We start from the raw sequence: 57,671 nt of genomic DNA, 5'->3' as shown, positions 1-57,671 counted from the left end.
GACTTTGATCTCGCTGGTGCGGTGCGCCTTGCGGCTACCCAGATCGCCGTCTGCTCGGCGATCATTCTCGCGGCGTCCGCACTGGCGCCCATTCCCACCAGCTTGAGTGCCTCAGCCGCGCCGCGTTGGCGCGATGCCGGCCTCGCCAGCCTGCTGCAGGGCGTGGTGCTGGTCCTATGCATCCTTGGCTTCGCGCTGCCGCTGCTCTCGGTGCTGCTCGATGGCTTGGGGACCGGCATTGGCAATCTCGTCGTTCGGCCAACCTTCTGGTGGGCGGCGGCCAGCAGTCTCGTCATTGGCGCGGCCTCCGCCATGCTGACCCTCGTGCTGGCCCTGCTGCTGGCCCTCGGGCGAGGCGCCACCGCCAACGGTCCCCTGCGCACGCTGCTGGGCATGCCGGCCTTCGCCTACCTGGCGGTGCCCGCCGTTGTCCTGTCGCTCGGCTTCTTCCTGCTGGTGCGCAATCTCGGCGTTGCCCCCGCGACCGCCGCGCCCTTCGTCGTCATACTCGCCAATAGCTTGCTCGCGCTTCCCTTTGCCATGGCGACGCTTGGCCCACCTCTCGAAGCCATCGCCCACAGCCGCGGCAAGCTGATCCGCTCGCTCGGCCTCTCCGGCTGGCGCCAGTTTGCCTCGGTCGAATTTCCCCTCTTGGGCCGCGATATCGGCGTCATGCTGGCGCTCGCCTTCTGCTTCTCGCTGGGCGATCTGGGCGTCATCGCCCTGTTCGGCACCCAGGATTTCCAGACACTGCCACTGATGATGTTCCGTTCGCTGGGCTCCTATCGCAGCAATGATGCAGCGGCCATTGCCGCCATCCTGCTGATCGGCACCATCGTCGCCTTTGTCGGCCTGCCCAGGCTCTTTGAAAGGATCGCCGATGCTGCGCGTTGAGAACCTGACCTTTGCCCATCCCGGCCAGGCGACGCCCTATGTCTTTTCGCTCGCAGCCAATGCCGGCGAAGTCACCGCCATATCGGGCGTCAGCGGCTCGGGCAAATCCACCCTGCTCGACCTGCTGGCAGGCTTCCTGGAGCCCTCCACCGGCCAGGTCACACTCGACGGCCAGGACCTGCTGCCACTACCACCCGAAGCCCGGCCCGTGTCGCTGCTGCTGCAGTCGGAAAGCCTCTTCGAGCATTTGAGCGCCGCCAGGAATATTGCCCTCGGCCTGCCCGCCGGTGCCAGCAAGGCAGAAGCGCGCGCCCTGATCGCCGCCGCGCTTGCCGAAGTCGGTCTTGAAGGGGTCGGCGAACAACGGGCCGCCACGCTGTCGGGCGGGCAGAAGCAGCGTGCCGCCCTGGCGCGGACCTTGCTGCGCGCCCGGCCGGTCCTGCTGCTGGATGAGCCGTTCTCGGCGCTGGACGACGAAACCCGCGCGGTGATCCGCGACCTAGTACGGACGCTGACCGTGCGCCATGACTGGCACACCTTGTTGGTCAGCCACCACGCCGACGACGTCGAGGCACTGGCCAGCCGGCGCTATGTCCTGAGAGACGGTCGGCTGTCGGCAAGCGAGCCGGGGACCGAAAAGTAATCCCCGGACCATGCCCGGGGATCTAGACTGCCACAATGAGAGAGCTATTCGGCCCAGGTGGCGAACACTTTGTCGAACAGCACCTGCGCCGTTTCATCCTTTTCCAGGGTGATAATGGCGTTGCGGCCCGTACCATAGACCACCGCAAGGTCCATCCAGCGGCGGTTTTCCAGGAGGTCCGCATTGGTGGTCGCATCGGCCGGCGTTGCGCTCAGTGCGAACAGGAACGAATTGCCCACCACTCGGGCGGACGCGCCGATCAGGGCGGTGCCCGGCACCAGTTCCTCGTTCTTCAGCAACACGCCCGGCAGATTGGCGATGGTGCCGCCGATGAAGGTGTCGCTCACCTTGAAGTCGACTTCCATCAGATGGCTCGCCGGCAGGCTGGGATCGGAGTTCTTGCGAATGGTAATGTCGACACCCAGATTGCGCGCCGGAATGCTGGCGGTGGCTTGCAGCGTCGGCAGGCCGAGTTCGTCGACCCCTTCAGTCCATTCAACGGTGCCAGAGAAAGGCACCGCCCCTGTCGTTCCGTCCTGACTGGCTTCCAGCAGCAAGGACTGGCTGCCCGCCAGCACGGCCGGATCGACCGAAGCCGCCGGATCGTTTGCCGCCAGTGCCGTCGTCTCCTCGCCAGGCAGGCGTTCCTCGCCCTTGTCGTCGCCAGCGTTCACATCGGGCAGCACCGATTCAGCGCCCGTAGGCTGCACCGGTTCCGGCGTCGGCTCGAGCCGGTCCTCGATCTGCAGGCCGCCAAGTCCGCTGCCGGACAAACCATTGGTCGTAGTGGGCGACGTATTGCCCGGGCCGACCGCAGCATCTGGGGCCGAACCGGCAGGCTGTACCGGATCCAGCGTCGGTGTCGCCGGCGTCGTCTCTGTCGTTTCGGTCACCGGTGCCTGGCCGAACATCTGATCGATATCGACATAGCCTTCGCGCCAGGCCCAGAAACCCGCACCGCCGGCACCAGCCAGCAGGATCGCAAAGACCACGAGGAAAATAGTCAGCCCTGCACCGCTGCGTTGCTGCACGGGGGCATCTGCGAAGCCGGAATCATCGCTTTCATCGACTGCGTCAGCTGCCACAAACGCTTTGGCCGCGGGGTCGGGCAGGATCACCGTCGTCTCGCCGCGAGCTTCACGGTCCAGTGCCTCGATAGCACGCTCAATGGCCCCCTGCGCCTCGCTCGGATCGGGTTCGACCTCCACTTCGCGGACGCTGGACAATGCCTCCTCGACTGGGGGCGCCTCCAGGACAGCAATGGGGGCCGCCACCTGTTGCCGGGCGACGGCGTGATTGCCCATCGAGGGCTCGACGCGGGCAGTGACACGCACCACCTCGGCTGCCGAATTGGCAGCCAGAGGCGGCGGATCCCGGCGTGGCTCGAAACTCGGCCCCTTGAGCGGCGCCTCCATGGGCCGCACATTGGATGCTGGCTGCAGCGGCGAACTTGGCCCCGTCTTGGCTGCCTCGGCGCGGGCAACGATCGACGGCATCGAACGCAGCTCGGCCTTCAGCTCCGGCTTTCCGGATGGAGCCTCCTCGTCCTTGACCAACTTGACCGGCGCACCAGTCGTTTCGGCTGCCTCCGAGATAATGTCCTCGATGGACATGCCGTCCTTGGCGGGCGCTACCGTGTCCTCGGACTTGGGCACATCGACCGGGTCGGCAGGCTTCGAGGTTTCGGCTGGCCTGGTGGCATCGGCGGACTTCGAAGCGTCAGCTGGCTTGGGAGCGTCGGCAGGCTTGGGTGTTTCCGCCACCGGCGCCGGAGGCGATGCGACAGGAGCGGGCACCGGGTCGGCGGGCAGCATTGTGGGTCGCGGACCCAGGACGTTCTCACGCCCCAGTGTAATCACGGCCTCGCTTGCTTCCTGCTCGACCTGGCGGATGCAATCTTCGAGCTGCAGGCGATGCTGGGTAATATCGCGCGCCGGCAATGGGGGCGTGATGGCGCGCAATTGCCCGACCAGAGCCGAACGCGCCTTCTCATAGACAGCCCGGCGGGCGGCCCCATTGTTCTCCGGAAGCGCCGAGATGGCCCGGCGCAACAGCTCCTTGTAGTCCGCCATTGGTTAGTTGGTACTCACAATTGCAGCGACGTCTTGTAGCAAAAAAAATCAGTCTTGGAATGGGTCAACGACAAGGATGGTATCGAGCCGCTCGGGGCTCGTCGACAGCATTGCCACCGGCGCCCCGATTTGTTCCTCGATATACCGGACATATTTGATCGCTTGCGCCGGCAAATCGGCCCAGCTGCGGGCGCCCGCGGTCGTCTCGGACCATCCTTCGAGGGTCTCATAGATCGGCTTAACCCGCGCTTGTGCCCCCATTGAGGCAGGCAAATAATCAATCCGTGATCCGTCCAGCTCGTAGCCGACGCAGACCTTGATCTCCTTGAGGCCATCGAGCACGTCGAGTTTGGTCAACGCGATTCCCGATATGCCCGAGGTCTTGACCGTCTGGCGCACCAATACCGCGTCGAACCAGCCGCAGCGGCGCGGCCGGCCCGTATTGACGCCGACCTCGCGGCCCACGGTAGCCAGATGCCGCCCGATCTCGTCATCGAGTTCGCAGGGAAACGGGCCCTCGCCGACGCGGGTCGTATATGCCTTGGTGATGCCCAGCACATAGCCGATGGCAGTAGGCCCCAGGCCCGACCCGGCAGCTGCCTGCCCCGCCACGGTGTTGGACGAGGTGACGAACGGATACGTGCCGTGGTCATTATCGAGCAAAGCGCCCTGGGCGCCCTCGAACAGGATACGCGCTCCGGCCTTGCGCTTGTCGTCCAGCACCTTCCAGACCTGGTCCATGAACGGCAGGATTTCGGCGGCTACGCTGGTGAGTTCATCGTAGATTTTCTGTGCCTCGATCTCGACCAGGCCCATGCCGCGACGCAGCGCGTTGTGGTGGCCGAGCAGGCGTTCGATCTTGACCATCAGCGTATCGGGCTCGGAAAGGTCGATCAGGCGGATGGCGCGGCGGCCAACCTTGTCCTCGTAGGCCGGGCCAATCCCGCGCTTGGTGGTGCCGATCTTCAGGCCTGAATTGGAATCCTCGCGGATGGCATCCAGCTCGCGGTGCAGCGACAGGATCAGCGGCGCATTGTCGGCGATGCGCAGAATTTCGGGCGTGATCTTGACCCCCTGCCCGCGAAGCTTGGCCATCTCCTGGACGAAGTGATGCGGATCAACCACCACGCCGTTGCCGATAACCGAGAGCTTGCCCTGAACCAGGCCCGAAGGCAGCAGCGCCAGCTTGTAGCTGACCCCGTCAATGACCAGTGTGTGGCCGGCATTGTGGCCGCCATGATAGCGCACCACCACATCGGCGCGCTCACTGAGCCAGTCAACGATCTTGCCCTTGCCCTCGTCGCCCCACTGCGAGCCGACGACAACCACATTAGCCATAGAAATACCTTCTCCAGGATAGGCGCGATACAAAGGGTCCGGCGAACTCGCCGCACCCTTCCCACTTTGGACGTCTGTCCCCCCGGCCACCTTTGGTAGAAGTTTGATCGTGGCCGAATAACTGCTAAGTCCGATTGTCCTTACATCACCCGGGCGACGATGACAAAGCCGCTAGATCACGAAAATCGCGGCATTTCGGCCCGCCTGCTCGACCAGCCCTACCTGCTGCTGATTCTGGCGCCATTGTTCTGGGGCGGCAATGTCGTTGCCGCCAAGCTGGTGGTCGACGAAATCGACCCTTTCCTGCTGCTGGCCAGCCGCTGCGTAGGCGCAACCCTTTTCATTCTGCCCTTTTCCTGGCGCTTCCTCGCCGCCGACTGGCCGCTGATCCGCCGCCACTGGCTGCTGCTGATGGCCTATGGCGCGGTCGGCTATGCCCTGTTCAACGGTTTTCTTTATCTGGGCCTGACCACCACGTCGGCAGTTAATTCCTCGATCGAGCAGGCCTCGCTCCCCATGCTGATCCTGGCGGCCAACTTCATCGTTTTCCGCGTGCGGGCCACATTGCTGCAGATATTGGGCGTGCTGATCGCCATTTCTGGCGTGATTCTCACTGCCACCCATGGCGACCCGGCGCGCATCCTGACGCTCGACCTCAATGTTGGCGATGGCTTCGTGATTTTGGCATGCCTCACCTACACCGCATATACCTTGGCGCTGCGGTTCCGCCCACAGGTCCACATGATGACCTTCATGGCCGTGGCCTTTTTGGGCGCCGCCATCACCGCGCTGGTGATGCTGCAACTCTTGGGCTCAGGCATCGCGTCCTTTGCGGAAATTCCGCAAATGTCGCCGCTGGTCTGGGCTGTCATCGTCTATGTGATGATCTTCCCGTCCATGTTCAGCCAGGTGTTCTATGCCCGCGGCGTCGAGCTGGTCGGCGCCAACCGCGCGGCGCCCAGCCACAATCTGATCCCGGTATTCGGTGCGCTCGGCTCGGTGCTCATTCTGGGTGAACGGCTGGAACTCTATCACTATCTGGCCGCCATCATCATCATCAGCGGCATTGTGCTGGCCGATTGGGCGGCCCGGCGGCGGCGTTAGGTGCGGATATCTCCGCACCCAATCGAGACGCTTCGCCCCTCAGAACCGCAGGGCTTTGGCCTGCTTGACGCCTTCAAGCGACGCGATCTCGGCCAGTTGCGCCTCGGTCAGGGTCCCGTCGATTGAGACCAGCGCAATGGCGTCGGCGCCGACTTCGACCCGGCCCAGGTTGAAGTTGGCGATGTTGATGCCGAGCTTGCCCAGCAGCGTGCCTAGCCGGCCGATATGGCCCGGCTTGTCCTCGTTGGTCACGTACAGCATGGACGGCGTCAGTTCCGCTTCCATGTTGATGCCCTTGACCTGGATGACCCGCGGCTTGCCATTGGCAAAGACCGTGCCGGCCACGGCGCGTTCCTGCCGCTCGGTCACCACGGTCAGGCGGATGTAGTTCTCATAGGCACCCTGCTGCTCGCGGGTCACCACCTCGACATTGATGCCACGGTCCTTGGCGATCTGCGGCGCCGAGACCATGTTGACCTCGCCCATCATCGGCTTGAGCACGCCATTGAGCGCAGCCGCCACCATGGGACGGGTATTCATCGCCGCCACGTGGCCCTCGAACTCGATCTTGATGCCCTTGATCGCGGTCTCGGTCAGCTGGCCGGCAAACGAGCCCAGCACTTCGGCAAGCTTGATGAACGGCGTCAGCAATGGCGCCTCCTCGGCCGAGATGGACGGGAAGTTGAGCGCATTGGTGATTTCGCCGCTCATCAGATAGGCCGAAATCTGCTCGGCCACCTGCAGCGCCACATTCTCCTGAGCCTCGGTGGTCGAGGCGCCAAGATGGGGCGTGCAGATCACGTTGGGCAGGTCGAACAGCGGGTTTTTCTCGGCAGGCTCCTCAAGGAACACATCGAGCGCCGCTCCAGCCACATGGCCGGACTTGAGCGCGTCATACAGTGCCGCTTCGTCGATCAGGCCGCCGCGGGCGCAGTTGATGATGCGCACGCCCTTCTTGGTCTTGGCCAGGGCCTCGGCATTGATGATATTGCGCGTCGCGTCGATCAGCGGCGTGTGCAGCGTGATGAAGTCGGCGCGGCTGAGAAGTTCATCCAGCTCGACTTTTTCGACACCCATGGTCTGCGCGCGTTCCGGCGTCAGGAACGGATCGAAGGCGACAACCTTCATCTTGAGGCCCAGGGCGCGGTCGGCGACGATCGAGCCGATATTGCCGGCGCCGATCAGGCCGAGCGTCTTGTTGGTGACCTCGACGCCCATGAAGCGGTTCTTTTCCCACTTGCTGGCGCGGGTAGAGGCATCGGCCTCCGGCAGTTGGCGCGCCAGTGCGAACATCATGGCGATGGCGTGCTCGGCTGTGGTGATGGAATTGCCGAAGGGCGTGTTCATCACGATGATGCCCTTCGTGGTCGCGGCGGGGATGTCGACATTGTCGACGCCGATGCCGGCGCGGCCGATGACCTTGAGATTGGTGGCTGCGGCGATGATCTTTTCGGTCACTTTGGTGGCCGAGCGGATCGCCAAACCATCATAATTTCCAATGACTTCGAGCAGCTTTTCCTTGTCCTTGCCCAGATCGGGCAGGTAGTCGACCTCCACGCCATTGTCCTTGAAAATCTGAACGGCGGTGGGGCTGAGCTTGTCGGAAACGAGAACCTTGGGCATGACGCCCTCCTTAGTTTCGTCACACCTGTGAACGGTGGATGAATGGATGGAATGGGGGAAAACGGCGCCCTCAGGCGCCATTGGAAATGTCAGGCAGCAGCCTTGCCGAGCGCGGCCTTTTCCTCGGCAAAGGCAAAGTCCAGCCAAGGCACCAGCGCAGCGAGATCGGACGTTTCGACGGTCGAGCCGGCCCAGATGCGCAGACCCGAAGGCGCGTCCTTGTAGGCGCCGATGTCATAGGCGACGCCGGCCTTGTCGAGGCGCGACACGATGGCCTTGGCAAAGGCCGCCTGCTTGTCGGCATCGAGCGCCGTCACCGCCGGATCGACGATGGAGAAGCAAACCGAGGTGTTGGATCGGTTGGCCGGGTTCTTGGCTAGGAAATCGACCCAGTCGGTCTTGGCAACCCAGTCGGCCAGCACCTTGAAATTGGCGTCGGCGCGCGCCTGCATGGCCGAAAGGCCACCCAGCGATTTGCCCCATTCCATCGCGTCGATGGCGTCCTCGATGCAGATCATCGAAGGCGTATTGATGGTCGCAGCCTCGAATACTTCCTCGAGCAGCTTACCGCCCTTGGTCAGGCGGAAAATCTTGGGCAGCGGACGGTCCGGCTTGAAGGTCTCGAGCCGTTCGACGGCGCGCGGCGACAGGATCAGCACGCCATGGGCGGCTTCGCCACCCAGCGCCTTCTGCCAGGAGAAGGTGACGACATCGAGCTTGGCGAAATCAAGGTTCTGCGCAAAGGCCGCCGAGGTGGCATCGCAGATGGTCAGGCCCTTGCGGTCGGCCGCAATCCAGTCGCCATTGGCGACCCGCACGCCCGAAGTGGTGCCGTTCCAGGTGAAGACCACGTCGCGATCAAAATCGACCTGTCCGAGATCGGGCAATTCGCCATAGGGCGCCTTGAGGATGCGCACATCATCGAGCTTGAGCTGCTTGCTGACGTCAGTGACCCAGCCCTCGCCGAAGCTTTCCCAGGCCAGCATATCGACGCCACGGGCGCCAAGCATCGACCACAGCGCCATTTCGACGGCGCCGGTATCCGATGCTGGAACAATGCCGATGCGATAGTCGGCCGGGACCTGGAGCAGTTCGCGCGTCAGGTCGATGGCCCGCTGGATGCGGGCCTTGCCCGGCTTGGAGCGGTGCGAACGACCGACCAGCGCATTGCTGAGCGCTTCAACCGTCCAGCCAGGACGCTTGGCACAGGGGCCCGACGAAAAATTGGGGTTTGCCGGTTTCACCGCCGGCGCGATCAGGGGCATTGCAGCCATCTTCAGCGACCCTCCCAGGTCTATGCGTCTCGCGTTAGGGCGAGATGTCCTGAGGCGGGAGATACGCCCGGCAACCCGTCTGCGTCAATAGGCCTTTTGACGGTGGTGGGTGGTGGTGGCGGCGGCTGTGCGGCGGCTCCGGAACTCATAAGTTTGTTTGGGGAACATAACGGAGGGCCATTCGCAGGCTTTCCAAGGAGATAAATCAAATATCAGTTCATTTTCGCTGGACCACTGGGGGTCGCCACTTCGGCGTGTCGGCGAAGGTCCTGCGAGCCCTCGGCTCGATTTGGTCTCGGTTGGTGCGAACTCGGCTGCAAGAAAGGTCGCCGGCCGCACACTCCAGGACGCTCACGAGCGAAGTTCCGCTGCCAGGTGTCGGCAGGCCCGCAGGGTGAGAGCCATGATGGTGAGCGTAGTGCCGGCGACGCCGCTGGTGGGGAAGGCGCTGGCGTCGGTAACCAGCAGATTGGGCACGTCCCAGCTTTGGTTCCAGCGATTGAGCACCGAAGCCTCGGGTGTCTCGCCCATGCGGGCGCCGCCCGCTTCATGGATGGCGGCGCCCATGACCATGGTCTTGGTGAACATGCGGCGGAACAGGAAGCGGCTGATCGGGTCGGCTTCGGGATAGGCGCCTCGGCCTTTTTCCACGAGACCGAGCGGGGAACCGACGAATTCGAGTTCACCACCGGTGCCTTCGACCATTTCGGTGAGCGTATCGAGCTGTCGAGTCAGTGTTGCCTTGTCCGCCTCGCCCATCTTGCAGCGGATATGGGGGACGGGAATACCCCAGGCATCCTTGGTCCTCGGATCAATGGTAATCCGGTTGTCGGCATCCGGCTGCATGATGCCGAAGCCGAAAAAGGACAGGCGCGCATCCCCCGACCTTCCGGTCGGGTAGCGGCCGATGCTGCCCTGAAAATTGAAGTCGCTGGCGGCCTTGCCACCCTCGCCCACGAAGCGCGGCACGAAGATGCCACCAGACGGGCCATAGAATGGATCGGGCGGCGCGGTATCGGCAGGAGCGGCTCCCTTGGCCTTGGGATAGGTGCCGGTGGCAATGCAGGGCAACTGGTCCATGAAGTAACGGCCCAGCAGGCCCGAACTGTTGCCCAGTCCGTTGGGATGGCGGGCCGATGCCGAATTGAGCATCAGCCTTATGCTTTCGATGGGAGAGGCGCATAGCACCACGGCCGAGGCGGCAATGGTGCTGCACGTGCCGGTCAGGCGGTCCAGCACCTCGGCGCCGATGGCGCGGCCGGTGGTTTCGTCGGTCAGAACCTTATGGGCTATGGTGTTGTAGCGGATTGTCAGGTTGCCGCTGGCCATGGCCTCGCGCAGCGGGTGCAATATCCGGGTCGGCTCGGGGCCGATATAGCGCCAGGTGATGACGCGGCGGTCCGGCCACCTGCCCTCGAGGTCAGCCTTGAACTGCTGCTCGGCGTCGGTCAGCAGCGCCTCGTGGCTATAGACGCTGTCGGGCTGGGTCGGCACATCGTCGACGCGGCCATAGATGCCCAGGGACCGCTCGACCTCCTCGTAATATGGCACGATTTCGTCATAGGCGACGGGCCAGTCTTCGCTTGTGCCGGCGCGGCTGCGCATCCTGAAGTCGTCGTCGGTCCAACGCAGCAGTGCCCGCCCGAATGTATGGGTGCGCCCGCCGGCCTGGCGTCCGCGGATCCACACGAAGGGCGCGTCCGGTGGAGTGGTGTAGGGATGCTCGCGGTCATTGACGAACAGATGCCGCATTCGCATGTCGAAATAGGCGGCCCGTGCCTGGACGCCCTGGCCCGTCAGCGTCGCCTTAGCGCGCTGCCAGAGATTGATGTCCGACTGCCGGATCTTGCGCTGCGCATCGAAGTCCTTGGGACCGATCTCGGGCCCGGCCTCGAGCAGCACGACCTTGAGCCCCTGCGCTGTCAATTCCCGCGCCGCAAAGGAGCCAGAGGCTCCCGAACCGATGACCATGGCGTCGAATTGGGCAGTAGGCATGTGGGCGGACTTTCTTGGAGGAGGCGTTCAGGCGGTTTGATTGCCGGCGACGAGCCGGCCATCGACCCAGACGGAAGAGAGATTGGCGCGCGTGGCGCCATAGAGAATCTTCTCGAAGATGGCGGCTGGATCGGTGAGGTCGAACAGGCGGATGCCACCCTGGCGCTGGGTGGTATCCACGGCGATGGCGTCGAAGTGGTAGCCGGGCGCGAACTGCCCGATCGGCAGCTCCAGCGCATCACCACCACCGGCCGTCGCCAGGTGGAATGCGGTGACGAGGCTCACCGCCGACTCGGGACGACCGCGTTCACCAGCAGGACGGGCAGGATCGACGCCTTCCTCCAGCATGCGCGAGGACTGCACCGTGGTGAGGCAGGCATTGAACATGGAGGCTGACGGACCGCCCGAAATGTCGGTGCCCAGACCCACCCGCACGCCGCGCGCCATGGCCGCGCGCAGGGGGAAGACGCTATTGGCGAAGTAGATGTTGGAGAGCGCGCAGTGGGCGACGCCGCTGCCGCGCGTAGCGAGGCGATCCATATCGTCGGGGGTGAGGAAATTGCTGTGTGCCAGGACGGTTTTGCGCGTGAGCAGGCCGAAACCGTCCAGTGCCGCCGCATCGGTCATGCCGTAGCGGTCGAGGACATGGCCATGCGCCCAGTCGCTTTCCGAGCAGTGGGTCTGCACGTGGCAGCCGCATTCGGCAGCGAGCGCGCCCAGGCCCTTCAGGGTCTCGTCGGTGCAGGAGGGAATGAAGCGCGGGGTGATGACAGGCAGGACCCGGCCTTCGCCATTGTCCCTGTGCTGCCGGATATGCTCGATGACCGCCCGCGTATCGGCAACGGCAGCTTCGGGACTGGCGTCGCGATAGTTTTCGGGACAGGCACTGGGATCGTCCATCGCCACCTTGCCCACCAGGGCACGCTGGCCTTTTTCGATGCAGACATCGGCGAGCAGCTTGCTGGCCTCGCGATACTGGGTGGCGAAATAGAGGGCGGTTGTCGTGCCATTGGCCAAGAGGTCATCGACCAGCATGCCGTAGCTCTCGGCGGCGAAATCCAGGTCGGCGTAGCGGGCTTCCAGCGGGAAAGTGTATTTGTGGAGCCAGACTTCCAGCGGCGCGTCCAGCGCCAGCCCCAGTTGCGGATACTGCGGCGCATGCACATGCAGATCCACCATGCCGGGCAGGACATAGCACCCTTCCGGCAGGCGCAGCATGGTGTCGGCATGGCGCGCTTCAAGCGCCCCGCGCCGTGGATCGTCGGGCGGCACCACGGCCGAAATGATACCGGATGCGTCTATCGTCACCAGTGTATCGGCCAGAAACTCGAGCCTTTCGGGCGTCGGTGCATGGATGAACGTGCCGATCACCGCCTTGTCGCGCAGGTGCTGGATGCCATTGGTCACGAAATCTGGCTCCGCAATTCGGGCGCAAGGGCGCGCACGCTCTGACGCAGCACCAGTTGGCAGCGCACCTCGATGCGATCGGGCGGAGCCAAAAGCTCCCCGGTGGCCATGCCAATCACGAGGTCCACCGCCTGCCGGCCCATCTCGGCAGTCGATTGCTGCACGGTGGACAGGCTGGGTGTCATGAAGGCACCGACCGACGCGCCGTCAAAACCGACGACCGAAACATCGCCCGGCACGTCGAGCCCGCCATCGATCACCGTCTTGATGAAGCCAATGGCGGTGTCGTCATTGGCGCACACCACCGCGGTGGGGCGCTCATCGGGCGCAAGGGCCAGGTAAAGCTGCCCGGCGGCAATGCCGCCTTCAAAGTTGAAATCTCCCGGCATCGTCTGCAAGCTTGCTGGCGATATGCCGCTGCGTGCCAGCGCTTCGCGGACGCCGCGCAGGCGTTCGATGTCGTGGTAATTGTCGGTCCGGCCGCGAATATAGAGAAAGCGCGCGTGTCCGAGCTCCACCAGCGCTTCGACAGCCTCGCCGATGGCCTGGCTGTCATTGCTGATGACGCTGGGAATGCTCTGCCCGCTCATGTCGAAATGCAGGGACACAACCGGCAGCCCCGCCTGCATGAGATTGCGGTCAGCGGTGCTGGGGATCGGAGTGGCCATGAGCAGCACGCCCGACACCGTGCCGCCAAAAGCCAGCGACAGGATGTGCTCGTCCGTCTGCGCCGCGCGCGACACGTTGGCGATGACCAGAGAGTAACCGCGCGCGGTCATGGCCTCGGCCGCTGAACGCAGCACTTCGAGGACAGTCTGGGACGCACCGATATAGAGCTCATCCGGCAGCACGACCATGATGGTGCGCGTCTGTCCGATGCGCAGGTTTCTTGCCGCCTGGTTGACCATGTAGCCCAACTTGCGCGCCGCCGCTTCCACCTTGAGCCGCGTGGGTTCGGCGATGCGACCCGGCTTGGTCAGCGCGCGGCTGACGGTGGAGGGGGCTACTCCCGCCTCGCGCGCCACGTCGGCCACCGATGGGGCCGGAGCGCGGTCGGGCGCTGATTTTTTGCTCATTGCTTCACCTCCTCCGTCCTTCATGCCGGGAAAATTCCTGCGCCGTCAAACACCTAGAGCCGCCTAATCGGTAGGCACTATTTGTGCTTGCGTACGAAAAAGCCATGTGCAATCAATATTGCATTGGCAATCGATTGCCAACCCACATTTGATCGATGGATCAAAATATAGACAGAACAAATCCGCCGTTTTCGGTGGATGGAGATTGATTTTGCCAATGGTATCGAGAATGAAGATGGCCGTTGATCTAGTGACATTCTTCCATCCACAGTTCTGGTCGGTAGATAGCGTCAAACAGATCATCGAAGTCGCGGAGAAGTCTCCAGATTTGTTCTGGAACAGGATGCTCGATACCGTCGAAGCGGCAGGTCTCACGGGGATTGAACCAACCTTTTCCCCATTCAACTGGCAGCATGCCCTCAAGACTTTCGGCTCCGTTGAGAAATTTTCCGAGGCCCTGACCCGCCGTGGCCTCACTCTGGCCAGCGGCTTCTTTGCCGATCTTGAGCATGGCAGCGACATTGCCGACCCGGCCACACGTGTCCGGGTATTCGATCTGGCCAGGCGCTATGCCGAGGTGATTGCCGCTTGCGGCGGCGACGCCATGGTGGTCGGCTTGCCGATGCGGCGCACCCGTGGTGCCGACCAGCCGCTTTTCGTAGATCTGCCCTATGCGCAGCGTCTTGCAGAGGTGCTGAACGAACTTGGTGCCATGACCCTGCGCCACGGCGTCCGGCTGGCGCTGCATACCGAGGCGCATTCGGTTTTCTGCACCAGCCGCGATGTCGATCTGTTCATGCTGCTGACCGATCCGCTCTATGTCGGCTTCTGCCCCGATGCGGCCCATCTCCTGGGCTCGGGTGCCGATCCGGTGACGGTTACGACCCGCCATATCGACCGGCTGGTGGTGGCGCACTGGAAGGACGCCACCGGCGTCATGCCGTTCGACATTCCAATCGATGCCGGCATCCACGATAGCCACCAGCAGTATTTCTGCCGGCTCGGTGCCGGGCGCGTGGATTGGCCCGCCTGGGCACGCATGTATCGCGACCACAAGATTTCCGGCTGGGCCGTCCTCGAACTGGATGCCGCAGCCGATCCCCTGTCCGAAATGATCGCCTCGCGGCAGTTCGTCGAGACCACTCTGCTCCCCATCATCGACTGAAGAACGGCAGCCCCGTCCGCTCTTCGCATCCAGGAAGGACTCCACCATGCGTCGTCTACTCCTCCCCAGCCTCGCCGCCCTGCTACTGGTTTCCACCGCCCAGGCGCAGGAGCTCACCGCCGAAGTCGCCCATTCCTGGACCTCGGGCGGCGAGGCCGCGGCCGTCAAAATCATCTCCGATGCCTTTACCGCCAAGGGCGGCACCTGGGTGGACTGGTCGGTCGCCGGCTTCGAGAACGCCAATGCTGCCTATATCAGCCGGCTGCTTGCCGGTGATCCGCCGACCGCCAAGACCGCCGTTGCCGGGCCGGAAGTCACCGAAGTGGTTGCCCAGGGCCTGATGAACGACATCGACGCTGCCTTCCACGCGGCCGTGCCCGACGGCGTCGTGCCGCAGGTGGTGCTTGATGCCATCACGGTGGACGGCAAGGTCTATATGGCACCAACCGGCATGCATGCCGGCAACTGGATGTTCTATTCCAAGCCAGTGTTTGAAAAGGCCGGGATCACCGACGTGCCGACGAGCTGGGACGCGTTCTTCGTCGCCATGGACAAGATCAAGGCAGCCGGCATCACGCCGATCGCCTGGGGTGGCCAGTCCTGGCAGGAGGGCATCGTGTTCCATGGCGTTGTGCTTTCGACCATCGGCGACGCGGCCTTCACCAAGCTCTACACCGACGGCGATCTCTCGGTGATCGACACGCCCGAATTCGCTGAAGCGGTGGCCATTTTTGGCAAGCTGCGCGACTATGTCGATGCTGGCGCCCCGGGCCGCAACTGGAACGATGCGACCGCCATGGTCATCAAGGACGAAGCGGGCCTGCAGTTGCTATCGGACTTCATCAAGGGCGAGTTCGCCACCGCCGGCGAGGTGGCCGGCACCGATTATGGCTGCGCCCTCACCCCGGGCACCGATTCCCTGATCATGCTGGCCGATGCCTTCACCTTCCCCAAGACCGGCAATGCGGACGAGGACGCCGCGCAGGTGCTGCTCGCCGAAGCCGTGCTCGATCCGACGGTCCAGGCCGAATTCTCGGTCATCAAGGGGTCTGTGCCGATCCGTACCGACGTCGACACCAGCGGCTTCGACAGCTGCGCGCAGGAGGCCATTGGCCTGGTCAAAGAGGACAAGATCGTGCTCGACGCCGCCATGACCCTGTCGCCCGCCATCAATGGCGGCTTCAAGGACGCCGTCGGCGCCTACTTCGCCGATCCCTCGATGAGCGTCGAGACGTTCATCGAGCAGTACAAGGCGGCCTTCGCCAATGGCTGATCACCGGGCTGCGCGCTCCCCTGCGTCCAGCCCGGCCCGACCTCGGGCTACCGGCAGACTGCGTCTGCCGGTAGCCGCTCTGGCGGCGCTGACACCGGCCTGGCTGATTATCCTGCTCGTTTATCTGGGCACTACGGTCTGGACGGTGCAGCTCTCGCTCACCAATTCACGCATGCTCCCCTCTAGCGAGTTCGCGGGCCTGGCGCAGTATCAGCGCCTGTTCGGCACCGCGCGCTGGTCGATTTCCATCCAGAATCTGCTCACCTTCGGGGTGGTCTATGTGCTCGGTGCGCTGGTGGTCGGCTTCCTGCTGGCCATTGCCATCGACCGCCGCGTGCGCTTCGAAAGCATGTGGCGCACCATGCTGCTCTATCCCTATGCGCTCTCCTTCATCGTCACGGGCCTGATGTGGCAATGGCTGATGAATCCCGAGATCGGCATCCAGGCCACGATGCGCGCGGCGGGCCTGGCCTGGTTTACGTTCGACTGGACCACGCGCTCCGACATGGCGATCTATGCGGTGGCGCTGGCCGGCATCTGGCAGAGCGCGGGCCTTGTCATGGTGCTCATGCTGGCAGGGCTGCGCGGCATCGATGCCGACCTCTGGCGTGCCACCCGCATCGAGGGCATCCCTATGTGGCGCACCTATCTCTCCATCGTCCTGCCCCAGCTCGGCCCCTCTGTCGCTACCGCCTTCATGCTGCTGACCATGGGCGCCGTCCGCACATTCGACCTGGTGGTGGCGCTCACCAATGGCGGGCCCGGCCAATCCACCGAGGTGCCGGCCAAGTTCATCATGGACAGCCTGTTCGCCCGGCAAGACCTCGGCCTGGCAACCGCCGGCGCCACGGTCATGCTGGTGACGGTCATGGCCGTGGCCGTGCCGATCCTTTATGCGCGCGATATCTGGGCGCGCCGCCAGACCGGGAGGCTCTGATGCGCGACCCCTTTCCGCAGCACGCGCATGGCCCGCGCCCGCAAGGCCTGACCCTGCCGCGCATCGGCCTCTATGCCTTTCTGGTCGTGGCGGCGCTGTTCTTTCTGCTGCCCGCCTATGTGATGCTCATCACCTCGTTCAAAAGCATGGACGAGATCCGCTCCGCCCAGATCTTTGCCCTGCCGCAGGTGCTCGACTGGTCGGCCTGGAGCACGGCCTGGTCGAGCGCCTGTGCCGGGGTCAACTGCAACGGCGTCAGCGTCGGCTTCTGGAACTCGGTCAAGATCACCGTTCCGGCCACCATCCTGTCGGTGCTGCTGGGCGCTGTCACCGGCTACGCGCTCTCCTTCTGGCGACCGCCGGGCTCGAAACTGCTTTTCGCAGCCATCACCATTGGCGGCTTCATTCCGCTGCAGATTTTCCTCTTCCCCATGGTGCGGGGTACCGCGGCGCTGGGTCTCTACAACTCATTGGCCGGCATTGTGCTGGTCCATGTCATCTTTGGCCTGCCGCTCACCACCCTGCTGTTCCGCAATTACTACGCCTCCATCCCGGTGGAGCTGTTCAAGGCGGCCCGGGTCGATGGTGCCGGCTTCTGGCGCATCTTCTTTTCGCTGATGCTGCCGCTCTCCCTGCCCATGCTCATCGTTGCCGGCCTCATGCAGATGACCGGCATCTGGAACGACTTCCTGCTCGGCCTCGTCTTTGCCGGCCGCGATAATCTTCCCATGACCGTGCAGCTCAACAACATCGTCACCACCACCACCGGCCAGCGTGAATACAATGTCCATATGGCGGCGACCGTGTTGACCGCACTGGTGCCGCTCGTGGCCTATTTTGTCTCCGGCCGCTGGTTCGTCCGCGGCATCACTGCCGGCTCCGTCAAAGGTTGATCCCCATGCCCGTTCCCGTCTCGCTGCGCGCCATCGATATCGGCTACGGCACTACCGCCGTGGTCAGGGACCTCGATCTCGAGGTCGCCCCCGGTGAATTCCTGGTCCTGCTGGGGCCATCGGGCTGCGGCAAGTCCACCCTGCTCAATGCCATTGCCGGTCTTACCGATATCGCGGATGGCGAGATCTGGATCGGCGAGCGCAATGTCACTTGGGCCGACCCCAAGGACAGGGGCATCGGCATGGTGTTCCAGTCCTATGCGCTCTATCCCAATATGAACGTGGAGAAGAATCTGAGCTTTGGGCTCACCGTCGCCGGTGTGCCCAGGGACGAGATCACCCGTCGGGTCAAGCGCGCCTCGGCAATCCTGCAGCTCGATGATTATCTCAAGCGTCGCCCCGCGGCACTGTCCGGCGGCCAGCGCCAGCGCGTTGCCATCGGCCGCGCCCTGGTGCGGGACGTGGACATTTTCCTGTTCGACGAACCACTTTCCAATCTCGATGCCAAGCTGCGGGCCGAACTCAGGGTCGAGATCAAGAAACTGCACCAGGAGCTGGGCAGTACCATGATCTATGTGACCCATGATCAGGTGGAAGCCATGACGCTGGCCGACCGCATCGCCATCATGCGCGACGGCGTGATCCAGCAACTCGCCAGCCCCAGGGAAATCTACCACCAGCCAGCCAATCTCTTCGTTGCCGGCTTCATCGGTTCCCCGGCCATGAATCTCGTCGACGGCATGCTGGCCCATGATGGCGAGCGTACCGCGTTCCGCTCCGATCTGATTTCAGCTGACCTGTCGGACTACCCCTTCCTGACGGCGCCGCTCAATGGCGACCGGGCCGTCGTCGTTGGTCTGCGCCCCGAGCAGATCACGCTGGGGCACGGAACCGGACTACCCGAAGTCCCCGCAACCATCAGCGTTATCGAGGCCATGGGCCCCGACACCGTCCTCTGGTGCACCGCCGGCAAATCTACGCTGAGCCTCAGGGTGCCCGGCGACTTTGCCGGACACCTTGGTGACCGCGTTGTGTTGGGTCTCGATCTGGCGCGAGCTTCCCTGTTCGACAAGGCGACCGGCATACGGCTGTAGCCTTTGCCGGATGATACCTGAGGGCGTTGCGTCCGGCAGCACGACCTGAATGATCTGATCGAGACGTCCCGATTGCGTCAGCGTATCCGGTTGCACATCCACCCGATTTGCACCTTGGATGGGACACGTCCACTGCCGGGATAGGCATCGGTTTAAGCGTCCGCCAGACCCGGTAATGGCAGCCTTTGCCGACCCGGCCTGTACCTGGTGGATACTCCCTTGACAAATTAATGAGTGTACTCATATATGAGAGCACTCACAACAATCCTGATCTATCCTCCATCCCATCAATCCAGGAACACCTCCATGAACTCGAATCTCCCCTCAAGCGACATAGTCATCCCCGCCTACAAAGACGCGCCGGCGCGGACGATCACCGCAGGCGGCGTCACCTATGCCTACCGCGAGCTGGGGCCAAAGGGCGGCATTCCCGTGGTCTTTTTCGTTCACCTGGCGGCAAATCTCGACAATTGGGACCCGCGCATCATCGATCCGATTGCCAAGGGCCACCACGTGATCACCTTCGACAATCGCGGCGTTGGCGCCTCCAGCGGCCAGGTTCCGGACACCATCGAGGCGATGGCCGACGATGCCGAGACCTTCATCAAGGCGCTCGGATTCGACAAGGTCGACATCTTCTCCTTCTCCCTGGGCGGCATGGTGGCACAGGCTCTCGTGGTCAAGCATCCAGGCCTGGTCCGCAAGCTCATCCTCACCGGCACCGGCCCTGCTGGTGGCAAGGACATAGACAAGGTCGCCGGTGTCACTTACTTCGATATCCTGCGCGCCACCCTGACCCGGTCGGACCCCAAGGAATTCCTGTTCTTCAACCGCAACGCCAGCGGTAAGCCGGCGGGCCGCGCCTTTGTCGACAGGTTAAAGGAGCGCACGCGGGACCGCGACGTGCCGGTCACGCTGAAGGCATTCGGCACGCAGCTCAAGGCGATTGCTGCATGGGGGCGCTCGCCTTCGGCCGACCTGTCCAGGATCACCCAGCCCACCCTGATCGCCAATGGCGACAATGACCGGATGGTGCCCTCGGTGCTGTCTACGGACATGCACCGCCGCATCAAGGGATCCGAACTGATCATCTATCCCGACTCCGGCCATGGCGGCATCTTCCAGTTCCATGAGAAGTTCGCCCCCCTCGCCGTCCAGTTCCTCGATCGCTGAGGAAGCAAAATGGCTACGACACCTCTGAAGTTCAGAAAGCGCTTTTCGTCATCGATCCTGTTGTGGGTACGATCCGATCAGCCCCGCCAAACCGGCCTGGACTACTGGAAGGGTCCGCATTCCAAGATCATCTCGGCCAGCCCGGGTCTTGACGAGTACCGGCAGACACACCTTGCCGAAGCCAATCATGGCCTATGGCCGTCGACTCCAGGCGTCGAGACGGCGATCCCGTCCGGCCGCAAGATTGACGGCGTCGCCCAGGTCACGTTCCAGTCCGTGCTCTCGGCTCTGGCAGGGGGCGAGCAGAACAAGCTGGCCTTCAAGGACGAAGTCAACGTCTTTCGACGTACGCTGCTCTATCTTGGCCTGCCCAATTGGGCACGCTGGTACGAGGTCGGTCGGCAGGGCGACAAGGTTGGCTCCCGCGTCCTGGTCTATCTGCGCCGCCGCGACGGCGTCAGCGGAGGCAGTTTCCGGCGCTTCATCAACGATAAGCTGGCACCGGCACTCGCTGGCACAGAAGCACTGAAGGAACTGCGGACCGAGACCTTCCTGCCCTGGAGCAAGGGCCTGTGGAACACGCCAAATGTCGCCCACGACAATCCGGCCGATCAACGGTTCCACGCCTCGGTGATGCTCGGCTTCGCCAGCGCCGAGGAACAGGCTGCATTCTTCGAGAGCGGCAAGCTTGCGGACCTGTCGGCCGTGCTGGGTCGCTTCGCATCGGCCGCCCACGCCTACCAGGTTTCGGAGGCGCTGACCTTTGTGCGGGATGGCGCTATCCTGCCGCAGTATCAGCGATAGCGTATGACGACTCACAGGAAAGACCGGATGCCTCAGAGCGCACAGCCCATCGGACGCCGCGAGCGAAACAAGCGGGACAAGCTGGAACGCATCATTGCTGCTGCACGCGAACTCTTCGACGCCAATGGCGTCGATGCTGTGACCACGCAGCAGATCGCCGACAAAGCCGACATCGGCACCGGAACGCTGTTCCTCTACGCCAAGAGCAAGAGCGAATTGCTCCTGCTCGTGCAGAATTCCGGCTATGTCGCAGCTCTCGAAGAGGGCAGAGCGGCCGCAGAGCGCACGATCGGCGTTGTTGAAGCAGTATTGGCCATTATTCGCCCGGTCGTGGAGTGCAACCGCAGCCATGTCGAGAATGGACGGACCTACCTTAGAGAACTCGTCTTCGGAGACCCCGAGGAGCCCCACCATCGGGAAGCGCTTATGCTAACCCTCAAGACGGAGGCGGCGGTGGCAGCTGTCTTGTGTCGCGACAAGCGCATCGGGCCCGACGACGCCGCGACACTGGCGCAGATCATCTCGGCCATCATGTTCCTGGGCATGGCGACAACGATCAATGCCCACCGAACGGTCGACGAAATTATCGCTGAAATTGCCCACCGCGTGCGGGTGATGCTGCCTGGCGAACCCGACGTCCTACCGACATAGGTGGGCTGCGTCTGCTGAAAGAGTGGAACCAGGCCCCCACTCAACCTTACCCATGAGGCTCGCGCCTGCTTGTCGCTGTCTTCAGCGTCGTTGTTCTTCTCGCCGCGCTGGCAAGTGCCCAGGAAAATCGCGTCTCCGAGAATTTTGCCGAATACGTCCGATAAGCCACTGCTGATCGCCTGCACCAGGGGCCGCACCTTGCGGCGAGAGCTCAGGTTACTGCAATTCTTGGAGTTTTGTCGCGAGTCACCAGGGGTCGAAGAACCCTGCATCCTCCTCCAGCAGGTACTTCTTGGCTCCCACCGGATCGATATCAAGTCCAAGACCCGGTGCCGGTAGCAGTTCGACATGGCTGTCGGTGACGATCGTCTCCGGCAGGCCGATGACAATGTCTTCCCACCATGGGTCGGACGCGCTGGGATACTCGAAGGCGATGTAGTTGGCTGGCAAAGTGGCGCACACGTTGATCAGCGCACCAAGACCAAGCAGGCCATTGGCGGTGCCGTGCGGCGCCATCATGATCGAGTGCATATAGGCATGCTCGGCGACCCACTTGAGCTCGGCGATACCGCCGATATCGGCCGGATCGGGGCCAATGACGCGCACTGCCTGCGTCTCGATCAACTCCTTGAAATTGTGCCGCAGGTAGATCTGTTCGCCGGTATGGATCGGTGTCGACGTCGAGGTGGTCAACTCGCGATAGGCCTGCGGATTGACCCAGGGGACATAGTCGCCGGTCAGCATGTCCTCGAGCCACATCAGATTGTATTTCTCAACCGCCTGCGCAAAGCGGATGGCGTCCGGCAGAAACCAGCCCGGCCCGCAATCGAGCGCCAGGGACACCTTGTCACCGAGGACTTCCTTCATGGCGATGACGCAATCGAGCATGTGGTTGAAGCCGCGCTCGGAGATCTGCCCCTGGTCCATCGCGCCGTGGTAGCCGGCCTTGCTTTGACGCACGCCATAGTGAAAGTCGTCGATGCTGTCCTTCATGTTGGAGTGGAAGCTGATGCCCTGCTTGACCATGAAGAAGTTCTGCGGCTGCTCCATCATCCATTTGACGTCGGCGGCATAATCCTCGGGCCGGTCACCGGTGCGCTTCTGACGGATGGAGCCGTTATAGACGCGGATCTTGTCGCGCACCTTGCCGCCCAGCAGCTTGTAGGCCGGGACATTGGCCGCCTTGCCGGCAATGTCCCATAGCGCGTGCTCGATCGCCGAGACCGCGGCGCCATAGGGCTTGAAGCTACCGCGCTGGCGGATTTTCAGCATGCACCGCTCGACGTCAGTGGGGTCCTCGCCGATCAGCGCATCACGGAAATGCAGCACCCACGGCTTGATGTAGGTCTTGGTGAACTCCACCTCGCCCAGCCCGTAGAGGCCTTCATCGGTGACGATGCGCACGATGGGGTGCTTGCCGATGACGGCGCAGCGCAGGTCGGTGATCTTCACGGCAGCCCCTACTTCACCGATGAGAAGCCGGTCGGCGCCAGCAACTGGCTGCCGATACTGGCGATGATCGGGCCATGGCGCTCGGAGTCGTCGCGGGCCTTGTGCCAGGCCGGATCGGCGACGAAGGCGGCCCATTTCGCCTCGCGCTCGGCGAGGGATTGCCAGGCCAGGAAATAGGTCAGACGGTTGCTGTTTTCACCGATTACCGTGGTGAAGAACCCGGCCTGGCGGATGCCGTGGCTGTCCCATATGCCCAGCGTATGGTCGCTGAACCGCTGCAGCAGAGCCGGCAGCTTGCCCGGCAGGCAGTCATAGACTCGCAGTTCGTAAATCATCGTTCTTCCCGAATTGTCACTTCATTATCGTCTTGCCCTGGAGCCCGTCAGCTCCAGGTGCGGTCCCAGGAATATTCGTCGTCCCAGTGATCGGTCGGCTGCCAGATGCCGGTGACGCCTGGCTGCAGGTGCTGGCGGATCACCTCGTCGACGACGTCGTCGATGCCGAGGCCGGGCTTGTCGGGCACCTCGATGAAGCCGTCCTGGACCAGGGGCTTGGGAAGGCCGGTGACGATGTCATCCCACCAGTCGACCTCGACGCTGTGATACTCGAGCGCCATGAAGTTTTCCGTGGCGATGGCGACATGTGCGGCGGCCATGGCGGCGATGGGGCTTTCGGCCATGTGGATGGCCATGGCCACGCCATGCTCCTGTGCCGCATCGCCGATCTTCTTGGTTTCGAGGATACCGCCCGAGGTCAGCAGATCGGGATGGATGACCGAGATGCCGGACCTGAGCAGCGGTTCGAAGCCTTCCTTGAGGTAGATGTCCTCGCCAGTGCAGATCGGCACCGTGGTCGCTTGCTGGAGCTGCTGGTACTGCTCGGTATATTGCCAGGGGACGACATCCTCGAGCCATGCGGGGACGTATTTTTCAATGCGCCGTGCCAGCCTAATGCCGTTCTGCAGCGAGATGTGCCCAACATGGTCTATGGCGAGCGGGACCTCGTAGCCGATGACGTCGCGCACTTCGGCAATGTACTGCTCAAGCAGGTCGAGGCCCTTGTCAGTGAAGTGCAGGCCGCTGAATGGGTGGCGGACATTGTGCGTATCGTAGACGGCGTTGCGGGCACGGCGGTCTTCCATGGTCCTGACCGCATCCCGATTGGGGTGGATGCGATACCCCTCCAGTGACCCCGCGGGGGCGACAACCGCGCCGGGCACGTCAGCAATCTGCATCAGGCCCAGGTCCATCTTGAGGAAGGTGAAGCCGAGATCCATGCGCGCCTTGAGGCGCTTGCCGGTCTCCGTGCCGCTGGGCTTTTCGGCGTCGGTATCGCAATAGACGCGGACCTTGTCGCGAAACTTGCCGCCGAGCATCTGGTAGATCGGCACGCCATAGGCCTTGCCGGCGAGATCCCAGAGGGCAATCTCGATGGCCGAGACGCCACCGCCCTGCCGACCGTGGCCGCCGAACTGCTTGATGCGACGGAACAGCCGGTCGATATCGCAGGGGTTTTCGCCGAGCAGCCGGCTCTTGAGCATCAGCGCATAGCTGGCGCTGGCGCCGTCGCGGACTTCACCCAGGCCGACAATGCCCTGGTTGGTGTAGATCTTGATCAGCGCCGAGGTGAATGGCGCGCCGACGATCTCGGCGACGCGCAGGTCGGTGATGCGCAACTCGCTTGGGCGCGATGCGGTGCGGATATTGTTCTCGATCATCTCGACAGCCCTGTTCGCGTCCATTCAGTCGAAGTCCACCAGGTTGGCCTTGAGATAGTCCCGGTTCATTTCGATACCGAGGCCCGGCGCCCTGTTGAGCTTGAGGCTGCCATTGGAATTGTCGAGTGGCTTGTCGATCAGGTGATCGTATTTGCTGAGGTTCCATTCCGACGTTTCGAGCCGGTAGAAGTTGGGCACCGTCATCATCACCTGCGCGCCGGCGACGACGTTGATCGGCCCGGCCGCGTCATGCGGCGAGACGGGAATGTAGTAGGCCTCGCAGAGGGCGGATATTTTCTTGAGCTCGGTGATGCCACCCGTCCATGTGACATCGGGCATGATGTAGTCGGCCAGCTTGTTCTCGAGGATCGGCACGAAATCCCATTTGGTGTGACCGCGTTCGCCCCAGGAAATTGCCGCATTGACCTTATCGCGGACCTGCTTGAGCGCGTTGAGACTCTCGGGGGGAACGGGCTCCTCGAACCAGTCGATATTGCCGGCCTCTTCAAGGGTGCGACAGAGGCGGATAGCAGTCGGCACATCGAAACGGCCATGCGCGTCGATCAGGATTTCGACATCGGGCCCCGCGGTCTGGCGAATGAGGGCGGTCAATTCGGCCGCCTCGCGCTCGTCCTTCCGGTTCATGGAACCATCAAGATAGCCCTCGGACTGCTCGCGCGCATAGCCGTTCTTGTCCTTGGGGCCCTGTTGCGGGAACGGATCGAACTTCAGCGCGGTGTGTCCCGAAGCAACAATGTCGCGAATTTCCTGCATCACCGCTTCGGTGCTGGTGAACTTGCGCTGGTCGGGATGGGTGTAAAGCAGGATCTCGTCGCGCACCGGCCCGCCGAGCAGTTCGTAGATCGGCTGGCCCAGCACCTTGCCACGAATATCCCACAGCGCGATGTCGACGGCGCTCACGCATTCTACAGCAGCACCGCGGCTGCCCGCATAGGTGAAGTTGCGGAAGATTTTGTGCCAGATGCGCTCGATATGGGCGGGATCGTCGCCCTCGATGATCTTGCTGATCTGCTTGAGCATGACGCAAAGCGCGCGATTGGCGACGAAGGTCGTGGTGGTGATTTCACCCCAGCCGGACACGCCTTCGTCGGTCGTCACCTCCACGAACAGGAATTCGCCCCAGTAGGACGCGGAGGACTTGATCAGCCAGGGCCTGACACCCGTGATTTTCATTCTCTGTTGCCTTTCGGTGAGGTTGGGAACGGCATCTTCGTCCCGAAGCGATGCGCTACCCGGCTCTTTCAGCGCTGTAGGCGCGCATCTGTTCAAGGATGTGCCGTCCCGAGCCTTCGACGTGGCGGGCAACGCACTCGGCCGCCTTGTCGGCTTCTCCGGCCTTGACCAATTCGATGAGTTCGCGATGCTCGCGGATGACCTGGCTGCGCCGGGCCAGCGTATAGGGGAAGCGCTGGGTGACCGACCGCAGCACCTGGCGATGCTTCCACCAGATTTCAGCCGCGTGCCGGTTGTAATGGCGCTGATAGACGATCGTGTGAAACTGCACGTCCAGACCGCTGTGGAGCACGGCATCGACGAAATTGTTCTCTTCGATAAGGCGCTGGATGCGCTCGAGTTCGGCAATGTCTTCGTCGGTTGCCATCCCGACGAACCAACGCGTGAGGGCCGGTTCGATGAGCGTACTGATCTCGTAGATGTTGCGAACAAAGTCGTGGTCGATCGGCCGGACGCGGGCACCACGATTGGGCGAAAACACCACGAAGCCCTCGCCGCGCAGCATCTGCAGAGCTTCACGAACCGGATTGGTGGAGGTGCCCAGCCGTTCGGCGAGATCGGCGACAACCAGCCGCTCATTGGGTTTCAGCCGCCCGGAAAGAATGTCCTCGCGAATAGTCTCATAGAGCGAAACCGCACGCTGACTGGAGACGTCGATCTCCTCCAGTCCCAAAGGGGGTGTAATCTTGAACTCACTGGTGCTGGCCAAGGTTCGCTCCTGCTTTGTTGGGTCATATCATACATATCCAACGACAAACAATGTACGATCCTTCTGTGTTGACACGCAATATGGCATCTGCAACGGTACAAGCCACTGCGACCGCACATAAAGAGGCCTGGAGGCCCGCTGAGCGATGTCGCATGGCCTGTCGCCACAGGAGCGGGCAGGGACACAGGAGGACTCTATGAGGAACTACGGTTTTGGCCGTGCGCTTGCGCGTGGCATGGCAGTCTCTACACTGATGGTGTCGATGATGAGCACGTCGGTGCTCGGTCAGAGCGTCGATCTCAGCCAATGGTCGCCAGAATATGTGCGGTCGATCGCTGGAACCGAAGAGTTTGATACCGCCGAACTGTGCGGAGCGGTCACCCCGCTCGACTATGAAGGCAAGCTGAGCTTCTGGTACCAGGGCGTGTTCGAGGGCGACCCCGATCTGCTGCGCCAGTATTACAAGGACTTCTTCGAGGCCTTCCGCACTACCTACCCGAATATCGAGCTTGAGGAGCAGGCGCTCACCTATAACGACCTGCTCGACAAGTTCCGCACCGCGCTGCTTGGTAATGCCGGCCCGATGGTGGTGCGTCTGCAGATCCTGGGCGGCGTCGAGTTTGCCTCCAAGGGTTATCTCCAGGAACTGAGCCCCGAGGATGTCGGCTGGAAGACCGAGGATTTCTGGCCGGGCGCCATGAAGTCGGTGATGTGGGAGGGCAAGACCTACGGCATCCCGACCAATAACGAGACGATGGCCCTGATCTGGAACGCCGATATCTTCGAGCGGGCCGGACTTGATCCGGAAACGCCGCCTGCGACCTGGGATGACGTGGTCGCCTATTCCAAGCAGATCCACGACAAGCTCGGGGTCGCCGGCTACGGCCTGGTGGCCCGCAAGAATGCCGGCAATACGCCCTACCGCTTCATGCCCCAGCTCTGGGGCTATGGCGGCGGCGTGTTCGACGAAGCCGATCCGAACCCTACCTACGGGGAAATTCGGCTTGATAGCGACGCCAGCAAGCAGGCTCTCCAGGCTTCCTATGACATGTATGTCCGCGACCAGTCGGTCCCCGTTTCGGCCCTGACCAACCAGCAGGCCGATAACCAGCCACTATTTCTGACCGGCCAGCTCGGCATGATGATCTCCCATCCGTCCGACTATAACGTGATGCTCGATCTGCGGGCCAAGGCCACCGGCGAGGATCAGGCAAAGGCCCAGACCGTCATCGACAACATGCGCTATGGACTGATCCCGACCGGTCCGGACGGCAAGCGCGCTGTGGTCTTCGGCGGTTCCAACATCCACATTCTGAACCCCGAATATGTCGAGGGTGGCGAAGTGGACCAGGCGGCTGCCAAGGCGATGGTCTGCTTCTGGACGAGCCCGGAATGGTCGCTGAAAATGGCCTATGCCGGCTCCAATCCCGGCAATCTCAACGGCTTCAAGACCAAGTGGATGAAGGAACGCCTCGACACCATCAAGTTCCTCGATGTCACGACCTCGATGCTGCCCTATGGCGTCCCCTTCCCGACGCTGCCGGAAACGCCCGAGATCATGAACATCATCATCCCCGACATGCTGCAGAATGCCCTGACCGGCGCGATGACCGTCGAAGAAGCGGCTGACGACGCAGCCCAGAAGGTCAGGGACCTGACAGAAGGCGGCGGCCTCTAAGGCCGACCTTTTCAAAATCGACCGGTGGCGCCCCGCGCCGCCGGTCTCTTTCCTGCCAGGATGCGGAGCACCTCGATGACCACACTTACAGGCCATGCCAACGCTCCCCGCGGGATTATCCCTGCGCGTCCCAGCATTGTGCAGCAAATGTGGAATAGCCGCGCCGACTACCTCTATGTGCTACCGGCCATTGTGGTGATGCTGATCGTCATCGCCTATCCGATCTACTACACGATCGACCTGTCTTTCTTCAAAACGCCGCCGGGGCTCCAGCTCCGCGACAAGATTTTCGTCGGTGCCGACAACTACACTGCCATTCTCTCCAGCGAGGTGTTCTGGCGCGTCACGCTCAACACCGCGATCTGGACCTTTGCCTCCACGCTCATCGCCTTCGTTCTGGGCTATGGCGCCGCGCTGGCGCTACATCGCGACTTTGCCGGCCGTGCCGTGCTGCGCGCCATATTGATCATCCCCTGGGTCATCAGCGCGGTTGCCGCGTCCTACATCTGGAAATGGATGTACCACTCCGATTTCGGCATCATCGGCCAGGTCCTCGTTCAGCTCGGGGTCACCGACCGCCAGCCAAATTTCATCGACAACGTCCACACCGTCCTGCCCTCACTGATCGTGGTCAACATCTGGCGCGAGTTCCCCTTCGCCATGATCATGATCATGGCCGGCCTGCAGACGGTCCCCGAGCAGCTCCTGCGCGCTGCCAGGGTGGACGGCGCTTCGGCGTGGCAGCGCTTCTGGCACGTGACGTTCCCGCATTTGAGAAGTGTCTCGACGGTGACAATCCTTTTGCTGGCTGTGGCGAACTTCAACTCTTTCATTGTGCCCTGGATCACCACTGGCGGCGGTCCCTCCAACGCCTCCCATATCTGGATCACCCATATCTACGAGCTTGCGTTCGGACGTCAGCGCTGGGGTGTGGCTGCCGCCTATTCGGTGCTGCTGTTCATCATCCTGATGGTCCTGGGCTACTTCTACGTACGTGCCCTGAGCGGCAACGAGAGCAAGGAGCAAGGTGCGTGACCTCGATCTCTGACACCGTAACCCCGCGTAGCCGCAGGGGCATCGACGGCTGGCGCTGGACCGGACGCATATTCCTTCTCATCATGCTGCTCTACACCGCCCTGCCGATGGTGTGGATGCTGCTGACCTCGATCAAGTCAGGCTTCGCGGCCATGCAGTTCCCACCACAATGGTGGCCGTCCGAGCCGACCCTGGCCAGCTACCAGAAACTGCTTGATCCGCAGAACAGCGTGGGCCAGGACTTCCTGCGCTTCTTCTGGAACAGCCTGTTCGTATCGACGGTCACCACGATTCTAGCCGTGCTCGTCGCTGTTCCCGCCGCCTATGCTTTCTCCCGGTTCCATTTTCCCGGTCGCCGCTTCCTGTTCTTTGCGGTGCTGCTGCGCAACATGTTCCCGGCGGTCATCTTCCTCGTACCGCTCTTTATCCTCATGCGCTGGCTCGGCCTGGTGAACACGCATGGATCGCTGATCCTCACTTACCTTACCTTCGGCCTGCCGCTCGCCATCTGGCTGCTCAAGGGGTTCTACGACAATATCCCGATCCAGCTCGAACAGGCGGCGCGCATCGACGGCGCCACGCGTTTCCAGGCGTTCCTCCTGATCGTCACGCCGCTGTCAGTGCCCGGCATCATCGCCACGGCGATCTACTCCTTCATCGGTGCCTGGAACGAATATATCTACGCCGCCACCTTTCTCACCAAGAACGAGCAGCTCACGTTGCCGGTCGGCATCCAGCGTTTCTTCTCGGAGAACACGACGGACTTTCCGGGTCTGATGGCCGCCAGCTTCATCATGAGCGTACCGGTCGTGGTGCTGTTCCTCATCCTCCAGAAGTATTTCGTACGCGCGCTCACCGAAGGCGCGGTCAAACACTAAAAGGTTATCCAATGGCCCAGGTGGTCCTCAGAGATCTCGTCAAGACCTACGGCTCGGTCTATGCCGCCAAGGACGTCTCGCTGACGGTCAATGACGGGGAGTTCGTCGCCCTGGTGGGACCATCGGGCTGCGGCAAGACGACAACGCTCAATTTGGTGGCCGGGCTCATCCCCATAACCTCGGGCGATATCGTGATCGGCGACCGGATCGTCAACGATCTCGATCCCAAGGACCGGGACATCGCCATGGTGTTCCAGAACTACGCGCTTTATCCGCAAAAGTCGGTTTTCCAGAACCTCGCCTTCCCCCTGCAGATGCGCAAGCTGCCCAAGGCCGAGATCGAGAGCAAGGTTCTTGAGGCCGCCAAGGTGCTCGACATCACCCACCTGCTCGAACGCAAGCCGCGTGAACTGTCGGGCGGCCAGCAGCAGCGCGTGGCCCTCGGTCGGGCGCTGGTGCGCGACCCCGCCGTGTTCCTGATGGACGAGCCGCTGTCAAACCTCGATGCCAAACTGCGCGTGCAGATGCGCAGCGAAATCAAACGTTTCCATCAGGATCTAAAGGCCACCATCATCTACGTGACTCATGACCAGCTCGAAGCCGTGACCATGGCCGACAAGATGGCCGTGATGAATGGTGGACTGCTGCAGCAATATGACTCGCCAGCGCAGGTCTTCGCCAATCCCGTCAACATGTTCGTCGCCAGCTTCATCGGCAGTCCGGCCATGAGCCTGGTGCCGCTCGAAGTGCGCACAGTCGACGGTCGGGCTGCGCTCAACAGCGCCGAAGGGTGGAACCTGCCCCTGTCGGACCGCAATGCCCGAAAGGTGGCAGCGGCCAGCTCTAACAAGGTCGTACTGGGGGCGCGCCACTCGACGATCAAGTTGCACAGGACGCAGGTAAACGCGTCCGTTCCGGCCAAGGTCTATACCGTGGAGCCGACAGGCGACATTACCTTTGTCCAGGCCTTCCTTTCCGGTGCCATCGTCAATATCAGCCTGCCACCCACCGTGATGGTCACACCCGACGAAATGGTATGGCTGGAGTTCGACCAGGACCGCATTCACCTCTTCGACGGCCAGACCGAGATGGCATTGCGCGCCGACTGAACCGGCGAGTCCACCCGAGACCAATCATGCCCACCAAACTGAAGATCACAGCCATCAAACCCTACCCGGTCCTGGTTGGTATCCGGAACCAGTTCCTCCTCAAGATTGAGACTGATCAGGGCATCAGCGGCTGGGGCGAAAGTGGCCTGTCCGGCCGCGAAAAGGCAGTGGCGGGCGCCATCGAGCATTACCGCGAGTTTCTGATCGGCCAGGACGCGATGCAGATCGGCCGGATCTGGCAGGAACTGTACCGCAGCCAGTATTTCGAGGGCGGTCGCGTCCTGCAGGCCGCGATCTCGGCCATCGACATTGCGCTGCACGACATCAAGGGCAAGGCGCTGGGCGTGCCGGTCTATGAGCTGCTCGGCGGCAAGCAGCGCAACGTGATCCCAACCTTTGCCTCCACTGGGGACGGCGCAGGCGAAGGCGCGATCGAGCGTGCGCACGAACTGCGGGCCATGGGGTTCGACGCCATCCGCTTCTTCCCGATCGGCCAGGACAGCCGCGATATTTTCGAGCCGCGCCAGTCGATTGCCGCTACCGCGCGCATCCTCAACAAGGCGCGTGAGGACCTGGGCAGCGAAGTCGTTCTCGGCATCGATTACCACCATCGCCTGTCGGTGGCCGAGGCCGCCAGCTTCTGTAACAAGCTCGACAAGGGCGTGCTCGATTTCCTCGAGGAACCCATCCGCGACGAGACGCCGGAAGCCTACGAATCGCTGCGCAGCATGACCGATATTCCCTTCGCCATCGGCGAGGAATTCGCCAGCAAGTGGCAGTTCGTGCCCTACATCGAACGCGGCATCCACCAGTTCAACCGTCTCGACGTCTGCAATGTCGGCGGGTTGACCGAGGCCATGAAGGTGGCCGGCTGGAGCGAAGCCCACTATGTCGACCTGATGCCGCACAATCCGCTGGGCCCGGTCTGCACCGCGGCGACCGTACATTTCGCGGCCGCAGTGCCCAACTTTGCCTGGCTTGAAACGCGCGCGCCGGAGCGGGCGCTCGGCTTCGATAACAGCGAGTTTTTCCCCGTGCAGCCGCAACTGGAAGGCGCGGTCTATCCGGTCAGCGACGCGCCGGGCCTGGGGGTCGAGGTCAATGAAGACCTCCTCGCCAAGCAGAGCTTCAAATTCTGGGAGGCACCGCACCTGCGGCGCAACGACGGTTCGGTGACGAACTGGTAGATTCAGGACGACGTGGAGAAAATAAGATGACCAACTCCGCCGATATCAAGCGGCCCCCCAAGCACCTCATCGAAGGGCTCAGGAGTCTGGGCGCCGCGACCATTGCGGGCACACTCGGCCATATGGGCTTTCGCAATCCGCATATGACCGGGATTTTGCCCCAGACCAAGGGCAAGTCGATCTGCGGGCCTGCGCTGACGCTGCAGTGCCTGCCGCAGCGGCCGGATCTGTTCAGCGAGGGCGAGTATTCGGACCCCGAGACCCAGTTGCACCGTCATGTGCTCTATCACGTGCAGGACGGCGACGTGGTGGTGGTCGATGCCCGCGGCGACATGCGCTCGGGCATTTTCGGCGACATGATGAGCACCTATTTCAAGGGGCGCGGCGGCGCCGGCATTATCATCGATGGCGTGATGCGCGACCGGCCGAATGTGGAAAAGCTTGACCTGGCGCTCTGGCTCAAAGGCTGGTCGCCGAACTACCACGTGCAGACGGACATTTATCCCTGTGCGGTCAATGTGACGATCGCCTGCGGCGGCGTGACCGTGGTGCCCGGCGACATCATCGTGGCCGATGATGACGGCGCGGTGGTGGTGCCGGTGTCGATGGCTGAACAGGTCATCGAGGACGGACAAAAGCACGCCGAGTGGGAAGAGTTCTCGCGCATGAAGCTGATGGAGGGGGCGCCACTGCAGCGCTATTATCCGCTGCATCCCGACGCGGAAGAAGAGTACCAGGCCTGGCGCAAGCTCAACGCAGTCAAGCCCGCCTGACATGCCCGGTGGCCGGCACGGATGCCGGCCTCCAGCGCCCTTCCGCCAGATCACTCGAACCAGGTGGTTCCCGGATATTGGTGGGCCTTCGCCACCTCTTCGTTGAGTTCGAGCCCGATCCCGGGCCTGTCGCTCATGGCGATCTTGCCGTTCTTGATGATCTCGCCGCCATCGGTGATCGTCGACCAATAATCGCGGTGGAACCAGTGGAACTCCAGCACCAGGAAGTTGGGTATGGTGGCGCACACATGCGCCGATGCCATGGTGCCGATTGGCGATGAGACGTTGTGGGGCGCAAACGGTATCGAGTAGAGATCCGCCATCTCGGCGATCTTGCGGCATTCCGATAGCCCGCCGCATTTGGGGATATCGGGCATGATGATGTCCACAGCCTGCTGCTCGAGCAGTTTGCGGAAACCGTGGCGCAGATACAGGTTCTCGCCCGCGCAGATCGGGGTAGAGGTGCTGCGGGTGATTTCTGCCATCACGTCGATGTTCTCGGGCGGCACCGGCTCTTCGAGCCACATCAGCTTGAGCGGCTCGAGGTCGCGGGCCAGGCGGATGGCGCTGTGCTTGTCGAGCCTGGTATGGAGATCGGCGGCGACATCCACCGAAGGGCCGGCGGCTTCCACCACCATTCCAGCCAGCTCCACCATGCGGTTATGCTCCCAACGGTTGGGAGTCATGTTGAACTTGTCCTTCTCGTACCAGCCAGTCTCGCTGCCGGTGTGTCCGTATGCGCGGATATCGAGATCCACTTTGAGCGCGGTGAAGCCGGCTTCAAGTACCTCGTCCACCACCGCCTGCACTTCGGCCATGTTCATGCCTGGCGAGACCTCGCAATCGCAATAGACACGGATGTCATCGCGGAACTTGCCACCCATCAGCTCGTAGATCGGCACCTTGAGCGCCTTGCCCTTCAGATCCCAGAGCGCGATCTCGATGCCTGTCAGCGCGGTGATCAGGGCTCCGGCAAACCCGCCCTCGAAGACAAGGCTGCGGCGCAAGTCCTCGAAGATAGCGTCGATGGCGAACGGATCGCGACCGATCAGCTTGCCCGCCAACTCGCGCTGGATGATGGCGATCGCCTGATGGCCCCCATGGACGCATTCGCCGAGACCGGTAATCCCCGCGTCGGTCTCGATACGCACCCACAAATGCATGCAATGGCCGCTCGTCGCTGCCGTTTTGACCGATGTGATCTTCATGGGCTCCCCTCAGAACCGACGCGAACGCCCGCCGCGCCACACTTTTGTAGCGGACCGTTGCGACACCGTCGAGCGAACTGGCGTCAGGCGGGAGCGGTAGTCCGGTTCGTCCACTTTGAACCAAACATCAATCTGTTCCGATGACCGATCTGGGGCGCATTGCTGACACGATGGGGCCAGAAGCGGTTCGTCAGCTTTCGGTATGATGAAAAAATAGACTGCCGCCTTCGGCATTCCTGTCCGCCGCCTGAGGGCAATGCGGTCGTCGACACCATCAAGGTGCGTACACCGAGTTTCAGATGGCGGTGGTTGTCACCGGCCATTCGCTGGTTGCTGCTGCGAAGAAACTGGACGATGGCCATCAAGCTGAAGAAGCGCTGGGACGTTGCCCCAGCGCTTCCCTTTTGATCGGTGACTGCGACTAGTTGGCCGCTGCGTTCGCGTCGGCCCAGCTCTTGACCAACTCGTCATAGTTGACGGTCACGGGCTGGTCCTTTTCCTCGGCAATTGCCAGCTGCGGGGCGAGGTTGCCCTTGGCGACGGCGTCGGCGTTCCAGTAGGCCAGGTCATGTTCCTCGGCGAGCTTGGGTCCGATATCGCCCTGCACACCGGCGCGTTCCAGGCGCTCCAGCACGCTTTCCTGCTCAGCACACAGCGAGTCCATGGCTTCCTGGGCCGACTTGGCGCCCGAAGACGCGTCGCCGATCGCCTGCCACCACAGCTGGGCTAGCTTGGGATAGTCCGGAACGTTGGTGCCGGTGGGAGACCACTGCACGCGAGCCGGCGAGCGGTAGAACTCGATCAGGCCACCCAGTTCGGGAGCGCGGTCGGTAAAGCTCTGGTGCCGTATCGTCGATTCACGAGCAAAGGTGAGGCCCACATGGGACTTCTTGACGTCGACCGTCATCGAAGTCACGAACTGCGCATAGAGCCAGGCGGCCTGGGCGCGGTCGACCGGGGTCGACTTCAGCAGCGTCCAGCTGCCCACGTCCTGATAGCCAAGCTTCATGCCGTCCTGCCAGTAGACGCCATGCGGCGAGGGGGCCATGCGCCACTTTGGCGTGCCGTCCTCGTTCATGACCGGCAGACCTTCCTTGACCATGTCGGCCGTGAAGGCGGTGTACCAGAAGATCTGCTGGGCAACCGCACCCTGGGCCGGCACCGGGCCGGATTCAGAGAAGGTCATGCCGGCAGCTTCCGGTGGTGCATAGTCCTTCAGCCAGTCGATGGCCTTCTGGATCGCATAGACCGAAGCTGGGCCATTGGTGTCGCCACCACGCGCCACGCAGGAGCCGACCGGACGGGAATTCTCGTCCACCTTGATGCCCCATTCGTCGACCGGCAGGCCGTTCGGGATGCCCTTGTCGCCGTTGCCAGCCATGGAAAGCCACGCATCGGTGAAGCGCCAGCCCAGGGACGGGTCCTTCTTGCCGTAGTCCATGTGGCCATAGACAGCCTGTCCATCGATCTCGCGACCGGTAAAGAACTTGGCGATGTCTTCGTAGGCACTCCAGTTGACCGGCACGCCGAGGTCGTAGCCATACTCGGCCTTGAAGTCTTCCTGGTTCTTGGGATCGTTGAACCAATCGTAGCGGAACCAGTAGAGGTTGGCGAACTGCTGGTCGGGCAGCTGGTAGAGATCGCCATCCGGAGCGGTGGTGAACGAGACGCCGATAAAATCGTCGATCCCGATATTGGGATTGGTAACCGCGGCGCCTTCGCCGGCCATCCAGTCGGTCAGGCTGCGCGCCTGCTGGTAGCGCCAATGCGTGCCGATCAGATCGCTGTCGTTGATATAGGCGTCATAAATGTTCTCGCCCGACTGCATCTGCGTCTGCAGCTTTTCCACCACGTCGCCTTCGCCGATCAGGTCATGGGTGACCTTGATGCCGGTGAGGGCAGTGAAGGCCGGGGCCAGCACCTTGGATTCATACTCATGGGTGGTGATGGTTTCGGAGACGACCTTGATGTCCATGCCCGCATATGGGGCGGCCGCGTCCATGAACCACTTGAGTTCGGCTTCCTGGTCCGCGCGCGACAGCGCCGACAGCTCGCCGATTTCAGCGTCGAGGAATTTGATACCCTCGTCCATGCTTTGGGCCCATGCCGGGCTGGCGGCGAGCAGCAAGACAAATGCCGTCGTCGAAGTTAGTAGGTGCCGTCGCATACAAATCCTCCCTAGATTTTCGATTGCGATTTGAGAGCAGTCGTCTATCCCACGGCTGCTCCCAGCCTAAACTCCCCTAGACAAAGCGGAATACGCACACTGCGTAGACCACCGATAGGGCGAGACTCCACCACAGCTCGGGACCAACAAGGCCGAGCCAGGCAAGATTGATGAACGCGCTGCCCAGCAGCGAGATGAAGAGCCGGTCCCCCCGCGTGGTTTCAAAGCGCAGGATGCCGACGCGCGGGCTGCCGCCCGGTACGCGATACTCCCAGAACGCCATGCCGCACAGCAGGGCAAAGATGACGCCGAAGAAGGTCGCCGTCGGCCAGGTCCAGGCCATCCACGAAAAGTCCATGAAAGCCTCCTAAACCCGCCCGAGGGCAAAGCCCTTGGCGATGTAGTTGCGCACGAAATAGATCACCAGCGCGCCCGGGATGATGGTGAGCACACCCGCTGCGGCCAGCACGCCCCAGTCCATGCCCGAGGCCGAAACGGTCCGCGTCATGATCGCCGATATTGGCTTGGCATCGGTGGTGGTGAGCGTTCGCGCCAGCAGCAATTCGACCCAGGAGAACATGAAGCAGAAGAAGGCGGCCACCCCGATGCCGGAGGCGATCAGCGGCATGAAGATCTTCACGAAAAAGCGCGGGAACGAATAGCCGTCGATATAGGCCGTTTCGTCGATTTCCTTGGGCACGCCGCTCATGAAGCCTTCAAGGATCCACACCGCCAGCGGCACATTGAACAGGCAGTGTGCCAGCGCTACGGCGATATGGGTATCGATGAGCCCGAAGGCCGAATAAAGCTGGAAGAACGGCAGGGCAAACACCGCCGGCGGCGCCATGCGGTTGGTCAGCAGCCAGAAGAACAGGTGCTTGTCGCCCACGAAGCGATAGCGCGAGAAGGCATAGGCGGCCGGCAGTGCCACGGCCAGCGAGATCACCGTGTTCAGCGCAACGTAGATGATCGAGTTGATGTAGCCCGAATACCAGGAGGGATCGGTGAAGATCACCGCGTAGTTGCGCAGGGTGAAGTTGGTCGGCCACAGGGTGAAGGTCGAGGTGATTTCCTGGTTGGTCTTGAAGCTCATATTGGCGAGCCAATAGATGGGCAGCAGCAGGAACAGGATGTAGATCGTCGGCACCAGCCAGCCGAGCCGCAGCGGGCGGCGGCTGTTGACAGCAGCGACCCTGGCCGGGCTGGAGGAGGTGGCGGGCGGCGCGGCGGTTAGGCCCGTGGCCGACAGTTCGCGGTCAGTCATTGGCCCTTCTCCTGTCCCTGGTTGGTCATCACGGTGTAAAATACCCAGCTGAGCGAGAGGACGATGAGGAAATAGACCAGCGACATGGCGGCGGCCGGCCCGACGTCGAATTGCCCGATCGCCATCTTGACCAGATCGATGGAAAGGAAGGTGGTCTCGTTGCCGGGGCCGCCACCGGTGACCACGAACGGTTCGGTGTAGATCATGAAGCTGTCCATGAAGCGCAGCAGCACCGCGATCAGCAGCACGCGGCCCATTTTGGGCAACTGGATGAAACGGAAGACGCTCCAGCGCGAGGCGCCGTCGATCCGGGCGGCCTGGTAGTAGGCGTCGGGGATCGACACCAGCCCGGCATAGCACAGCAGCACGACGAGGCTGGTCCAGTGCCAGACATCCATCACGATGATGGTGAGCCAGGCATCGACCGGGTCCTGCACGTAGTTGTAGTCGATGCCCATTGCCGCCAGTGTGTGGCCGAGCAGGCCGATGTCGACACGGCCGAACACCTGCCAGATGGTGCCGACCACGTTCCACGGGATCAGCAGCGGCAGGGCCATCAGTACGAGGCAGACCGGCACGCCCCAGCCCTTCTTGGGCATGTTGAGCGCGATGTAGATGCCAAGTGGAATTTCGATGGCGAGGATGATCGCCGAAAAGATCAGGTTCCGCCCCAAGGCATCCCAGAAGCGGTCCGATTCCAGCACGTCCTGGAACCAGTCGAGACCAGCCCAGAAGAACTGGTTGTTGCCGAACGTGTCCTGCACCGAATAGTTGACCACTGTCATCAGCGGGATGATGGCCGAGAAGGCCACCAGAACCAGCACGGGCAGGACGAGGAACCAGGCCTTATTGTTGAAGGTTCTTTCCATGATCAGGCCCTCAGCGCCTGGCGCCAGGAGTTGGCGTAGATGTTGATGCCCCGTGGGTCGAAGCTGACATGCGGATCGGCGGGTATTTCGTCGCCTTCCGGGACGATCGCCGCCAGCTCGCACCCTTCGATGCTGCCGCGCACAATTCTGTGGCGACCAATATCTTCCACAGCGCGCACCAGCATCGGCAGGCCGGATCGGCCGATCCGCACGTATTCCGGCCGGACGCCGAGTTCGATTTTGGCACCGGCCACCGGCGCGGCGGCGCCTGGCAGGACAATGCTCTGGCCACCCAGCCGAGCGGTGGCGCCATCGAGGGTGACCGGCAGCACATTCATGCCGGGTGAGCCGATGAAATAGCCCACGAATGTATGGCTGGGCCGCTCAAACAATTCGGCTGGGGTGCCGATCTGAACGATCTCGCCCTCATACATGACGACGACTGTGTCGGCGAAGGTCAGCGCTTCGGTCTGGTCATGCGTCACGTAAACCATGGTATAGCCGAACCGCTTGTGCAGCTCCTTGAGCTGGCTGCGCAACTGCCACTTCATGTGCGGATCGATCACCGTCAACGGCTCGTCGAACAGGATGGCGTTGACATCCGAGCGGACGAGGCCCCGACCCAGCGAAATCTTCTGCTTCTGGTCGGCGGTGAGGCCGCGGGCGCGCTTCTGGGCGCGTTCGGCCAGCCCGATTATCTCCAGCGTTTCGTTGACGCGCCGGGAGATGTCGGCTTCCGGCACGCCGCGATTGCGCAGCGGGAAGGCCAGATTATCGTAGACCGTCATGGTGTCGTAGATCACCGGGAACTGGAACACCTGCGCGATGTTGCGCCTCTCGGTTGCCAGCTGGGTCACGTCGGCGCCATCAAACAGGATGCGGCCGCGCGAGGGCTGGACCAGTCCCGAGATGATGTTGAGCAGACTCGTCTTGCCGCAGCCCGAGGGGCCGAGCAGCGCATAGGCGCCACCATCGTCAAAGCCATGGTGGACTTCCTTGAGCGCGAAATCGTCATCCTTGACCGGATTGGCGAGGTAGGAATGACGGATGTGGTCGAGATCGATACGGGCCATGCTCGCCTCCTATGCTGCCAGCCGGGTCGGGGCGGTCACGGCCCGACCCTGGCCGTCGAACACGAGCAGCAGCTTTGGATCGAGGAACACCTCAATCTGCTGATCAACGACAAAACTCTGTACGCCGGGTGTGAGCATCACCCAGTTTGCGTCGGCGAAGCGAAGATGCACAAAGCTCTCCGAACCGGTGATCTCCATGGCGGTCACCGTGGCCCGCAGCGCGACCGCGTCGGCATTCGCGCGGGCAAGGCTCAGGTGGTGGGGCTGGAACCCGATGGTGTAAGCCGCCTCCGCTACATCGCCCAGATGCGCCGGCACCGGAAAACTTAGTCCGCCATCGAGCAGGAACTGCCTGCCGGCCTTGCGCATGACGATAGTGTTGAGCGGTGGATCAGAAAATGTCTGCGCGGTGATGAGGTCGTCGGGGCGGCGGAACACCTCGATGGTCTTGCCGAACTGGGTCACCCGACCCTGCGACAGCGTGGCTGTATTGCCGGCCAGCAGCAGCGCTTCGGAAGGTTCCGTGGTGGCATAGACGAAGATTGTTCCGGCTTCGGCAAAGATGCGCGGCAACTCGGCGCGCAGTTCTTCGCGCAGCTTGTAGTCAAGATTGGCGAGGGGTTCATCGAGCAGGACGAGGCCGGCATTCTTGACGATGGCGCGGGCCAGGGCGCAGCGCTGCTGCTGGCCGCCCGACAGGTTGAGCGGGGTACGCCCCAGATAGGGCGTCAGCTTCATCAGCGCGGCGGCGCGCTCGACGGCCGCATCGATGGCCTGGCGACTGGCACCGGCAACCCGCATCGGCGAAGCGATGTTCTCGTAAACCGTCATGGTCGGGTAGTTGATGAACTGCTGGAACACCATAGCGACGTCACGCTTCTGCGGCGGTACGCCGGTGACGTCGACGCCATCGAACTGCACGCTGCCGCTGGTCGGCCTGTCCAGGCCCGCCATCAGGCGCATCAGGCTGGTCTTGCCCGACAGCGTCGGTCCCAGCAGCACGTTGAGCGTGCCACGCTCGAGCCGCAGCGAGACATTGTCGATGTGGGTATCGGCCCCAACAGTCCGCGTGATGTTTCTCAGTTCCAGCACAGTCTTGGTTCCTTCCTAGCCTGCCAGCGCGGCAGGGCGCGCTTCCAGAGCCGATAGAAATGCGTCCAGCTCCGCCACCTTGATAGCATCGCCCAGCAGCCCACGCTTGGTCCGCCGCCACAGAATATCGTCACTGGTCGCGGCCCATTCCTGATCTACCAGATAGCGAACCTCGGCCTCGTAGAGATCGGCACCGAAATGGCGCCCGAGATCGGCATAGCCGCGCGCCACGCCGAGCATCACGCTGGCGCGGGTGCCGTAGAGCCGCACCAGCCGTTGCGCATGGGCGCGGTCGAGAAACGGATACTGGTGCTTGAGTGCGGTTACCGCAGCGGCAAAACCATTGGCCGGAAAGTTGCCACCCGGCAAATGGCTGCCGAGCGTCCAGGGTTTTCCCCTGGCGCCAATCAGCGTTTCGATCTTGTCGAGCGTCGCTTCTGCGAGGCGGCGGAATGTGGTCAGCTTGCCGCCGATGACATTGATCAGCGGGGCCTCGTTCGCGCCGCCGGATGTCTTGAGCACATAGTCGCGGGTGGCTTCCTGAGCCTTGCTGGCGCCGTCGGCATAAAGCGGGCGCACCCCGGAATAGCTCCAGACGATGTCATTGCGTGTCACTGGCCGGATGAAGTAGGCGCTGGCCGCCGTCGTCAGATAGTCGATTTCGCCTTCGGTAATCCGGACGGAACGCGGGTCACCCTCATAGTCCTGATCAGTGGTGCCGATCAGGGTGAAATCGGTCTCGTAGGGAATGGCGAAAATGATGCGGCCATCGGTGTTCTGGAACATGTAACAGCGGTCGTGGTCGTAGAGCTTGCGCACCACGATGTGGCTGCCCTGGACCAGCCGGACATTGCCGGCGCTGTTGGCGCCCAGCGTGCCGGTCAGCACCTGGTCGACCCAGGGACCTGCCGCATTCACCAGCAGGCGCGTCTTGACCGCCTCGACATCGCCGCTCTGGGTGTCGCGCAGGGTGACCTCCCACAACTGGCCGAGTTGCCGCGCCGAAACGACTTCGGTGCGTGTGCGGATCGTGGCGCCGCGATCGGCGGCGTCCCTGGCGGCCAGCACCACCATACGGGCATCGTCGACCCAGCAGTCCGAATATTCGAACGCCTTGGAGTAGAGCGGCTGGAGCGGCGCGCCAGCCGGGTCGGTGCGCATGTCGAGTGTCCGCGTCGCCGGCAACAGCTTGCGGCCGCCGAGGTGATCATAGATGAACAGGCCCAGCCGCAGCAGCCATGCCGGCCGAAGGCCATTGTGATGCGGCAGCACCAGCCGCAGGGGCCAGACGATGTGCGGCGCCGAGGCCCACAGCACTTCGCGCTCGGCCAGCGCCTCCTGTACAAGGCGAAACTCATAGTGCTCAAGATAGCGCAGTCCACCATGGATCAGCTTGGTGGCCGCCGACGACGTGCCGCTGGCAAGGTCGTTCATTTCGGCGAGCAGGACGTCGTAGCCGCGCCCCGCCGCATCACGGGCGATACCGCAACCGTTGATGCCACCTCCGATGATGACGATGTCACGAATCCGTGCCGCGTCCACGCTCTGCCCTCCGCCCCGTTCCGCTTGCTGGTTATCCAGGCATATGGAACGGTCGAAACGTAAGGCGAAAGGAAATCGAATGTCAATCGAAAGCAAACGCGCGTCGAAACTCGGTCCAAAACGAAAGCCCATATCTGAAAAACGCGCTATCGCGTCGGCGGCAATATCTCGATGATCCGCACGCCTGTCTCGGCGCAAACCCGGCGGGCGGAGGTTAGGGAACACTCATCGCCAATGAACGTATGGACTTGCGACAGATGAGCAATCCGCACCGGAGCCGTGCGCTCGAACTTGGTGGAGTCCGACACCAGGATGACGTGGCGGGCATTGGCAATGATTGCCAGCGCCACTTTCACTTCTCGGAAATCGAAATCGAGCAAAGCCCCGTCCGCGTCGATGCCGAAGTGCCGATGACCGCATAATTGGGCTCTGACGCAGCAAGCCGATGGTCTCCCGCACCCCACGCAAACGAGTGGGGAGCGCAGGGACGCGATCTTGTATCTCGCACCGCCATCAAGCGCCTCTCATCGGCGCATTAGGCTTGGAGCGGACAAGAATGAACGTCGTCATGAGGGTGGATGCACCCAAACTTACCGAAGAACTCGCACGGGGCATCGAGCTACTGGCCTCGCGCGTGAAGGGTCGGATCGTCACCGACGACGATCACGACTATGACGGGTTGCGGGCGCTCGCCCATAGCAACTGGAATCACCGGCCGCTATTCGTAGCGCGGGTGGCCACTGCTGCCGATGTCGCCGATGTGGTGGACTTTGCCCGCCGCAACGGTCTTGAGATCGCCGTGCGCAGCGGCGGGCATTCGGTATGTGGCCATAGCGGCAGCGCCGGTGGCGTGGTGATCGACCTGCGTGATCTCAAGGGCCTCAATATCGATCTCGACGCCATGACAGCCTGGGTAGGCAGCGGTCTTACCGCCGGTGAGGTGTCGCAGGCGCTCGACCAACACCAGGTGGTCGTCGGCTTCGGCGATTCGTCCTCCGTCGGGATCGGCGGACTGACGCTGGGCGGCGGTGTCGGCTACATGGCCCGCAAGCACGGACTTACCATCGACTCGTTGCTGGCGGCGGAAATCGTCACGGCGGCCGGCGATATCCTGGTCGTGGATGAGACCATTCACCCGGACCTGTTCTGGGCCCTGCGCGGCGGCGGTGGCAATTTCGGCGTGGTGACCCGGTTCAAGTACCGCCTCCATCCGCTGCCCGACTTTACCGGCGGCCCGCTGATCCTGCCGGCAACGGCCGAGATATTGGCGGGGTTCGTTATCGCCGCCAGGGCCGCGCCGGAAGAACTCACGACCATCCTCTTGGCTATGCCGGCGCCGCCGATGCCCTTCCTGCCGCCCGAGATTTACGGCAAGACGGTGCTGATCTGCATGATGGCCTATGCCGGCCCCGCCGATGCCGCGCAGCAGGCCCTGGCCCCGTTCCGGGCGTTGGCGACCCCGATAGCCGATCTTGCCCGGCCCGGCCCCTATTCCATGATGTATCTGCCTGAAGATCCGGCAATGAAGCCGACAGTTTCGATCCGCACCCTCTTCATGGACGGCGTCGGTCTCGACGAAGCAGCCGACATTCTGGGCCGGCTCGACCGCTGCGACGCGCCGATGCGCATGGCGCAGGTCCGGGTTCTCGGCGGGGCCACGGCCCGGGTGGCCAATGACGCCACGGCCTACGCCCACCGGCAGGCGCCCATTCTCGTGGGGTTCCTGGCCATGGACGGTAGCGCCGAAGCGGCGGTACGTCATGACCGGTGGGCCGAGAACGGCGTGGCCGTCCTGCGCGGCGCCACGGCCGGCACCTATGTCAACTTCCTCGCCGATCAAGGTGCCGAGGCGCTGCGGGCCTCCTACCCTGGCGCGACCTGGGGGCGGCTTCGGGACGTCAAGCGGCGCTACGATGCGGCCAATCTGTTCCGGCTCAACCAGAACATTCCGCCCGCCTGAGGCGGGCAGGCCCACGTTGCCATGAAAGGCGCCGGTGCAGATTGCACCGGCGCCTTTACAGTTCCGTGTCGCGCCAGTGATTTCCCTGCCCCACCCATTCGGATGGAGAAACAGCTCTCAAGAACTGGTTATTGCACCGACAGCTGATGCGAATAACACGCACCGCCTCTCCCTCAGATTGGAACCACCATGCGCCGCACTATCCTGCTTTCGAGCCTCTATGCGCTCACCATTGTCCTGATTGCCCTTCCATATGGGTTGACCGCCTGACCCGAAATTGAGAGCTGAGAAATGACCCGTCTGCCAGACATCATCGACCTTGACGAAATGGACCATCCCGAACTGATCCGCATTTTCCGCGGCATCGATGCCGGAATCACCGAGCTCGTGGCCAGCGATCCCACCTTCCGCCCCAAGCCGGCAAGCAAGCGACGCCCGGGCAAGGACAGCGCGACCGGAACCCGGCGCCGCGCCAGCCAAATTCAGCAGGCGGCGTGACGCTCAACCGTCCTTGAGGCTCATCGGGTTGCCGATGAACAGGCTCATCAGGTCTGCCTGGCGGTCCGTCTCGGTCTTCCGGAACAGGTTCTTGAGCGTATAGCTGACGGTGTTGCGCGAGAGGCCGAATTCATCCGCAATCTCGTCGAGCCTGAGGCCTCGGACGAGGGCCTGTGCCAGGCGCGTTTCCGCGGGAGAGAGGCCATAGAGCTGGGCCACCGCCTCCGCTGTCGCATGGGGTCGCCACTCCGGATCGGTGACGAAAAGACCCACGGCCGGTTCGCCCGGTTGGGCCGGGCCTCGCCCCAGCGGGCAGGCGACTGCGAACAGCGCCCGCCGCCCCGAGCTGCGGGTGAGTGCGACAGCCCCGCTCGCCTGCCGGTCGCCAGCTGCGGCGCGGGCGATCGCGATATCGACAATGTCACGCAAAGCCTGGGTCTGCTGTGGCTTTTCCCCCCGCAGCAAATCCTCGCGCGACAGCGTGATGCCATCGGCCTCGTCCAGCAGTTCTTCCGCGCGCCGGTTGCGGAACAGGACCTTCCGCTCGCTGTCGATCAGGAACACGCCGACGGCTATCCGGTTGAGCGCCTCGCCGGCGCCGAGCAGGCCCGCGCGAAGCCCCGGTCCATGTCCCGCATTGTCACGCGTGGCAGCGCCTTTGATACGCGCCACCTGATCGAGGCGGGCCGCGATGGTGATCAGCATCAGGTCGAAGTCGATCGGCTTGGTGAGATAATCGTCGACCCCCGCTTCCTTGCCCGCGATAATGTCCCGTCGCCCGGCGAGGGCAGTCAGGAACACGAAGGGCAGTTCACCCAGCCCGGGTTCCTGCCGCACCTGCCGCAGCAATTCGAGCCCCGACATCTTCGGCATGGTGATGTCGCACAGGACGAGGTCGTAGCGCTTGCCCCGCAACAGCTCGAGCGCCTCCTGCCCGTTGCCGGCTTCGTCGACCTCATAGCCGGCCGCGACCAGTTCCTCGCAGATGTCGGCTCTGAGGTCGGTTTCGTCCTCGACGCATAGAATGGTGGCGGTCATGGGCGGACAATCATTTCGGAGTTGCGGTTCGACACAATGTCAGTCCCCGTGTCGGGGCGGCGGTAAGGGAAGCGGAGGGTGAAGGTGGATCCGTGCCCCTCCTCACTGTTCACCTCCACCCGGCCCCCATGTAGTTCCATGATCTGCGCGGCGAAGCTAAGGCCGATGCCGGTGCCCGGTATGCCTTCGGCGGTGCGGGCACGGAAGAAGCGGCGGAATAGCGAATCCAGTTCGTCCGCCGGCACGCCGACCCCCGTGTCGATCACGCTGATCAGTATTTCCCTGCCCATCCGCCGGGCATGGATGACGACCGGCTTGCCGTCCGGAGAGTATTTCAGCGCGTTGGAGATGAGGTTCTGCACCGCCTGCTCCAGCAGGGTCGTATCGGCCCGGATTGCGGCCGGCAGGTTCTCGGATTTGAGTTCGATGCGCCGCTGGTCCTGTTCCGGCTGGCCGTCGATGACATTGCGCACCAGCGCGTCCAGATCGCACGTTCTCAGGTTGACGGTGATTTCACCTTCCTCGAGGCGTGCCGCATTGAGCGTGCTCTCCATCAGACGTGTCAGGCGCAGGCAGGCAGCGCGGATCTTGTCGGCGCGCGAGGTGATCTCCTCGCCACTCATCTGTGCGCCGCGCCGGATCATGCGCTGCGCGCTGGCGTCAATAATGGCGAGCGGCGTGCGGAACTGGTGAGAGACGATGGAAATGAAAGCGCGGTGCAGCCGGGACACCTGGCGTTCGTGCTCAAGCGCCGATTCCGCGCTGACCATGTTGCGGTGGTCGCGCACCAGGATGCCGGCGAGGATCAGGCCTGCCAGCATGGTGGCCACCAGCGTCCCCAGTACCTCGAACAGCGTATTCCGGCGCTGCTGGCGGGCGATGGTATCGCGGTCGCGTTTGCCGAAAAGCGCCGCATTGGCAATGTCGCGCAACGAGGAGGCCAGGGACAGGGTTTCGCCATGCAGCAAGGCGATGGTCGTGGCGTCGTTCTGGTCCATGCTCGGTAGACGCTCGGTGGCATTGTCCACCACCACGCGGAAGTCATCGATGCTCTGCGCTTGTCCCAGTGCCTGCAATTGACGGTAGGGCTCGCCATCTTCCAGGATCGCGATGCGGCTGCTCAGCAGGTCAAGGCGTAGTTGCACTTCGGAGATCGGAATTCCGCCATGGCTGTAGCTGCCCAGCGCATCGGCGAAGCGCACGGCCTCGTATTGTCCCTGGCTGGATAGCCAGACCATGTCTTCAGTGATGTAGTCGGTGATTTGGTTTTCACTTGCCAGCAGGCGCAGGCAAGCGGCGACGAGCAGCATAAACAGCACCGCCATGGCGACCAGCGCCACCAGGAAGCGCCGTGTCATCCAGGGCCTGAGGCTCATTGCACGTTGATTTCCCGGAGCTGCCAGACCCAGCGATCGTTGAATTGCGGCTCCTGCAGTTCTCGGTGATCCTCGCGCGGATAGACGATCCAGAGCGGGCCCCGATCCCGCACTTCCATCTGCACGCCATTCATGGTTGCGGCCAGCAGCACGTCGTAGCGAGCGGCTTCCTCGATGGGGATCGGCGCCACATAGTCGTTGATCGCAGTGGCCGTAACAATGCTGCCTGAGGCGCCAACCCTCTGCAGCACATCGCGAAGCAGGACGCCTTCGAACGCCTGCAAGCCGTCGGTCCAGGCGGTCGTGGTCCGCACTTCGCTCAAGCCCAGCGCATAGAGCATCTCGCGGTCGAACTGGGCGCCCTGCTCGGAATTGCTGACTTCGATATTGCCGCTGACCGTCAGGATGATTGGTCCTGTGGGTGCCGGCAGCGGGTCAACGGCGGACGCTGGACCGATTGCCAGGGCGGCGATGACCACCAGGGCAAGACCCAACCGCAAGCCACTGAATTCCGAGTTCAGAAACGCCTTCCTCGACCGCATTTCAAACAAGTCCCCCGTAGCCCGGCACAAACCGGGTCTGCCAGTCTATATTGGCGTTGCGTCTTACTTTGGTCCAGCACTCTCAAGTGGAAAAGTCACGCCTCTCTGCTGATTTTACCCATTTGGGTGGGGACAAGTCCGCCAAACCGTGCCTGGCCGCCGCAAATTGCCCGCCGATATTGAGTGCACCACTCGTTTGGGTGGCGACGGGACAGGTTCATCCATGGATTTGTGTCCTCTACGCTTGGGGCGGCAGCGCCGTCACCGAGCAGGACTCTGAATGGCCGAAGGGGAACCGGAATGATGCACGACCACAATCGCGACCTGTCGATCGGAAGTTATATGCTGATCGGTGCACTGCTTGTTGGAACCGAATTGTTCGGGCTGTGGGCAACCGTCCGGGTTGCATCTTGCCTCGCCGGACTCGTCGTTGCGGTCTCGCTGGCCGCGACCGCCTATTCTCACCTGCGCGGCACCTCCACCCAAGACCGTCGGGCGGATGGAAGAGCGCGAAGTTCCGAAATCGGCTGAACCCCGCGCGAACAGGTGGGGCGGGGATAGTGAAGATATCCTTTGAACACCCGCCATTAGCGCCGCCACCGATGACTGATCTCCAAAGCACCTGCCGCCCGCAATCTCGCTGGGCGGCTTTTTTTCGGCGCCGCCGCGTCCCGAGCTCTTTTTATCCAAAAGCCCGCTCAAACGAGTGGGGGCCGCGCCACGGCCAGACTGTAGGTGAGGCCATCTTTTAAGGAGACCAACATGTTCAATGCTTTCGACGGCTGGCGCGAAAGGCGCTCTATCCGCAGGACCAGGCAGCACCTTTCCCAACTCAGCGACCAGATGCTCACCGATATCGGCCTGATCCGCGCCGACATCGACTCGATGGGCGCGCATTGCTTTGGCCGGCGCAGCGACGCACGGCGCGGAAACTGAAGTGGCTGGCCATCCAATGTATGTTTCTCGCGCTCACCGTGCCCGGACCCGCGTCCGCGCCCTTCTCGTGGTAGCGTTCGGGACAATTGTCCTGATGCCCAAGGTCGAAATGGCCGAGTCCCCCCAACTTACCGGGTTCCTCCATGCAATCGGCCTGGGGGAGGCACGTAGCGGCTGACGGACGACTCGCGCCTTCTGATCGAAAAAACGCCGCCGAATTGTCGCGACTTCCTGACAACTACTATGCGTTGCAGGGCGCCGCCCTCACCGACATCGAATGGTATTCACTTGCCGCGATCAAAAAGACGGCTTCTCAAAGCCACGCGTTTTGCGCTGTCAGGCTTGCACAGCTATGCCCTCAGCAACCTCAGTAGGGCCACAACTGCGGCCTCATAGCCATAGGCGCCCAGGCCGGCGATCACGGCATCGGCGCGCATCGACACGTAGGACCGGTGATAGATCGGCTCGCGCTTGTGGATGTTGGAGATGTGGAGCTCGATCACGGGGCCCTCGAACATCTTGAGCGCGTCGAGCAGGGCCAGGGAGGTGAAGGTGAAGGCCGCTGGGTTGATGACGATACCCGCGCCTTCGTCGATGGCCTCGTGCACGAGGTTGATCAATGTCCCCTCGCTATTGGTCTGGCGAAAAACTACCGGGCGCTCGCCCGCGGCAATCCGGCAATTGGCCTCCACCTCGGCCAATGTGGTCGTGCCGTAGATCTGCGGCTCGCGCTTGCCCAGCCGATTGAGATTGGGACCGTTGAGAACATAGATCGGCTTCACAGCGTGGCTCCCTGATAGCCGAAGAGCTTCGGCAGCCAGAGCACGGTCTCGGGCACGAAGGTGAAGAGACAGAGAGCGAGCAGGAGCCCGAGAAGGAAGGGTATGACATCCGCGATCAGCGCCCGCATGGGTGCGCCCGAGATACGCGTCATGATGAAGAGCAACAGGCCATAGGGTGGCGTGATCAGCCCGAGCATGATGTTGACCACCACCACGACGCCGAAATGGACCATGTCGATACCCAGCGCCTGCGCTGTGGGGATCAGCACCGGAACGATGACAAGCAGGATGGTCGTGCCTTCGAGCACACAACCGAGAATCAACAGGATGAGGTTCACGATGATCAGGAACATCAGCGGGTCGAGATCCCAGGAGAGCAGCAGCATGGAGAGGCTGCGCGGGATATTCTCGATGGTCACCACATAGTTGAAGACCAGCGCCCCGGCGATCAACATGCCGATAGAGGCAGTCGTCTTGGCGCTGATCAGCAGCGAGCGATAGAAGTCCCCGGCCCTGACGCTGCGATAGACCACGACAGACACGACCAGAGCATAGGCGGCAGCGACTGCTGCGGCCTCGGTCGGTGTGGTGACGCCGCCATAGATGCCCCACATCAGCACCACCGGCATCATCAGCACGGGGAGGGCATCCCAGGTCATGCGCGGCAATTGCCGAACTGGTACCGGCGCCTCGATGGGAAAGTTCTTGAGCCGAGCGGTGATGCCGATCTGCACCATGAGGAACAGCGCCATCAGCAGGCCCGGCACCAGTCCGCCCAGGAACAGGTAGCCAATGGAGGTATCCGCCACCAGGGCATAGAGCACCATTGGAATGGAGGGCGGGATGATGGGACCGATCACCGCCGTTGCAGCGGTCAGCGCCGCCGCATAGGAGGGCGTGTATTTGTCATCCTTGGTCATCATGTGCTGCATCATCTTGCCCGAGCCGGCCGCGTCGGCCACGGCGGAACCGCTCATGCCGGCAAAGACGATCGATTGCAGCACATTGACCTGGGCCAGCCCGCCGCGGAAACGCCCGACAAGGGCGTCGCACCATTTGAGCAGGCGATCGGACAGCGAGCCCGAGTTCATGATCTCGGCGGCGAGGATGAAGAGCGGCACCGCGAGCATGATGTAGTTGGAATACATGCCGTTGAGGAACTGCTCAGCCACAATGCCCATGTCCTGCCCGCGCATGAGCAGATAGAGGATCGACCCGCAGATCATGGCGAGCCCCATGGGCAGGCCGAAGAAGGCAAGGAAAGTGATGAGCCCTAGGGCAAAGAGGAAGGCCAGGGAAACGGTCATACGCCAGAACCTGCCTTGGTTGGGTCGAACTCGTCTTGGTCCTTGCCCCACACGGCGCGCCCACACAGCCAGAGCTGGCGAACGATCATGGCGACCGCGAAGATGCCATAGATGGAATAGAGATAGTCGAAGCGGATCTTGAGATAGGCGGTCCGCTCCACCTTCATGAACATGATGTAGTCGATGACGGCCGGCAGGGAGATGGTGAACAGCGCCACCAGCGTCAGCCCAGTCAGCAGGACCATGGCCCGCTTCAATCTTCCTCGTGCCGCGCCGTATAGGATGTCGAAGCGGATCTCCTCGCTGTCGCGCACCACGAAGGCGGTGCCGAACAGCACCAGCCAGAGCCACATCATCACGCTGACTTCATGGGTCCAGCCGATGGGAAAGTTTAGCAGATACCGGAAGACAATCTGCAGGATGAAGACCGCAAACATGACCGCCAGCATCAATGCCAGCAGATTTTCTGCCCTGGCATGAAGCCAGCCGCCGATGCGGGTAAGAGAAGAGGGCATGACGGGGACTCCGCTATGTCGGCCGGGTCGACCGAAGATGCCGTAGAGTGAAGGACGGCGCCAGATGCGGCGCCGTCCTTCTGCGACGCCCTAAAGGCCGTTGATCTGGTCGATCACACCTTCGGGCCAGTCACTGGCAAGGTCGGAGTCGAGATACATCTGCTGAGCGTGGCTGCGGAAGGCATCCAGGTCCGGTTCATAGACGTCGAGGCCGGCGCTCTTGAAACGCTCGACCAGTTCGGCCTCGCGCTTGAGGTGCTCTTCCTGACTGAAGTCCATGGCCACGTTGGCGGCGGCCTGGAAGGCTTCCTGCTGGTCGGGGGCCATGGCATCCCAGGCGGCCTTGCTGATGACCAGGAGGTCATAGCCCACAAGATGTGAGGTCAGGACGATCTGATCCATGACTTCGTAGAACTTCATGTTCTCGACATTGGGCAGCGGATTGTCCTGCCCGTCGATGGCGCCGGTCTGCAGGCCCGTATAGACTTCCGCATAGGCCATCGGGGTCGGGTTGGCGCCCAGCGCCGTCCCCAGGAACTGCCAGGCGTCGCCGCCGGGCATGCGCAGCTTGATGCCGGCCATGTCGGCGGGCGTATTGATCTGCTTGTCGCCGCGCAGGCCCACCTGGCGGGCACCGAAGTAGGTCGGCCCGAGGATATGGATGCCGAGCTGGTCTTCGGCCATCTGCTTGAATTCAGCGCCGACCTCGCTGTCGAAGAAGGCGCGCAGATGCGCGGCATCGCGGAACAGATAGGCCGAGGTCAATACCGACCAGGCCGGGATCTGATTGGACACGTCCTGCGGGGCAATATTGCCCATCTCCAGGTTGCCACGCTGCAGCGCCACCAGTTCGGTGCCCTGCTTGAACAGGTTGCCACCCAGATAGGTCTCGATGGTGACCTCTTCAGCAACCTGCGAAGAGAGCAGACTCATCATCTCTGCGCGGATGTCCTGCTCGGAGAACACCGCCGAAAAGCGCAGCACAGGCTTGTCCTGCGCCATGGCGGGGAATGCGGCCGCCAGCAGCAAGCCGCCCACCATGAGTGCGCGGCGCGAAAGTGAAATGGTCATCAATGATCCTCCCAAAAGGGCCGAAACCCCTGTTCCGGCCTGTCCGGCCTGCGCCAATGACCTCCCGCCATCGGCCTGCAATCACTTTGTACGAAATAGTTCGTTCATGTCAACGGTGGGTTGGATCGAAAGATCGGCATGCTTTCTTTTTCTCACGTATTTAGCTATGTAGCAGATGAAATCAAATTTGTCAGATGATTTGTGATGCCCGAGACCCCCGATGCCGCCGTGACTTCCGTTGGCGAGGCGACCTACATGCGCCTGCGGGCCGACATCATTGCCTGCCGCCTGGCACCGCGACAAAAACTGCGACTGGAAACCCTGCGCGAGCAATACGGCGTTGGCGTCAGCACATTGCGGGAAATTCTCAATCGCCTCGCCAGCGAGTCCCTGGTGATAGCCGAAGGACAAAAGGGATTTGCCGTCGCCCCGGCCACCGCGCAGGATCTGCGCGAAATCGCCGATCTACGGCTGCTGCTTGAAAGCCACGCCCTACGCCTCTCCTTCGCGCATGGCGACCTTGAATGGGAGGGCCGCGTCGTAGCGGCCCATCACAAGCTGGCTGCGACCGAAAAACGCCTGCTCGCGGGCCATGAGCGCCACACTGTCAACTGGGTGCGCTACGACTTCGCCTTTCACAATGCACTGATTTCGGCCTGCGGCTCCCAGGTGCTGCTCGACCTGCACGCGGCCATTTTCGACCGGTTCCTGCGCTACCACATGCTGGCGGCCAGCTTCCGCGGCAGTGGGGTAGTGGACGACCACCGGGCGCTATTCGAAATGGCCCTCCAGCGCGATGTGGATGGAGCACTCGCTATGCTCTCCGGCCACGTCAATCGCGGCGTCGAACATGTGCTGTCGACAGGCAAGCTCGCCGGCTAGGCATAGGCGGCGAAGGTGCGGCCCATTTCTGTTGCATCGGGTTCGATGCCGCTGAACAGGTGAAACGCCCGCACCGCCTGATATATGGCCATGCCGCCCCCTGGCAGTACACGGCACCCCAGCGCCCGGGCCTGGCGCAACAATTCGGTTTCGCGCGGGAAATAGATGATGTCGGCCACCCATTGCCGGCGCTGCAGCAGGCCAGGGTCAAAGGGCATGCCGGGGTACTTTTCCATGCCCACCGGGGTAGCGTTCACTACGCCGTCGGCCATACCGATGACCTCGCCCAACCGCATCGGGGCGAGACCCTGAGCGCGGGCACCGGTGACATCTCTCACGTTGCGCGCCAGGGCTTCTGCCTTGCCGATATCGGCATCGACGATGTCGATATTTTTGGCGCCTAGTTGCACCAGCGCATGGGCCACGGCCGCCCCTGCCCCGCCAGCGCCGATCTGCACCACATGGTCGATTGGGACCGTGCCCAGCCCCTTGCGAACGCTCTGGGCGAACCCCCAGCAATCCGTATTGTGACCGACCCGGGCACCGTCGCGCAGGACCACCGTATTGACCGCGCCAATGGCAGCTGCCTCCGACGCGAGGCTATCGAGCAGGGGAATGATCGCCTGCTTGAAGGGATAGGTGACGTTGAGTCCCCGGTAGCCAAGCTCCCGCGCCGTTTCGAGCACTACACCCAAATCGGCATCGTCCAGCCCGAGCCGGTCGAAATCGATGAGATCGTAACGATAGGCCAGTCCCAACCGACGCCCTTCGGCTTCATGCATAATAGGGGTGAGAGACGACCCGATACCGCGGCCGAGCAGGCCGATTCGCATGGTCCCATCCCCACCGGCAACAGGCATAGCACGTTCGCCACCGATCGCCGCAAAGGCATGGCGCACGCGGTCATCTTGACTGGACACCAAACCAACTCCCCGCGACGTCAGGGCATTCGCCCATGCGCCCTTGTTTTCGCCGCCGTCTCGCCCGTACAACTGCGACAGGCGATTTGCTCACAATGTACGAACTGGTTAGTTTAGTCAATCGTGGGCCAGAATGAGGAAAGGCAAGAGCCCCATGGCGGAGAGCGCGTCTGAGATAGCGAAGGCTGCACGCAAAACACCCACGCGTCAGCAGGACCCTGAGGGCACGCGGCAGAATATCATTGAGGTGGCTTCGCAGGAATTCGCGCTCAACGGGCTTTCGGGAGCCCGCATCGACGAGATTGCCGCCAAGACGCGCTCATCCAAACGCATGATCTACTATTATTTCGGCGACAAGGACGGGCTCTATTTGAGTGCGCTGGAAAACGCCTACCGCCAGGTGCGCGAAGGAGAAGCCAAGCTCGATATTGCCGGGCTGTCGCCCATTGAAGGGCTAAAGCGTCTGGTGGAATTCACCTTCGAGCACCATCACCAGCACGAGGATTTCATCCGCATGGTGATGATCGAGAATATCCATCACGGGCAGTATCTTCAACGTTCCAGCGTGGTGCGAGACCTCAACGTCACCGCCATCGCCCGTATCGGGGAACTCTACGAACGTGGCCTCAACGAAGGCCAGTTCCGACCCGGCCTCGATCCCCTCGAGATCCATTGGCAGATCAGCGCCCTGTGCTTCTTCAACGTCTCCAACCGCGCCACCTTCTCGCAACTCTTCGCCCGCGACTTCGGCGCGCCCGATATGCTGGTCCGGCTCAAACAGAACACGGTCGAAATGGTGCTGCGCTACGTCGCCAAGCCCGAGACGTTTGTCGGGACCTGATGGCGCTCTGTTTCGCCAATGACCCGGTGGCCTGGATTTTTTAGGGACCTCCAGGCACCTCATCATACGGTCGGGCCGCCGCGAAACAGAACCGTGAGGACGGAGGAAACGACGCCTCCATTGCTCACCGAGCACGCCTGTCCATTGACCTCGCACTGCACGCCGCGTATTTTGTACGAACTGGTTCGTACAAAGGCGTGTCATGAAAACGTCGATTGCCACCGTTTCCATCAGCGGCGATCTCCGGGAGAAGCTGGAGGCCATTTCAGCGGCCGGCTTCGATGGTGTGGAGATCTTCGAGAACGACTTCCTCGCCTATGATCGCAGCCCTGCCGAGGTTCGCCGCATGGCCGCCGATCTGGGGCTGGAGATTACCCTGTTCCAGCCGTTCCGCGATTTCGAGGGCCTGCCCGAGCCGCAGCGCCGCCAGGCCTTCGAGCGCGCCGAGCGCAAGTTCGACCTGATGACGGAACTCGGCGCCCCCTTGATGCTGGTCTGTTCCAGCGTCGCCCCCGCGGCACTTGGCGGCATCGACCGCGCTGCTGCCGACTTCCGCGAACTGGGCGAACGCGCTGCAAAGCGCGGGCTCAAGGTGGGATATGAGGCCCTAGCTTGGGGGCGGCACGTCAACGACCATCGCGACGCCTGGGAAATCGTGCGCCGTGCCGACCATCCCAATGTCGGCATCATCCTCGACAGCTTTCACAGCCTGTCGCGCCGCATCGATCCCAACACCATTCGATCCATTCCGGGCGACAAGATCTTCATCGTGCAACTGGCCGACGCGCCAGCGCTGGACATGGACCTGCTCTATTGGAGCCGCCATTTCCGCAACATGCCAGGCGAAGGCGACCTGCCGGTGGTGGACTTTGCCCGCGCCGTGGCCGCGACGGGCTATTCCGGCCCGCTTTCCCTTGAAATCTTCAACGACCAGTTCCGCTCCGGCTCCCCGCGCACCATCGCGCTCGACGGACACCGCTCGCTGATCTTCTTGATGGATCAGGTGCGCGAAGCGGAGCCGGAAGTGGCTCCGGCCGGCATGGCGCTGCCACCGCGCGTGCCGGTCAAAGGCGTTTCCTTCGTCGAATTCACCGCTGATGAGACGGAGGCAGACACGCTTCGGACAATGCTTGGTCAACTGGGCTTTTCCCGTACCGGCAAGCACAGGAGCAAGAGTGTAGAGCGCTTCAGCCAGGGCAGCATCAACATCGTGGTCAATACGGAGCGCGAGGGCCTGGCCCATGCTGCCTACCTCACCCACGGCACGTCGGCCTATGCCATGGGCCTGCTTGTCGAGGATGCGGGCGCGACCCTGGCGCGCGCCAAGGCGCTCCATGCCCAGCCGTTCGCCCAGCGCGTGGGCCCGGGCGAATTGTCCATCCCCGCCATACGCGGCGTCGGCGGCGGGGTGATCTATTTCCTGGACGACAATACCGACCTGGCGCGCGTCTGGGACATCGAGTTCGGTTCCGAGCCGGCGGGCGCCGATGCCGGTCTCATCGGGTTCGACCACATCGCCCAGACCATGAACTACGAGGAGATGCTCACCTGGATCCTGTTCTACCGCTCGATCTTCGTGGTGGACAAAGGTCCCATGGTCGACGTCATCGACCCTTCGGGGCTGGTGCGCAGCCAGGTGATCGAAAGCCCCGGCGGCGCTATGCGCCTTACACTAAACGGTGCGGAAAGCCACCGCACCCTGGCCGGACGTTTCATCGCCGAAACCTTTGGTTCAAGCGTGCAGCACATCGCCTTTGCCTCGTCCGACATTTTCGAAACTGCCGCCTTCCTGCGCAGAAGCGGATTGGCGCCGCTGGAGATTTCGCAGAATTACTACGACGACCTGGAAGCCCGGCTTGGCCTCGACGGTGCATTGCTCAAACGCCTCGCCGACAACCACATCCTCTACGATCGTGATGCTAACGGCGAATTCTTCCAGCTCTACACGCCTAATTTCGGCGAGGGCTTCTTCTTCGAGATCGTCGAGCGCCGTGGCAGCTATGCCGGCTATGGAGCCATCAACGCGCCGTTCCGAATTGCTGCGCAAAAGAGAGCAATCTCACCCGTCGCCATACCGAGGCACTAGCACCCAGTTCGCGCCAAAGGCCATCGTTTTGATGAATCGATCGCTTGCGCTCAGTATGTCCGCTTCGGGCCCGTCGGAGACCCTGGCCCCAGCAGCTTGAAAGCCCGTTATTCGCCTCGCGGGCCCCAGAAGCCGCCTGTCGGCTTGCGGCCCCGCCAGGTCGGCTTTGCGCCCAATATCGGTCGTCGGATCAAGTCTTTGACGGTCCCGAAAGCTGCCGCTTGGTCAGACCGGCTGCTGGTGGTGAGAAATCGGGGCGAATGGTCACCGACGATTGACCCCCGGCGAGATCCAGACATCAGTCCTACCACGGTGCGTATATTGAGGACGACATCCTAATTCGGGGCAAGTTTGCCCCCCGGATAGTGAAATGCTCCTATGCGATCTGTGCCAATCTTCCTAGCGGAGGATGGCATGACGACGAAGGTGATATCACTGGATGATCGTTACTCGGCGACCGAGGGCCGGGTGTTCATGTCCGGCCTGCAGGCGCT

At 62.6% G+C, this 57,671-nt stretch carries 53 protein-coding genes and 1 pseudogene (1 of these 54 running past the window's edge); 25 read left to right on the top strand and 29 right to left on the bottom strand.

Going from position 1 to position 57,671, the window contains the following annotated elements:
* Both V6M52_RS04660 and V6M52_RS04655 read left to right on the top strand, forming a co-directional pair.
* Positions 1-894, top strand: partial view of a hypothetical protein gene (locus V6M52_RS04660; RefSeq protein WP_332699943.1) — the 3' portion only. The gene continues 699 nt to the left of window position 1, outside the view; only the last 894 of its 1,593 coding nucleotides appear in the window; the start codon falls outside the window, past its left edge; the stop codon is at positions 892-894.
* Positions 881-1,537, top strand: coding sequence for an ATP-binding cassette domain-containing protein (locus V6M52_RS04655; protein ID WP_332699940.1), 657 nt, complete (start codon positions 881-883; stop codon positions 1,535-1,537). Before V6M52_RS04660 ends, V6M52_RS04655 begins: the two co-directional genes overlap by 14 nt.
* Before the next feature lie 44 nt (positions 1,538-1,581).
* Here the strand turns inward: V6M52_RS04655 and V6M52_RS04650 are convergent, their stop codons facing one another.
* Positions 1,582-3,609, bottom strand: coding sequence for a hypothetical protein (locus V6M52_RS04650; RefSeq protein ID WP_332699937.1), 2,028 nt, complete (start codon positions 3,607-3,609; stop codon positions 1,582-1,584).
* A 48-nt stretch (positions 3,610-3,657) separates the two neighbouring features.
* The gene (locus tag V6M52_RS04645; RefSeq protein ID WP_332699934.1) at positions 3,658-4,947 is read right to left on the bottom strand and encodes an adenylosuccinate synthase; all 1,290 of its coding nucleotides are present in this window, start codon (positions 4,945-4,947) and stop codon (positions 3,658-3,660) included.
* A gap of 159 nt (positions 4,948-5,106) precedes the next feature.
* Between V6M52_RS04645 and V6M52_RS04640 the strand changes: the two genes are divergently transcribed.
* Positions 5,107-6,051, top strand: a complete 945-nt coding sequence (locus V6M52_RS04640; protein ID WP_332699931.1) for a DMT family transporter — start codon at positions 5,107-5,109, stop codon at positions 6,049-6,051.
* Positions 6,052-6,090: 39 nt separating this feature from the next.
* Here V6M52_RS04640 and serA read toward each other — a convergent pair whose 3' ends face one another.
* From serA to V6M52_RS04615, 5 genes are all read right to left on the bottom strand, one after another.
* On the bottom strand, positions 6,091-7,674 hold the full coding sequence (serA, locus tag V6M52_RS04635) for a phosphoglycerate dehydrogenase (RefSeq protein WP_332699928.1): 1,584 nt from the start codon (positions 7,672-7,674) through the stop codon (positions 6,091-6,093).
* Between the two features lie 89 nt (positions 7,675-7,763).
* Entirely contained in the window at positions 7,764-8,939 is a 1,176-nt protein-coding gene (locus tag V6M52_RS04630) for a phosphoserine transaminase (protein WP_332686272.1), read from the bottom strand.
* A 360-nt stretch (positions 8,940-9,299) separates the two neighbouring features.
* Positions 9,300-10,943, bottom strand: a complete 1,644-nt coding sequence (locus tag V6M52_RS04625) for a GMC family oxidoreductase (RefSeq protein ID WP_332699925.1) — start codon at positions 10,941-10,943, stop codon at positions 9,300-9,302.
* 27 nt (positions 10,944-10,970) lie between these two features.
* Positions 10,971-12,350, bottom strand: a complete 1,380-nt coding sequence (gene guaD, locus V6M52_RS04620; RefSeq protein WP_332699922.1) for a guanine deaminase — start codon at positions 12,348-12,350, stop codon at positions 10,971-10,973.
* Positions 12,347-13,426: a LacI family DNA-binding transcriptional regulator gene (locus tag V6M52_RS04615; RefSeq protein WP_332699919.1), complete on the bottom strand. Its 1,080-nt coding sequence runs from the start codon at positions 13,424-13,426 to the stop codon at positions 12,347-12,349. The genes guaD and V6M52_RS04615 overlap by 4 nt, the downstream gene beginning before the upstream one ends.
* Before the next feature lie 235 nt (positions 13,427-13,661).
* Here V6M52_RS04615 and V6M52_RS04610 point away from each other — a divergent pair, with 235 nt between their 5' ends.
* From V6M52_RS04610 to V6M52_RS04575, 8 genes are all read left to right on the top strand, one after another.
* Positions 13,662-14,591, top strand: a complete 930-nt coding sequence (locus V6M52_RS04610) for a sugar phosphate isomerase/epimerase family protein (protein WP_332699916.1) — start codon at positions 13,662-13,664, stop codon at positions 14,589-14,591.
* 46 nt (positions 14,592-14,637) lie between these two features.
* Positions 14,638-15,864 (top strand): ABC transporter substrate-binding protein, encoded by a 1,227-nt coding sequence (locus V6M52_RS04605; RefSeq protein ID WP_332699913.1) that lies wholly within the window; start codon positions 14,638-14,640, stop codon positions 15,862-15,864.
* Positions 15,857-16,801, top strand: a complete 945-nt coding sequence (locus V6M52_RS04600; RefSeq protein WP_332686266.1) for a carbohydrate ABC transporter permease — start codon at positions 15,857-15,859, stop codon at positions 16,799-16,801. The genes V6M52_RS04605 and V6M52_RS04600 overlap by 8 nt, the downstream gene beginning before the upstream one ends.
* A complete protein-coding gene (locus tag V6M52_RS04595) occupies positions 16,801-17,694 on the top strand; it encodes a carbohydrate ABC transporter permease (RefSeq protein WP_332699910.1) in 894 nt (297 codons plus the stop codon). The genes V6M52_RS04600 and V6M52_RS04595 overlap by 1 nt, the downstream gene beginning before the upstream one ends.
* A 5-nt stretch (positions 17,695-17,699) precedes the next feature.
* A complete protein-coding gene (locus tag V6M52_RS04590; protein WP_332699907.1) occupies positions 17,700-18,788 on the top strand; it encodes an ABC transporter ATP-binding protein in 1,089 nt (362 codons plus the stop codon).
* 306 nt (positions 18,789-19,094) lie between these two features.
* Complete coding sequence (locus V6M52_RS04585) at positions 19,095-19,961, top strand: alpha/beta fold hydrolase (protein WP_332699904.1); 867 nt, start codon at positions 19,095-19,097, stop codon at positions 19,959-19,961.
* A gap of 9 nt (positions 19,962-19,970) precedes the next feature.
* Positions 19,971-20,765 (top strand): hypothetical protein, encoded by a 795-nt coding sequence (locus V6M52_RS04580; RefSeq protein ID WP_332699901.1) that lies wholly within the window; start codon positions 19,971-19,973, stop codon positions 20,763-20,765.
* A 27-nt stretch (positions 20,766-20,792) separates the two neighbouring features.
* Positions 20,793-21,416 carry a TetR/AcrR family transcriptional regulator gene (locus V6M52_RS04575; RefSeq protein WP_332699898.1) on the top strand — a complete coding sequence of 208 codons (624 nt, stop codon included), beginning with the start codon at positions 20,793-20,795 and terminating at the stop codon, positions 21,414-21,416.
* 246 nt (positions 21,417-21,662) lie between these two features.
* On the opposite strand, the gene V6M52_RS04570 is transcribed toward V6M52_RS04575, so the two are convergent.
* From V6M52_RS04570 to V6M52_RS04550, 5 genes are read right to left on the bottom strand one after another with little or no spacing between them, the layout of a single operon-like run.
* Positions 21,663-22,868, bottom strand: coding sequence for a mandelate racemase/muconate lactonizing enzyme family protein (locus tag V6M52_RS04570; protein WP_332699895.1), 1,206 nt, complete (start codon positions 22,866-22,868; stop codon positions 21,663-21,665).
* 8 nt (positions 22,869-22,876) lie between these two features.
* Positions 22,877-23,203 (bottom strand): NIPSNAP family protein, encoded by a 327-nt coding sequence (locus V6M52_RS04565; RefSeq protein ID WP_332692743.1) that lies wholly within the window; start codon positions 23,201-23,203, stop codon positions 22,877-22,879.
* 47 nt (positions 23,204-23,250) lie between these two features.
* Positions 23,251-24,609 carry a mandelate racemase/muconate lactonizing enzyme family protein gene (locus V6M52_RS04560; protein WP_332699892.1) on the bottom strand — a complete coding sequence of 453 codons (1,359 nt, stop codon included), beginning with the start codon at positions 24,607-24,609 and terminating at the stop codon, positions 23,251-23,253.
* Entirely contained in the window at positions 24,610-25,779 is a 1,170-nt protein-coding gene (locus tag V6M52_RS04555) for a mandelate racemase/muconate lactonizing enzyme family protein (protein ID WP_332699889.1), read from the bottom strand.
* A 55-nt stretch (positions 25,780-25,834) separates the two neighbouring features.
* A complete protein-coding gene (locus tag V6M52_RS04550; protein ID WP_332692752.1) occupies positions 25,835-26,548 on the bottom strand; it encodes a GntR family transcriptional regulator in 714 nt (237 codons plus the stop codon).
* Between the two features lie 196 nt (positions 26,549-26,744).
* Between V6M52_RS04550 and V6M52_RS04545 the strand changes: the two genes are divergently transcribed.
* The 6 genes from V6M52_RS04545 to V6M52_RS04520 all read left to right on the top strand — a co-directional run bounded on the left by V6M52_RS04545 (position 26,745) and on the right by V6M52_RS04520 (position 33,208).
* On the top strand, positions 26,745-28,226 hold the full coding sequence (locus V6M52_RS04545) for an ABC transporter substrate-binding protein (RefSeq protein WP_332692755.1): 1,482 nt from the start codon (positions 26,745-26,747) through the stop codon (positions 28,224-28,226).
* Between the two features lie 75 nt (positions 28,227-28,301).
* Positions 28,302-29,261 (top strand): carbohydrate ABC transporter permease, encoded by a 960-nt coding sequence (locus V6M52_RS04540; RefSeq protein ID WP_332692758.1) that lies wholly within the window; start codon positions 28,302-28,304, stop codon positions 29,259-29,261.
* A gap of 83 nt (positions 29,262-29,344) precedes the next feature.
* On the top strand, positions 29,345-30,139 hold the full coding sequence (locus V6M52_RS04535; RefSeq protein ID WP_442881817.1) for a carbohydrate ABC transporter permease: 795 nt from the start codon (positions 29,345-29,347) through the stop codon (positions 30,137-30,139).
* 11 nt (positions 30,140-30,150) lie between these two features.
* The gene (locus V6M52_RS04530) at positions 30,151-31,248 is read left to right on the top strand and encodes an ABC transporter ATP-binding protein (protein WP_332699886.1); all 1,098 of its coding nucleotides are present in this window, start codon (positions 30,151-30,153) and stop codon (positions 31,246-31,248) included.
* Positions 31,249-31,274: 26 nt separating this feature from the next.
* Positions 31,275-32,435 (top strand): mandelate racemase/muconate lactonizing enzyme family protein, encoded by a 1,161-nt coding sequence (locus V6M52_RS04525; RefSeq protein ID WP_332699883.1) that lies wholly within the window; start codon positions 31,275-31,277, stop codon positions 32,433-32,435.
* A 26-nt stretch (positions 32,436-32,461) separates the two neighbouring features.
* Positions 32,462-33,208 (top strand): ribonuclease activity regulator RraA, encoded by a 747-nt coding sequence (locus V6M52_RS04520; protein WP_332687718.1) that lies wholly within the window; start codon positions 32,462-32,464, stop codon positions 33,206-33,208.
* A gap of 50 nt (positions 33,209-33,258) precedes the next feature.
* Here the strand turns inward: V6M52_RS04520 and V6M52_RS04515 are convergent, their stop codons facing one another.
* Positions 33,259-34,416, bottom strand: a complete 1,158-nt coding sequence (locus V6M52_RS04515) for a mandelate racemase/muconate lactonizing enzyme family protein (protein WP_332687717.1) — start codon at positions 34,414-34,416, stop codon at positions 33,259-33,261.
* 299 nt (positions 34,417-34,715) lie between these two features.
* Here V6M52_RS04515 and V6M52_RS04510 point away from each other — a divergent pair, with 299 nt between their 5' ends.
* Positions 34,716-34,841, top strand: a complete 126-nt coding sequence (locus V6M52_RS04510) for a hypothetical protein (protein ID WP_332699880.1) — start codon at positions 34,716-34,718, stop codon at positions 34,839-34,841.
* On the opposite strand, the gene V6M52_RS04505 is transcribed toward V6M52_RS04510, so the two are convergent.
* The 8 genes and pseudogenes from V6M52_RS04505 to V6M52_RS04470 form a co-directional block, all read right to left on the bottom strand.
* Entirely contained in the window at positions 34,838-36,583 is a 1,746-nt protein-coding gene (locus V6M52_RS04505; protein WP_332699877.1) for an ABC transporter substrate-binding protein, read from the bottom strand. The genes V6M52_RS04510 and V6M52_RS04505 overlap by 4 nt on opposite strands.
* Before the next feature lie 76 nt (positions 36,584-36,659).
* Positions 36,660-36,941, bottom strand: a complete 282-nt coding sequence (locus V6M52_RS04500; RefSeq protein ID WP_332699874.1) for a DUF2160 domain-containing protein — start codon at positions 36,939-36,941, stop codon at positions 36,660-36,662.
* Positions 36,942-36,950: 9 nt separating this feature from the next.
* Positions 36,951-37,847, bottom strand: coding sequence for a carbohydrate ABC transporter permease (locus V6M52_RS04495; RefSeq protein WP_332699871.1), 897 nt, complete (start codon positions 37,845-37,847; stop codon positions 36,951-36,953).
* Positions 37,844-38,716: a carbohydrate ABC transporter permease gene (locus V6M52_RS04490; RefSeq protein WP_332685716.1), complete on the bottom strand. Its 873-nt coding sequence runs from the start codon at positions 38,714-38,716 to the stop codon at positions 37,844-37,846. Before V6M52_RS04490 ends, V6M52_RS04495 begins: the two co-directional genes overlap by 4 nt.
* Before the next feature lie 2 nt (positions 38,717-38,718).
* Positions 38,719-39,789 (bottom strand): ABC transporter ATP-binding protein, encoded by a 1,071-nt coding sequence (locus V6M52_RS04485; protein WP_332685718.1) that lies wholly within the window; start codon positions 39,787-39,789, stop codon positions 38,719-38,721.
* A 9-nt stretch (positions 39,790-39,798) separates the two neighbouring features.
* Positions 39,799-40,881 (bottom strand): ABC transporter ATP-binding protein, encoded by a 1,083-nt coding sequence (locus tag V6M52_RS04480; protein ID WP_332699868.1) that lies wholly within the window; start codon positions 40,879-40,881, stop codon positions 39,799-39,801.
* 15 nt (positions 40,882-40,896) lie between these two features.
* Complete coding sequence (gene glpD / locus V6M52_RS04475; RefSeq protein WP_332699866.1) at positions 40,897-42,423, bottom strand: glycerol-3-phosphate dehydrogenase; 1,527 nt, start codon at positions 42,421-42,423, stop codon at positions 40,897-40,899.
* 146 nt (positions 42,424-42,569) lie between these two features.
* Positions 42,570-42,847: pseudogene (locus V6M52_RS04470) on the bottom strand (DeoR family transcriptional regulator); the annotation flags it as partial.
* A 132-nt stretch (positions 42,848-42,979) separates the two neighbouring features.
* Between V6M52_RS04470 and V6M52_RS04465 the strand changes: the two are divergent.
* Together V6M52_RS04465 and V6M52_RS04460 are read left to right on the top strand one after the other, a co-directional pair.
* On the top strand, positions 42,980-44,383 hold the full coding sequence (locus V6M52_RS04465) for an FAD-binding oxidoreductase (RefSeq protein ID WP_332699863.1): 1,404 nt from the start codon (positions 42,980-42,982) through the stop codon (positions 44,381-44,383).
* Positions 44,384-44,674: 291 nt separating this feature from the next.
* Positions 44,675-44,881 carry a hypothetical protein gene (locus V6M52_RS04460; RefSeq protein ID WP_332685726.1) on the top strand — a complete coding sequence of 69 codons (207 nt, stop codon included), beginning with the start codon at positions 44,675-44,677 and terminating at the stop codon, positions 44,879-44,881.
* Positions 44,882-44,884: 3 nt separating this feature from the next.
* Here V6M52_RS04460 and V6M52_RS04455 read toward each other — a convergent pair whose 3' ends face one another.
* From V6M52_RS04455 to V6M52_RS04445, 3 genes are read right to left on the bottom strand one after another with little or no spacing between them, the layout of a single operon-like run.
* Positions 44,885-45,919 (bottom strand): response regulator, encoded by a 1,035-nt coding sequence (locus tag V6M52_RS04455; RefSeq protein WP_332699860.1) that lies wholly within the window; start codon positions 45,917-45,919, stop codon positions 44,885-44,887.
* Positions 45,916-47,259, bottom strand: coding sequence for a sensor histidine kinase (locus V6M52_RS04450; RefSeq protein WP_332699857.1), 1,344 nt, complete (start codon positions 47,257-47,259; stop codon positions 45,916-45,918). Before V6M52_RS04450 ends, V6M52_RS04455 begins: the two co-directional genes overlap by 4 nt.
* A 32-nt stretch (positions 47,260-47,291) precedes the next feature.
* Positions 47,292-47,795, bottom strand: a complete 504-nt coding sequence (locus tag V6M52_RS04445) for a molybdopterin-dependent oxidoreductase (RefSeq protein ID WP_332685731.1) — start codon at positions 47,793-47,795, stop codon at positions 47,292-47,294.
* Positions 47,796-48,137: 342 nt separating this feature from the next.
* Here V6M52_RS04445 and V6M52_RS04440 point away from each other — a divergent pair, with 342 nt between their 5' ends.
* Together V6M52_RS04440 and V6M52_RS04435 are read left to right on the top strand one after the other, a co-directional pair.
* On the top strand, positions 48,138-48,368 hold the full coding sequence (locus V6M52_RS04440) for a hypothetical protein (protein WP_332685733.1): 231 nt from the start codon (positions 48,138-48,140) through the stop codon (positions 48,366-48,368).
* 231 nt (positions 48,369-48,599) lie between these two features.
* Entirely contained in the window at positions 48,600-48,773 is a 174-nt protein-coding gene (locus V6M52_RS04435) for a DUF1127 domain-containing protein (RefSeq protein ID WP_332699854.1), read from the top strand.
* Positions 48,774-49,123: 350 nt separating this feature from the next.
* Here V6M52_RS04435 and V6M52_RS04430 read toward each other — a convergent pair whose 3' ends face one another.
* From V6M52_RS04430 to dctP, 4 genes are all read right to left on the bottom strand, one after another.
* Positions 49,124-49,555: a type II 3-dehydroquinate dehydratase gene (locus tag V6M52_RS04430; RefSeq protein ID WP_332699851.1), complete on the bottom strand. Its 432-nt coding sequence runs from the start codon at positions 49,553-49,555 to the stop codon at positions 49,124-49,126.
* Positions 49,552-50,862, bottom strand: a complete 1,311-nt coding sequence (locus V6M52_RS04425; protein WP_332699848.1) for a TRAP transporter large permease — start codon at positions 50,860-50,862, stop codon at positions 49,552-49,554. The genes V6M52_RS04430 and V6M52_RS04425 overlap by 4 nt, the downstream gene beginning before the upstream one ends.
* Positions 50,859-51,377 (bottom strand): TRAP transporter small permease, encoded by a 519-nt coding sequence (locus V6M52_RS04420; protein ID WP_332685741.1) that lies wholly within the window; start codon positions 51,375-51,377, stop codon positions 50,859-50,861. The genes V6M52_RS04425 and V6M52_RS04420 overlap by 4 nt, the downstream gene beginning before the upstream one ends.
* Positions 51,378-51,467: 90 nt before the next feature.
* Complete coding sequence (dctP, locus tag V6M52_RS04415; protein ID WP_332685743.1) at positions 51,468-52,448, bottom strand: TRAP transporter substrate-binding protein DctP; 981 nt, start codon at positions 52,446-52,448, stop codon at positions 51,468-51,470.
* A 201-nt stretch (positions 52,449-52,649) separates the two neighbouring features.
* Here dctP and V6M52_RS04410 point away from each other — a divergent pair, with 201 nt between their 5' ends.
* Positions 52,650-53,330: a GntR family transcriptional regulator gene (locus V6M52_RS04410; RefSeq protein WP_442881810.1), complete on the top strand. Its 681-nt coding sequence runs from the start codon at positions 52,650-52,652 to the stop codon at positions 53,328-53,330.
* On the opposite strand, the gene V6M52_RS04405 is transcribed toward V6M52_RS04410, so the two are convergent.
* The gene (locus V6M52_RS04405) at positions 53,327-54,190 is read right to left on the bottom strand and encodes a shikimate dehydrogenase (RefSeq protein ID WP_332700204.1); all 864 of its coding nucleotides are present in this window, start codon (positions 54,188-54,190) and stop codon (positions 53,327-53,329) included. The genes V6M52_RS04410 and V6M52_RS04405 overlap by 4 nt on opposite strands.
* A 307-nt stretch (positions 54,191-54,497) precedes the next feature.
* On the opposite strand from V6M52_RS04405, the gene V6M52_RS04400 reads away from it, so the two are divergent.
* Both V6M52_RS04400 and V6M52_RS04395 read left to right on the top strand, forming a co-directional pair.
* Entirely contained in the window at positions 54,498-55,091 is a 594-nt protein-coding gene (locus tag V6M52_RS04400; protein WP_442881809.1) for a TetR/AcrR family transcriptional regulator, read from the top strand.
* Between the two features lie 202 nt (positions 55,092-55,293).
* Complete coding sequence (locus tag V6M52_RS04395) at positions 55,294-57,177, top strand: bifunctional sugar phosphate isomerase/epimerase/4-hydroxyphenylpyruvate dioxygenase family protein (RefSeq protein WP_332699845.1); 1,884 nt, start codon at positions 55,294-55,296, stop codon at positions 57,175-57,177.
* The last annotated feature ends 494 nt before the right edge of the window (positions 57,178-57,671 follow it).

The organism is Devosia sp., assembly GCF_036676215.1.
Classification (GTDB): Bacteria; Pseudomonadota; Alphaproteobacteria; order Rhizobiales; family Devosiaceae; genus Devosia.
This window is presented reverse-complemented; position numbering and strand designations above follow the sequence as displayed.

Coding starts and splice junctions, on each gene's coding strand:
- V6M52_RS04655 (WP_332699940.1), top strand. CDS start 881: ATGCTGCGCGTTGAGAACCTGACCTTTGCCCATCCCGGCCAGGCGACG.
- V6M52_RS04650 (WP_332699937.1), bottom strand. CDS start 3,609: ATGGCGGACTACAAGGAGCTGTTGCGCCGGGCCATCTCGGCGCTTCCG.
- V6M52_RS04645 (WP_332699934.1), bottom strand. CDS start 4,947: ATGGCTAATGTGGTTGTCGTCGGCTCGCAGTGGGGCGACGAGGGCAAG.
- V6M52_RS04640 (WP_332699931.1), top strand. CDS start 5,107: ATGACAAAGCCGCTAGATCACGAAAATCGCGGCATTTCGGCCCGCCTG.
- serA (WP_332699928.1), bottom strand. CDS start 7,674: ATGCCCAAGGTTCTCGTTTCCGACAAGCTCAGCCCCACCGCCGTTCAG.
- V6M52_RS04630 (WP_332686272.1), bottom strand. CDS start 8,939: ATGCCCCTGATCGCGCCGGCGGTGAAACCGGCAAACCCCAATTTTTCG.
- V6M52_RS04625 (WP_332699925.1), bottom strand. CDS start 10,943: ATGCCTACTGCCCAATTCGACGCCATGGTCATCGGTTCGGGAGCCTCT.
- V6M52_RS04615 (WP_332699919.1), bottom strand. CDS start 13,426: ATGAGCAAAAAATCAGCGCCCGACCGCGCTCCGGCCCCATCGGTGGCC.
- V6M52_RS04610 (WP_332699916.1), top strand. CDS start 13,662: ATGGCCGTTGATCTAGTGACATTCTTCCATCCACAGTTCTGGTCGGTA.
- V6M52_RS04605 (WP_332699913.1), top strand. CDS start 14,638: ATGCGTCGTCTACTCCTCCCCAGCCTCGCCGCCCTGCTACTGGTTTCC.
- V6M52_RS04600 (WP_332686266.1), top strand. CDS start 15,857: ATGGCTGATCACCGGGCTGCGCGCTCCCCTGCGTCCAGCCCGGCCCGA.
- V6M52_RS04595 (WP_332699910.1), top strand. CDS start 16,801: ATGCGCGACCCCTTTCCGCAGCACGCGCATGGCCCGCGCCCGCAAGGC.
- V6M52_RS04590 (WP_332699907.1), top strand. CDS start 17,700: ATGCCCGTTCCCGTCTCGCTGCGCGCCATCGATATCGGCTACGGCACT.
- V6M52_RS04585 (WP_332699904.1), top strand. CDS start 19,095: ATGAACTCGAATCTCCCCTCAAGCGACATAGTCATCCCCGCCTACAAA.
- V6M52_RS04580 (WP_332699901.1), top strand. CDS start 19,971: ATGGCTACGACACCTCTGAAGTTCAGAAAGCGCTTTTCGTCATCGATC.
- V6M52_RS04575 (WP_332699898.1), top strand. CDS start 20,793: ATGCCTCAGAGCGCACAGCCCATCGGACGCCGCGAGCGAAACAAGCGG.
- V6M52_RS04565 (WP_332692743.1), bottom strand. CDS start 23,203: ATGATTTACGAACTGCGAGTCTATGACTGCCTGCCGGGCAAGCTGCCG.
- V6M52_RS04560 (WP_332699892.1), bottom strand. CDS start 24,609: ATGGACGCGAACAGGGCTGTCGAGATGATCGAGAACAATATCCGCACC.
- V6M52_RS04555 (WP_332699889.1), bottom strand. CDS start 25,779: ATGAAAATCACGGGTGTCAGGCCCTGGCTGATCAAGTCCTCCGCGTCC.
- V6M52_RS04545 (WP_332692755.1), top strand. CDS start 26,745: ATGAGGAACTACGGTTTTGGCCGTGCGCTTGCGCGTGGCATGGCAGTC.
- V6M52_RS04540 (WP_332692758.1), top strand. CDS start 28,302: ATGACCACACTTACAGGCCATGCCAACGCTCCCCGCGGGATTATCCCT.
- V6M52_RS04535 (WP_442881817.1), top strand. CDS start 29,345: ATGCTGCTCTACACCGCCCTGCCGATGGTGTGGATGCTGCTGACCTCG.
- V6M52_RS04530 (WP_332699886.1), top strand. CDS start 30,151: ATGGCCCAGGTGGTCCTCAGAGATCTCGTCAAGACCTACGGCTCGGTC.
- V6M52_RS04525 (WP_332699883.1), top strand. CDS start 31,275: ATGCCCACCAAACTGAAGATCACAGCCATCAAACCCTACCCGGTCCTG.
- V6M52_RS04520 (WP_332687718.1), top strand. CDS start 32,462: ATGACCAACTCCGCCGATATCAAGCGGCCCCCCAAGCACCTCATCGAA.
- V6M52_RS04515 (WP_332687717.1), bottom strand. CDS start 34,416: ATGAAGATCACATCGGTCAAAACGGCAGCGACGAGCGGCCATTGCATG.
- V6M52_RS04510 (WP_332699880.1), top strand. CDS start 34,716: ATGGCGGTGGTTGTCACCGGCCATTCGCTGGTTGCTGCTGCGAAGAAA.
- V6M52_RS04505 (WP_332699877.1), bottom strand. CDS start 36,583: ATGCGACGGCACCTACTAACTTCGACGACGGCATTTGTCTTGCTGCTC.
- V6M52_RS04500 (WP_332699874.1), bottom strand. CDS start 36,941: ATGGACTTTTCGTGGATGGCCTGGACCTGGCCGACGGCGACCTTCTTC.
- V6M52_RS04495 (WP_332699871.1), bottom strand. CDS start 37,847: ATGACTGACCGCGAACTGTCGGCCACGGGCCTAACCGCCGCGCCGCCC.
- V6M52_RS04490 (WP_332685716.1), bottom strand. CDS start 38,716: ATGGAAAGAACCTTCAACAATAAGGCCTGGTTCCTCGTCCTGCCCGTG.
- V6M52_RS04485 (WP_332685718.1), bottom strand. CDS start 39,789: ATGGCCCGTATCGATCTCGACCACATCCGTCATTCCTACCTCGCCAAT.
- V6M52_RS04465 (WP_332699863.1), top strand. CDS start 42,980: ATGAACGTCGTCATGAGGGTGGATGCACCCAAACTTACCGAAGAACTC.
- V6M52_RS04460 (WP_332685726.1), top strand. CDS start 44,675: ATGACCCGTCTGCCAGACATCATCGACCTTGACGAAATGGACCATCCC.
- V6M52_RS04455 (WP_332699860.1), bottom strand. CDS start 45,919: ATGACCGCCACCATTCTATGCGTCGAGGACGAAACCGACCTCAGAGCC.
- V6M52_RS04440 (WP_332685733.1), top strand. CDS start 48,138: ATGATGCACGACCACAATCGCGACCTGTCGATCGGAAGTTATATGCTG.
- V6M52_RS04435 (WP_332699854.1), top strand. CDS start 48,600: ATGTTCAATGCTTTCGACGGCTGGCGCGAAAGGCGCTCTATCCGCAGG.
- V6M52_RS04425 (WP_332699848.1), bottom strand. CDS start 50,862: ATGACCGTTTCCCTGGCCTTCCTCTTTGCCCTAGGGCTCATCACTTTC.
- V6M52_RS04420 (WP_332685741.1), bottom strand. CDS start 51,377: ATGCCCTCTTCTCTTACCCGCATCGGCGGCTGGCTTCATGCCAGGGCA.
- dctP (WP_332685743.1), bottom strand. CDS start 52,448: ATGACCATTTCACTTTCGCGCCGCGCACTCATGGTGGGCGGCTTGCTG.
- V6M52_RS04405 (WP_332700204.1), bottom strand. CDS start 54,190: ATGCCTGTTGCCGGTGGGGATGGGACCATGCGAATCGGCCTGCTCGGC.
- V6M52_RS04395 (WP_332699845.1), top strand. CDS start 55,294: ATGAAAACGTCGATTGCCACCGTTTCCATCAGCGGCGATCTCCGGGAG.